The sequence below is a fragment of the Campylobacter concisus genome, assembly GCF_902460715.1.
GTDB lineage: Bacteria > Campylobacterota > Campylobacteria > Campylobacterales > Campylobacteraceae > Campylobacter_A > Campylobacter_A concisus_AK.
This window is the reverse complement of the sequence record NZ_CABPUX010000001.1, coordinates 483,836-539,816: the sequence shown is the minus strand read 5'-3', so window position 1 is coordinate 539,816 and position 55,981 is coordinate 483,836. Positions and strand designations below refer to the sequence as shown.

General features: G+C 40.2%; 63 protein-coding genes and 1 pseudogene (2 of these 64 cut by a window edge). 40 read left to right on the top strand and 24 right to left on the bottom strand.

Annotated features, from left to right (window positions below; genetic code table 11):
• The 5 genes in view from F3G91_RS02680 to F3G91_RS10205 are tightly spaced (at most 49 nt apart) and all read left to right on the top strand, a layout consistent with a single transcriptional unit that may run on beyond the window.
• Positions 1–271, top strand: the end of a protein-coding gene (locus tag F3G91_RS02680; RefSeq protein ID WP_149700604.1) for a tetraacyldisaccharide 4'-kinase. Its footprint begins 650 nt before the window's first position; 271 of the gene's 921 nt are visible here — the last part of the coding sequence; the start codon falls outside the window, past its left edge; it ends in the stop codon at positions 269–271.
• 49 nt (positions 272–320) lie between these two features.
• A complete protein-coding gene (cutA, locus tag F3G91_RS10685) occupies positions 321–635 on the top strand; it encodes a divalent-cation tolerance protein CutA (protein WP_149700603.1) in 315 nt (104 codons plus the stop codon).
• On the top strand, positions 632–2,095 hold the full coding sequence (gene thrC, locus F3G91_RS02670; protein WP_149700602.1) for a threonine synthase: 1,464 nt from the start codon (positions 632–634) through the stop codon (positions 2,093–2,095). Before cutA ends, thrC begins: the two co-directional genes overlap by 4 nt.
• Positions 2,092–2,802, top strand: a complete 711-nt coding sequence (gene kdsB, locus F3G91_RS02665; RefSeq protein ID WP_149700601.1) for a 3-deoxy-manno-octulosonate cytidylyltransferase — start codon at positions 2,092–2,094, stop codon at positions 2,800–2,802. Before thrC ends, kdsB begins: the two co-directional genes overlap by 4 nt.
• Positions 2,799–2,954 carry a hypothetical protein gene (locus F3G91_RS10205; RefSeq protein WP_188116788.1) on the top strand — a complete coding sequence of 52 codons (156 nt, stop codon included), beginning with the start codon at positions 2,799–2,801 and terminating at the stop codon, positions 2,952–2,954. Before kdsB ends, F3G91_RS10205 begins: the two co-directional genes overlap by 4 nt.
• A gap of 652 nt (positions 2,955–3,606) precedes the next feature.
• Here F3G91_RS10205 and dsbD read toward each other — a convergent pair.
• A complete protein-coding gene (gene dsbD, locus F3G91_RS02660) occupies positions 3,607–5,334 on the bottom strand; it encodes a protein-disulfide reductase DsbD (RefSeq protein ID WP_149700600.1) in 1,728 nt (575 codons plus the stop codon).
• Between the two features lie 107 nt (positions 5,335–5,441).
• Between dsbD and ppk2 the strand changes: the two genes are divergently transcribed.
• Positions 5,442–6,251 carry a polyphosphate kinase 2 gene (gene ppk2 / locus F3G91_RS02655; protein ID WP_002942696.1) on the top strand — a complete coding sequence of 270 codons (810 nt, stop codon included), beginning with the start codon at positions 5,442–5,444 and terminating at the stop codon, positions 6,249–6,251.
• 53 nt (positions 6,252–6,304) lie between these two features.
• On the opposite strand, the gene F3G91_RS02650 is transcribed toward ppk2, so the two are convergent.
• From F3G91_RS02650 to F3G91_RS10200, 5 genes are all read right to left on the bottom strand, one after another.
• Positions 6,305–6,736, bottom strand: a complete 432-nt coding sequence (locus F3G91_RS02650) for a hypothetical protein (RefSeq protein ID WP_021090139.1) — start codon at positions 6,734–6,736, stop codon at positions 6,305–6,307.
• Positions 6,737–6,844: 108 nt separating this feature from the next.
• Positions 6,845–8,167 (bottom strand): major outer membrane protein, encoded by a 1,323-nt coding sequence (locus F3G91_RS02645; protein WP_149700599.1) that lies wholly within the window; start codon positions 8,165–8,167, stop codon positions 6,845–6,847.
• A gap of 196 nt (positions 8,168–8,363) precedes the next feature.
• Positions 8,364–8,903 carry a PaaI family thioesterase gene (locus tag F3G91_RS02640; RefSeq protein ID WP_149700598.1) on the bottom strand — a complete coding sequence of 180 codons (540 nt, stop codon included), beginning with the start codon at positions 8,901–8,903 and terminating at the stop codon, positions 8,364–8,366.
• Positions 8,904–8,911: 8 nt separating this feature from the next.
• Complete coding sequence (cmoB, locus tag F3G91_RS02635; RefSeq protein ID WP_262974802.1) at positions 8,912–9,781, bottom strand: tRNA 5-methoxyuridine(34)/uridine 5-oxyacetic acid(34) synthase CmoB; 870 nt, start codon at positions 9,779–9,781, stop codon at positions 8,912–8,914.
• Position 9,782: 1 nt separating this feature from the next.
• Positions 9,783–9,950, bottom strand: coding sequence for a hypothetical protein (locus tag F3G91_RS10200; protein ID WP_002942642.1), 168 nt, complete (start codon positions 9,948–9,950; stop codon positions 9,783–9,785).
• Positions 9,951–10,042: 92 nt separating this feature from the next.
• Between F3G91_RS10200 and F3G91_RS02630 the strand changes: the two genes are divergently transcribed.
• From F3G91_RS02630 to F3G91_RS02615, 4 genes are read left to right on the top strand one after another with little or no spacing between them, the layout of a single operon-like run.
• Positions 10,043–11,122: a transglutaminase-like domain-containing protein gene (locus F3G91_RS02630; RefSeq protein ID WP_021092229.1), complete on the top strand. Its 1,080-nt coding sequence runs from the start codon at positions 10,043–10,045 to the stop codon at positions 11,120–11,122.
• Entirely contained in the window at positions 11,119–11,442 is a 324-nt protein-coding gene (locus tag F3G91_RS02625) for a hypothetical protein (protein ID WP_009294140.1), read from the top strand. Before F3G91_RS02630 ends, F3G91_RS02625 begins: the two co-directional genes overlap by 4 nt.
• The gene (locus F3G91_RS02620; protein ID WP_107832768.1) at positions 11,435–11,692 is read left to right on the top strand and encodes a heavy-metal-associated domain-containing protein; all 258 of its coding nucleotides are present in this window, start codon (positions 11,435–11,437) and stop codon (positions 11,690–11,692) included. Before F3G91_RS02625 ends, F3G91_RS02620 begins: the two co-directional genes overlap by 8 nt.
• Positions 11,693–11,709: 17 nt before the next feature.
• A complete protein-coding gene (locus F3G91_RS02615) occupies positions 11,710–12,999 on the top strand; it encodes a M28 family peptidase (protein WP_103609048.1) in 1,290 nt (429 codons plus the stop codon).
• 38 nt (positions 13,000–13,037) lie between these two features.
• On the opposite strand, the gene nth is transcribed toward F3G91_RS02615, so the two are convergent.
• Entirely contained in the window at positions 13,038–13,670 is a 633-nt protein-coding gene (gene nth, locus F3G91_RS02610; protein ID WP_149700596.1) for an endonuclease III, read from the bottom strand.
• A 94-nt stretch (positions 13,671–13,764) separates the two neighbouring features.
• On the opposite strand from nth, the gene F3G91_RS02605 reads away from it, so the two are divergent.
• The 7 genes from F3G91_RS02605 to F3G91_RS02575 all read left to right on the top strand — a co-directional run bounded on the left by F3G91_RS02605 (position 13,765) and on the right by F3G91_RS02575 (position 21,097).
• Complete coding sequence (locus F3G91_RS02605) at positions 13,765–14,583, top strand: peptidylprolyl isomerase (RefSeq protein WP_009294116.1); 819 nt, start codon at positions 13,765–13,767, stop codon at positions 14,581–14,583.
• 15 nt (positions 14,584–14,598) lie between these two features.
• The gene (fbaA, locus tag F3G91_RS02600) at positions 14,599–15,663 is read left to right on the top strand and encodes a class II fructose-bisphosphate aldolase (protein ID WP_009294115.1); all 1,065 of its coding nucleotides are present in this window, start codon (positions 14,599–14,601) and stop codon (positions 15,661–15,663) included.
• Between the two features lie 4 nt (positions 15,664–15,667).
• On the top strand, positions 15,668–16,981 hold the full coding sequence (locus F3G91_RS02595) for a MotA/TolQ/ExbB proton channel family protein (RefSeq protein ID WP_149700595.1): 1,314 nt from the start codon (positions 15,668–15,670) through the stop codon (positions 16,979–16,981).
• Positions 16,978–18,069 carry an OmpA family protein gene (locus F3G91_RS02590; protein WP_149700594.1) on the top strand — a complete coding sequence of 364 codons (1,092 nt, stop codon included), beginning with the start codon at positions 16,978–16,980 and terminating at the stop codon, positions 18,067–18,069. Before F3G91_RS02595 ends, F3G91_RS02590 begins: the two co-directional genes overlap by 4 nt.
• Positions 18,062–18,913 carry a pyridoxal-phosphate dependent enzyme gene (locus F3G91_RS02585; protein WP_103646840.1) on the top strand — a complete coding sequence of 284 codons (852 nt, stop codon included), beginning with the start codon at positions 18,062–18,064 and terminating at the stop codon, positions 18,911–18,913. The genes F3G91_RS02590 and F3G91_RS02585 overlap by 8 nt, the downstream gene beginning before the upstream one ends.
• Entirely contained in the window at positions 18,910–20,202 is a 1,293-nt protein-coding gene (gene hisD / locus F3G91_RS02580; protein WP_103646841.1) for a histidinol dehydrogenase, read from the top strand. Before F3G91_RS02585 ends, hisD begins: the two co-directional genes overlap by 4 nt.
• Before the next feature lie 139 nt (positions 20,203–20,341).
• Entirely contained in the window at positions 20,342–21,097 is a 756-nt protein-coding gene (locus F3G91_RS02575) for a flagellin (protein WP_188116787.1), read from the top strand.
• A 574-nt stretch (positions 21,098–21,671) separates the two neighbouring features.
• On the opposite strand, the gene rpoD is transcribed toward F3G91_RS02575, so the two are convergent.
• A complete protein-coding gene (gene rpoD / locus F3G91_RS02570) occupies positions 21,672–23,525 on the bottom strand; it encodes an RNA polymerase sigma factor RpoD (RefSeq protein WP_149700592.1) in 1,854 nt (617 codons plus the stop codon).
• 148 nt (positions 23,526–23,673) lie between these two features.
• On the opposite strand from rpoD, the gene F3G91_RS02565 reads away from it, so the two are divergent.
• Positions 23,674–24,483 carry a flagellar hook-basal body protein gene (locus tag F3G91_RS02565; protein WP_087580909.1) on the top strand — a complete coding sequence of 270 codons (810 nt, stop codon included), beginning with the start codon at positions 23,674–23,676 and terminating at the stop codon, positions 24,481–24,483.
• 15 nt (positions 24,484–24,498) lie between these two features.
• Positions 24,499–25,287, top strand: a complete 789-nt coding sequence (gene flgG, locus F3G91_RS02560) for a flagellar basal-body rod protein FlgG (RefSeq protein ID WP_103587128.1) — start codon at positions 24,499–24,501, stop codon at positions 25,285–25,287.
• Between the two features lie 121 nt (positions 25,288–25,408).
• Here flgG and F3G91_RS02550 read toward each other — a convergent pair whose 3' ends face one another.
• From F3G91_RS02550 to F3G91_RS02540, 3 genes are all read right to left on the bottom strand, one after another.
• Complete coding sequence (locus F3G91_RS02550; RefSeq protein ID WP_149700591.1) at positions 25,409–26,152, bottom strand: tetratricopeptide repeat protein; 744 nt, start codon at positions 26,150–26,152, stop codon at positions 25,409–25,411.
• Between the two features lie 67 nt (positions 26,153–26,219).
• On the bottom strand, positions 26,220–26,660 hold the full coding sequence (locus F3G91_RS02545; protein ID WP_149700590.1) for a sel1 repeat family protein: 441 nt from the start codon (positions 26,658–26,660) through the stop codon (positions 26,220–26,222).
• A 9-nt stretch (positions 26,661–26,669) separates the two neighbouring features.
• A complete protein-coding gene (locus F3G91_RS02540; protein WP_149700589.1) occupies positions 26,670–27,629 on the bottom strand; it encodes an SEL1-like repeat protein in 960 nt (319 codons plus the stop codon).
• 149 nt (positions 27,630–27,778) lie between these two features.
• Here F3G91_RS02540 and F3G91_RS02535 point away from each other — a divergent pair, with 149 nt between their 5' ends.
• From F3G91_RS02535 to glyS, 17 genes are all read left to right on the top strand, one after another.
• Positions 27,779–28,441 carry an AzlC family ABC transporter permease gene (locus F3G91_RS02535; protein ID WP_149700588.1) on the top strand — a complete coding sequence of 221 codons (663 nt, stop codon included), beginning with the start codon at positions 27,779–27,781 and terminating at the stop codon, positions 28,439–28,441.
• Positions 28,438–28,773: a branched-chain amino acid transporter permease gene (locus tag F3G91_RS02530; RefSeq protein WP_149700587.1), complete on the top strand. Its 336-nt coding sequence runs from the start codon at positions 28,438–28,440 to the stop codon at positions 28,771–28,773. The genes F3G91_RS02535 and F3G91_RS02530 overlap by 4 nt, the downstream gene beginning before the upstream one ends.
• 85 nt (positions 28,774–28,858) lie before the next feature.
• Positions 28,859–29,905: a type II asparaginase gene (locus F3G91_RS02525; protein WP_149700586.1), complete on the top strand. Its 1,047-nt coding sequence runs from the start codon at positions 28,859–28,861 to the stop codon at positions 29,903–29,905.
• Between the two features lie 178 nt (positions 29,906–30,083).
• Complete coding sequence (locus tag F3G91_RS02520) at positions 30,084–30,575, top strand: DUF1877 family protein (protein ID WP_149700585.1); 492 nt, start codon at positions 30,084–30,086, stop codon at positions 30,573–30,575.
• 311 nt (positions 30,576–30,886) lie between these two features.
• A complete protein-coding gene (locus tag F3G91_RS02515; protein WP_107929444.1) occupies positions 30,887–31,486 on the top strand; it encodes a LysE family translocator in 600 nt (199 codons plus the stop codon).
• A 73-nt stretch (positions 31,487–31,559) separates the two neighbouring features.
• Positions 31,560–31,919 (top strand): DsrE/DsrF/TusD sulfur relay family protein, encoded by a 360-nt coding sequence (locus F3G91_RS02510; RefSeq protein ID WP_103594325.1) that lies wholly within the window; start codon positions 31,560–31,562, stop codon positions 31,917–31,919.
• Positions 31,920–31,936: 17 nt separating this feature from the next.
• Positions 31,937–32,830: a DUF4299 family protein gene (locus F3G91_RS02505; RefSeq protein WP_149700584.1), complete on the top strand. Its 894-nt coding sequence runs from the start codon at positions 31,937–31,939 to the stop codon at positions 32,828–32,830.
• A gap of 131 nt (positions 32,831–32,961) precedes the next feature.
• Positions 32,962–34,509, top strand: coding sequence for a flavocytochrome c (locus F3G91_RS02500; RefSeq protein WP_021087935.1), 1,548 nt, complete (start codon positions 32,962–32,964; stop codon positions 34,507–34,509).
• 125 nt (positions 34,510–34,634) lie between these two features.
• The gene (locus F3G91_RS02495; protein WP_012140000.1) at positions 34,635–35,120 is read left to right on the top strand and encodes a 3-isopropylmalate dehydratase small subunit; all 486 of its coding nucleotides are present in this window, start codon (positions 34,635–34,637) and stop codon (positions 35,118–35,120) included.
• 9 nt (positions 35,121–35,129) lie between these two features.
• Positions 35,130–36,197: a 3-isopropylmalate dehydrogenase gene (gene leuB, locus F3G91_RS02490; protein WP_012139999.1), complete on the top strand. Its 1,068-nt coding sequence runs from the start codon at positions 35,130–35,132 to the stop codon at positions 36,195–36,197.
• On the top strand, positions 36,194–36,439 hold the full coding sequence (locus F3G91_RS02485; protein ID WP_002941772.1) for a hypothetical protein: 246 nt from the start codon (positions 36,194–36,196) through the stop codon (positions 36,437–36,439). Before leuB ends, F3G91_RS02485 begins: the two co-directional genes overlap by 4 nt.
• Positions 36,436–36,843 carry a CiaD-like domain-containing protein gene (locus tag F3G91_RS02480; protein ID WP_149700583.1) on the top strand — a complete coding sequence of 136 codons (408 nt, stop codon included), beginning with the start codon at positions 36,436–36,438 and terminating at the stop codon, positions 36,841–36,843. The genes F3G91_RS02485 and F3G91_RS02480 overlap by 4 nt, the downstream gene beginning before the upstream one ends.
• Positions 36,803–37,975 carry a tRNA nucleotidyltransferase/poly(A) polymerase-related protein gene (locus F3G91_RS02475; RefSeq protein WP_149700582.1) on the top strand — a complete coding sequence of 391 codons (1,173 nt, stop codon included), beginning with the start codon at positions 36,803–36,805 and terminating at the stop codon, positions 37,973–37,975. Before F3G91_RS02480 ends, F3G91_RS02475 begins: the two co-directional genes overlap by 41 nt.
• Positions 37,976–38,049: 74 nt before the next feature.
• Positions 38,050–38,529, top strand: a complete 480-nt coding sequence (locus F3G91_RS02470; RefSeq protein WP_149700581.1) for a tRNA (cytidine(34)-2'-O)-methyltransferase — start codon at positions 38,050–38,052, stop codon at positions 38,527–38,529.
• On the top strand, positions 38,526–39,908 hold the full coding sequence (locus F3G91_RS02465; RefSeq protein ID WP_149700580.1) for an endonuclease/exonuclease/phosphatase family protein: 1,383 nt from the start codon (positions 38,526–38,528) through the stop codon (positions 39,906–39,908). Before F3G91_RS02470 ends, F3G91_RS02465 begins: the two co-directional genes overlap by 4 nt.
• Positions 39,909–39,911: 3 nt before the next feature.
• Positions 39,912–40,064 carry a hypothetical protein gene (locus F3G91_RS10195; protein WP_162141601.1) on the top strand — a complete coding sequence of 51 codons (153 nt, stop codon included), beginning with the start codon at positions 39,912–39,914 and terminating at the stop codon, positions 40,062–40,064.
• Complete coding sequence (gene glyS / locus F3G91_RS02460; protein WP_149700579.1) at positions 40,061–42,079, top strand: glycine--tRNA ligase subunit beta; 2,019 nt, start codon at positions 40,061–40,063, stop codon at positions 42,077–42,079. The genes F3G91_RS10195 and glyS overlap by 4 nt, the downstream gene beginning before the upstream one ends.
• 42 nt (positions 42,080–42,121) lie before the next feature.
• Here glyS and F3G91_RS10385 read toward each other — a convergent pair whose 3' ends face one another.
• Entirely contained in the window at positions 42,122–43,006 is an 885-nt protein-coding gene (locus F3G91_RS10385) for a phosphoethanolamine transferase (RefSeq protein ID WP_223227801.1), read from the bottom strand.
• Positions 43,007–43,102: 96 nt separating this feature from the next.
• Positions 43,103–43,399: pseudogene (locus tag F3G91_RS10380) on the bottom strand (phosphoethanolamine transferase domain-containing protein).
• Between the two features lie 56 nt (positions 43,400–43,455).
• Between F3G91_RS10380 and F3G91_RS10375 the strand changes: the two are divergent.
• Positions 43,456–43,629 carry a hypothetical protein gene (locus F3G91_RS10375; protein WP_223227800.1) on the top strand — a complete coding sequence of 58 codons (174 nt, stop codon included), beginning with the start codon at positions 43,456–43,458 and terminating at the stop codon, positions 43,627–43,629.
• Between the two features lie 153 nt (positions 43,630–43,782).
• On the opposite strand, the gene F3G91_RS02450 is transcribed toward F3G91_RS10375, so the two are convergent.
• From F3G91_RS02450 to alaS, 5 genes are read right to left on the bottom strand one after another with little or no spacing between them, the layout of a single operon-like run.
• Positions 43,783–44,097, bottom strand: a complete 315-nt coding sequence (locus F3G91_RS02450) for a helix-hairpin-helix domain-containing protein (RefSeq protein WP_149700578.1) — start codon at positions 44,095–44,097, stop codon at positions 43,783–43,785.
• A gap of 8 nt (positions 44,098–44,105) precedes the next feature.
• A complete protein-coding gene (locus tag F3G91_RS02445; protein WP_021087919.1) occupies positions 44,106–46,034 on the bottom strand; it encodes a transglycosylase domain-containing protein in 1,929 nt (642 codons plus the stop codon).
• A complete protein-coding gene (gene maf, locus F3G91_RS02440) occupies positions 46,031–46,573 on the bottom strand; it encodes a septum formation inhibitor Maf (protein WP_149700577.1) in 543 nt (180 codons plus the stop codon). Before maf ends, F3G91_RS02445 begins: the two co-directional genes overlap by 4 nt.
• Positions 46,573–47,070, bottom strand: a complete 498-nt coding sequence (locus F3G91_RS02435) for a 3-isopropylmalate dehydratase (protein WP_149700576.1) — start codon at positions 47,068–47,070, stop codon at positions 46,573–46,575. Before F3G91_RS02435 ends, maf begins: the two co-directional genes overlap by 1 nt.
• Entirely contained in the window at positions 47,067–49,625 is a 2,559-nt protein-coding gene (alaS, locus tag F3G91_RS02430) for an alanine--tRNA ligase (protein ID WP_149700575.1), read from the bottom strand. Before alaS ends, F3G91_RS02435 begins: the two co-directional genes overlap by 4 nt.
• 170 nt (positions 49,626–49,795) lie before the next feature.
• On the opposite strand from alaS, the gene F3G91_RS02425 reads away from it, so the two are divergent.
• From F3G91_RS02425 to F3G91_RS02415, 3 genes are read left to right on the top strand one after another with little or no spacing between them, the layout of a single operon-like run.
• Positions 49,796–50,665, top strand: a complete 870-nt coding sequence (locus F3G91_RS02425; protein ID WP_149700574.1) for a Gfo/Idh/MocA family protein — start codon at positions 49,796–49,798, stop codon at positions 50,663–50,665.
• Positions 50,665–51,618 carry a ferrochelatase gene (gene hemH, locus F3G91_RS02420; protein WP_149700986.1) on the top strand — a complete coding sequence of 318 codons (954 nt, stop codon included), beginning with the start codon at positions 50,665–50,667 and terminating at the stop codon, positions 51,616–51,618. The genes F3G91_RS02425 and hemH overlap by 1 nt, the downstream gene beginning before the upstream one ends.
• Before the next feature lie 47 nt (positions 51,619–51,665).
• Positions 51,666–52,127, top strand: coding sequence for a hypothetical protein (locus tag F3G91_RS02415; protein WP_012139983.1), 462 nt, complete (start codon positions 51,666–51,668; stop codon positions 52,125–52,127).
• A gap of 88 nt (positions 52,128–52,215) precedes the next feature.
• On the opposite strand, the gene F3G91_RS02410 is transcribed toward F3G91_RS02415, so the two are convergent.
• The 6 genes from F3G91_RS02410 to smpB form a co-directional block, all read right to left on the bottom strand.
• Positions 52,216–54,048 carry a peptidoglycan D,D-transpeptidase FtsI family protein gene (locus F3G91_RS02410; RefSeq protein WP_021085499.1) on the bottom strand — a complete coding sequence of 611 codons (1,833 nt, stop codon included), beginning with the start codon at positions 54,046–54,048 and terminating at the stop codon, positions 52,216–52,218.
• Between the two features lie 8 nt (positions 54,049–54,056).
• Positions 54,057–54,350 (bottom strand): flagellar hook-basal body complex protein FliE, encoded by a 294-nt coding sequence (gene fliE, locus F3G91_RS02405; RefSeq protein ID WP_009294077.1) that lies wholly within the window; start codon positions 54,348–54,350, stop codon positions 54,057–54,059.
• Complete coding sequence (gene flgC, locus F3G91_RS02400; RefSeq protein ID WP_149700573.1) at positions 54,350–54,850, bottom strand: flagellar basal body rod protein FlgC; 501 nt, start codon at positions 54,848–54,850, stop codon at positions 54,350–54,352. The genes fliE and flgC overlap by 1 nt, the downstream gene beginning before the upstream one ends.
• A gap of 8 nt (positions 54,851–54,858) precedes the next feature.
• Entirely contained in the window at positions 54,859–55,293 is a 435-nt protein-coding gene (flgB, locus tag F3G91_RS02395; protein WP_009294075.1) for a flagellar basal body rod protein FlgB, read from the bottom strand.
• Between the two features lie 62 nt (positions 55,294–55,355).
• Positions 55,356–55,952 (bottom strand): thioredoxin domain-containing protein, encoded by a 597-nt coding sequence (locus F3G91_RS02390; protein WP_149700572.1) that lies wholly within the window; start codon positions 55,950–55,952, stop codon positions 55,356–55,358.
• Between the two features lie 8 nt (positions 55,953–55,960).
• Positions 55,961–55,981, bottom strand: the final stretch of a protein-coding gene (smpB, locus tag F3G91_RS02385; protein WP_035142320.1) for an SsrA-binding protein SmpB. 432 nt of this gene lie beyond the right edge of the window; the window shows 21 of its 453 coding nt (coding positions 433–453); the start codon falls outside the window, past its right edge; it ends in the stop codon at positions 55,961–55,963.

Here is a 55,981-nt window from a genome sequence, read left to right as displayed (position 1 = left end):
CGAAAAAATGGTGCTAGTTACCGCCATAGCAAACCCAGCCCGCCTTGAAGCGTTTTTTAGCGAGTGCGTGGGGCAGGTCTTTTTCCCTGATCATTACGGCTTTTCAAAAGAAGAGCTAAGCGAAATTTTACAAACCTACGGCGCCACCTCGCTTTTGATGACACAAAAGGACTATGTAAAGGTAAAGGATTTTGGGCTGAGAGTATCGCTTATCATGCTTGAAGTTACGCTAAGCGAGGAGTTTAAAAAGGTTTTGGCACAGCAAATTTAAGCCCATTTTGTTATAATGAACCACTTTTTAAAAGGAAATTTTGATCAAAATGAGAATTTTTATCACCTCAGTCGCAAAGAAAAAAGAGGCAAAAAAACTAAGCAAAAAGCTCGTAAAAAAGGGGCTAGCTGCATGTGTGAGTAGCTTTAGCGCAAAGAGCCTATATCTTTGGCAAGAGAAGTTTTGTGATGAAAAAGAGCAAATTTTACTCATAAAAACGGACGTTAAATTTAAAAAAGTAGCTAAATTTATAAGAAAGCACCACAGCTACGAAACCCCAGAAATTTTGGCACTTAAGCCAAAAGAGATATTTAAAAAATATGAAAAGTGGATAAAAAAATCAACCAAAAAAGGCAAAAAATGAGACTAACACCAACTAGAAGCGTGAAAGATGAAAAGGTAAAAAATGTAAATTTAAGCACAGCCATGCTTAGCCCAAGCTCCGCTCACGGCGGACTTTACGCGCCAAAGAAGCTACCAAAGATCACAAAGGCAAAGTGGCAAGAGCTCTCAAGCCTAAGCTACGAAAAGCTCGCACTTCACATCATCTCGCTATTTAAATTTGACGTGCCAGAGGCGTTTTTCAAAGAGGCGGTCAAAAGATATGCAAGCTTTGATGATCCAAAGCACCCAGTCATTTTTAAAAAAATAGATAAAAATTTATACGTAAATGAGCTCTATCACGGCCCCACAAGGGCATTTAAGGATATGGCGCTTCAGCCCTTTGGCTCGCTGCTTAGCCAGCTAGCAAAGGAAAGAGGCGAAAGATACCTTATCATGTGCGCAACTAGCGGCGACACTGGCCCTGCTACACTTCAAACCTTTGCAAATGATGAAAATATCAAGGTCGTTTGCCTCTATCCAGACGGCGGCACGAGCGAAGTGCAAAAGCTTCAGATGCAGACCATGCAGGGTGAAAATTTAAAGGTTTTTGGCATAAAAGGCGACTTTGACGACGCTCAAAGGGCGCTAAAAACGCTACTTGCAAATGATAAATTTAAGGCTGAACTTAAGAAAAAGCGTCTTAAGCTCAGCGCGGCAAACTCGGTAAATTTTGGCAGAATTCTCTTTCAGATCATCTACCATGCCTACGCCTACGCAAATTTGCTAAAACAAAAGGCGCTTAAGGCAAATGAGAGCTTTGACATCATCGTGCCAAGCGGAAATTTCGGCAACGCACTTGGGGCGTATTACGCTAAAAAAATGGGCGCAAAGATCGGCAAGATCAAGATCGCCTCAAACGCAAACAACATCTTGACGCAGTTTTTCACCACTGGCGTTTATGACCTAAGAGATAAAAAGCTGGTTAAGACGATAAGCCCAGCCATGGACATTTTGATCAGCTCAAACGTCGAGCGCTTGCTATTTGATAAATTTGGCAGCGTTAGAACTAATGAACTCATGCAAAGCCTAGCAAAAAATAAATTTTATAAGCTTAGCAAACAAGAGCTTGAAGTGCTACAAGAGGACTTTGAGGCTAGCTGGTGCGACGACAAAGAGTGCGAGGCATATATCGCAAAACTCGCAAAGGACGGCTACGCGATCGATCCGCATACGGCTACTTGCTTTAAGATGGTGGATGCTGGCCGCATAAATGTCATCACATCGACCGCGCACTGGGTGAAATTTACGCCAAGCATGATCAAAGCGTGCCAGATCAAAGATACAAAAGATGAAAAAGATGCGCTCGCAAAGACTGCTAAAATCTTAAATGACAGCGTGCCAAGCTCGATAAACTCGCTATTTAGCGCGAAAATTTTACATAAAAATATCATAAAAGAGGACGAGATCGAGAAGTGCGTCCTAGAATGGATCGAGCGATGATAATCATCCCAGCTCGCCTTGCCTCAACAAGGTTTAGTAATAAAATTTTAAAAGAGATAAATGGCGTGCCGATGTTTGTAGCGACGGCTCTTAGAGTAAGCGGCGTGGACGATGTGGTGGTTGCGGTGGATGAGCCAAGCGTGCTTGATATCGCCAAGGCTCACGGCATAAAAGCTGTGCTAACTAGCAAGGATCATCAAAGTGGCACTGATAGGATAAACGAAGCGGCGCAAATTTTGGGGCTAAATGAGAGTGAGATCATCATAAATGTTCAGGCTGATGAGCCATTTATAGAGCCTGAAAATATTGCTAAATTTAGGGCTTTTTGCGAGCAAAACAGGCAAAATGCCTTTATGTTTTCTTGCTATAAAAAGATGGACGATGAGTTTGCGGATGATAAAAATTTAGTCAAAGTGGTGACTGATTTTGAGGGCTATGCGCTTTACTTTTCAAGATCAAGGATACCATTTAACAGAAGCGAGTGCAAAAGCTACAAGGCTCACCTTGGCATCTACGGATACAGCGTAAAGAGCCTAAAAGAGTTTTGCGGCCTCTTGCCTTCAAGCCTTGAAAACACCGAGAAGCTCGAGCAACTGCGCGCTTTAGAAAACGGCAAAAAGATAGCGATGCTAGAGGTTGAAAGTCAAAGTATCGGCATCGATAGCGAAGAGGACTATCAAAGAGCGCTAGCTAAATTTGGCAAATGAACCTAAATTTGCTCTGTTTGGGCGTTTTTGCTGCGGCAGAGCAAATTCTAAATTTTATAAATTTGGGTAATGGTTTAGCTGATATTTTTGTCTTTGATTTTGTGCTCTTGCTAAATTTAGCCGTGAAATTTACTGCGAACTTCATATTTTAAATTTATTTGAATAATTTTGTCTATTTGCTGAGATGTTCTAAATTGCAAACTTGACTGAAGTTTTTTGATCTCACGGTCTTGTTTGTGCGCGAGATGAGCGAAATTTGATTGCATTTTAGTTGAATCCTAAGACTAAATTAAATTTATTGTAAGCTTCGTTCTTTGGGTCGTTTTAGCAAATTTTATATTTGCCGAGATGTTCTAAAACTAAGATAATCGCAAATTTTGCTGATTTTTTGTATTGCGGTTTTGTTCTCACGCGATTAGCGCAAGAATTTATTAAATTTTAGTTGCGTTGCTACCTTGGCGCTAAGCTAAATTTGGCTTATATTTTTATTCGTTGGTATGTTTTAAAATTTGATAAATTTAAGATGATCGCTTGAGCGAAGTTTTTATCTTTGGCTTTCGGTCTTGTTTAGACGTGATATTGAGCAAAATTTGATTAAATTTCGGTTGTTTTACTATCCTATAACCAAACCAAATTCGCTGATATTTTTAAAATTTGATAAATTTAAGATGATTGCAAGTTTTGGCTTTGCGATTTTACTCGCGTCTCTACACGATATAAATTTGATAGCCTAAATTTACTTCTTTACTACTTTTCTAGTTAGTTATAAGGTCTGAAAAAGCTAGAGAAATTTACCTTTGTAATCTAAATTTTCTCAAGCTTTGCTAGAAAATTTTTAGCATTTATAAAGCCGATCGTTCTAAGTGATTTTTGCTCTTCGCCGTCTTTAAAAAGTAGAAGCGCAGGCGGATCGATGAGCCCAAAATTTCTTAACATCTCATCATTTTGCGCCCCGCCACTTGTCACGTCGATGCGAATAAGCGTAAATTTTGCCAAAGCATTTTTCACGCCGGCATCTTTAAAAGTGATGTGCTCTATCTCTTTGCAGCTCGCGCACCAGTCGGCATAAAAATCCACAAGTACTGGCTTGCTTGAGCTTTTTATCATCTCATTTAGCTCGTTTAAATTTCTAGCTTGTTTGAAATTTAGCTCGCTCTCGTTTTTGGCTAAATTTAGCCCAGAAAGCGGCGAAAACGCGTCTTTTGAGCCCAAAAATGCGCCGATTATTAGCATGAGCGAGTAGATAAAAACTAGCACACAAAGTGCTTTTTTAAATTTAGTCCAGCCGCTATTTGCTGCCTCAAGCGCCCCAAGATAAATGGCTGCAAAGACGCCTATGACGCCGTAACCAAGTAGTTCAAAAAACGCTCCAAGCACGCGTGCAAGGATCCAAACAGCCATGATGAGCATCAAAAAGCCAAAGAGTTTTTTAACTTCATCCATCCAGCCGCCAGGTCTTGGCAGGAGCTTGCCAGAGCTTAGCCCTATCACAAGAAGCGGCGCGCCCATGCCTAGCCCCATGACAAAGAGCATGATGCCCCCATAAATGGCGTCTCCGCTTTGTGCGATGTATAGAAGTGCGCCTGCTAGCGGTGCTGCCACGCAAGGCGAGACGATGAGCGCTGAGGCAAAGCCCATGATGAAAACACCGACGAGGCCTGAGCTGTTTTGTGACTTTTTGCTGATTAAGTTTTCAAATTTTGACGGCAGTTTGATGTCGTAAAAGCCAAACATACTAAAGCTTAAGATGATAAAAATGGCCGCAAACGCGCCGAGTACGTAGATGTTTTGCAGAGCCCCTGCGATGCCAAAGCCAAGCAGGCTTGCCCCAACGCCAGCAAGAGCGTAGGCAAGGCTCATCGCAACGACATAGACTAGCGAGAGCAAGAAACCTTTTTTGGCATTTAGGCTGCCACCCTTTGAGACGATGATGCTTGATAAGATCGGTATCATCGGAAATACGCAAGGTGTGAGCGAGAGTAGTAGGCCGTAGCCAAAAAATGTCGCAAGCGAGATGAAAAAGTTTTTGCTGCTTAGTTCATTTGCGATGCTTTGATCTTCTGAAAGCTCGGTAAATTCAGGATTTGTTTCATCTTTTTGCTCTTTTTCAAAGGCTATGATGCTAAATTTGCCAAATTTCTCAAAGATGTCATAAATTTTAGTTTGCGGGCGGTAACAGATGCCATTTTTAGCACAGCCTTGATAGCTTAAATTTAGCCTAGCACTACTATTTTTAAGATGCTCTTTTACTAAATTTAGCGGGATAAACAGTGAAAAATCTTTTGGGTAAATTTCATATTCGCCGGTGTTTTCGCTCTTTGGCATATTTAAGAGGCTGTTTATCTTCTCTTCGCCAAGTTTAACCTCAAAGCTATCTTTGTAAAGATAGATATTTTCGCCAAATTTAAACTTGATCTCCGCGCCTTGTTCATCGATACTTGGGCTTAAAACAAACGCCTTACTAACGTCTAAAACCTCGGCAAAAAGCGAGCCTGCAAACAAAATGAGAGAAAAAATAAATTTAAAAAACATGCTAATCCTTGCTAAATTAAAAGAGATGATTTTAGTCTAAATTCTTAAATTTATTCTATTTTATAGTAAAATCGTGAAAAAGCGTGAAATTTTTAAAAGGAGCGATGATGTCAAAAGATAAAAAGCACCAAAAGAGCGATAAACTTGGCTATGAAGAAGAGCTAAGGCTGCTTCAGATAGAACTTTTAAAATTCCAAAATCATGTCAAAGACAAGGGGCTTAGGGTGCTCATGCTAATGGAGGGTCGAGACGCGGCTGGCAAAGGCGGCACGATAAAGCGCCTAACAGAACATTTAAATCCACGTGGTTGCCGTATCGTAGCGCTTACAAAACCAAGCGACGTCGAGAAGACGCAGTGGTACTTTCAAAGGTATGTAACACATCTGCCAAGCGCTGGCGAGATAGTGATCTTTGATAGGAGCTGGTACAACAGGGCTGGGGTTGAGCCAGTGATGGGCTTTTGCACGCAGGCTGAGCATAAAGAATTTTTGCGTGAAGTGCCAAAATTTGAAGAGATGATCATAAACTCAGGCATCATTTTTTTTAAAATTTACCTCTCGATCACAAAAGAGGAGCAAAAAAAGCGCTTTAAAGAGCGTCTAAACGACCCGCTAAAGCAGTTTAAAATCTCTCCAGTAGATCAAAAAGCGCAAGAGCTTTGGGATCAGTACTCCATCGCCAAATACTCGATGCTACTTGCCTCTCACAACAGCATCTCGCCATGGGTGATCGTCTCAAGTGACAATAAAAAAGAGGCTAGGCTAAATGTCTTTAAATTTATCCTAACTCATGTCGAGTATCCAAAAAAGATAGATGAGTATCTAAAATACGACAAAAGTGTCGTGAGAGATGGAAGCGAGGAGATCAAGCGCATAGAAGAGGGGCTAAATAAAGATAAACTAAAGAGCATAGACTAAATTTATTTGGGCTTGGCTGTAAATTTGTGCTTTGAATTTACAGCCAAGTTTTGTTAAAGCCACCACATAAGTTTTGCCAGAATGACCATTATCAGACAAAGCACAAGTGCTATGAGGTGCGAAAATTTACCAAATGGATCTGGCTTTTTTAAGATAGTGACATTAAAAACAGAGATGAAAGTGATAAGGCACATTAGAAGCAAAACTGCGATCTTTGCTAGCAAAAGCTTTTGAAAGTTACTCTGCCACCAACCATGCTCGCCTCCAAGATAGTCCTTTGCCATATATGCCCCACTTATCAAAAGTAGTAAAAATGCCGTGCCAAAAACCTTTGCACTGCCTTTTGTGTAGGCTTTTTTGACAGCTTCAAGAGTTTGAGGACTTATCGTTTTTTTGGCAAATGGATATATGCAAACATCAAAAAATACATATCCTATAAAGATAATGGCGCAAACTAAATGCGTAATGAGAGAAAAAAGATACATTTTTTGCCTTTTTATTTGGCATTATATTGGGTTTATTTGAAAGAATTGCTGATTTAAGTTAAGATTTAAAAGAGTGGTCCGAGCGAAAGCTCGCTCGGATAAATGTTTTTAGAAGCTATATTTTGCTTCAAATCTGATACGATCTTGTTTAAAGCTTTCGCCATCTTTTTTGTCTTTAGCAACTGCATACCAAGAAAGGAATGTAAGTTTTTTGCTGTATTTGTAGCTAGCATCAAGATACCACTCGTCTCTTTTTGCTCTATCTTTGCCAAGAGCCCAGCTATAGCCTTTACCTTGAGTATATCCAGCACCAAAGCCAAATTTATCTATATCATATCCAGCATTAACAAACCAGTAGTCGTTGTTGCCTTTAATATTGTTGTAGTATTGTGCTCCACCAGCCATCACACCATTTAGGATTTTTGCTGGATTGATTAGATCGCCGTTTCCATCAAGTGTTACAAATGAAACTTTGTCTTTATTTTTTGCATCACTATTTTTGTTTTTAGCATCAAAGTCCAAATAACCAGCGTTAAATTTAGCACCAAATGCTTTTAGACCAGCTTGAACCGCCCAGAAATTTGCATCAGCTATATATTTGTGATCTGAGTCATTATGAACAAATTGACCTTTTAAGTTTAGGTTTACATCATCAGTAGCATTAAAGCTAACACCAGCTTCAGCACCATAAAGTGTAGCAGCCTCTTGAACATTTGCAATAGCAACTTTAAACGCTACTGGATCATAGCTACCAATTGCACCTAAGTAATAAATATTACCAGCGATATCACTCAAGCCAGTTCCAAGCATTTTTAGTAATGGACCATTAATGTCTGGACTAACGTTTTTATATTTAGTATTGCCAAACGCATCTTTTTTTGCTAGTCCGGTTGCAGTATCAATGTCTATCTCTGCAGCATTGTCTATTGCATCAAATGCTGCTGCTGCTAGAGTAAGACCTGGGACATCGGTATTTATTACTTTTATACCTGTGCCTGCCACATCTTTGGCATCATAAAATGTGCCTAATTTTTGTTTACCAGCTGTAACGGTAGTATTGCCAGCTTTATAACCTAAATACATCTCATAAACGCCAAATGTTCCAGTTGTATTTGTTTTGTCTGTGCCAGCTCCTGCATTATCTCCTGAGCCATCTGTCGCTTCATATCTTAAATTTAAAACGCCAAAGAAGTTGTCGTCTATAGCAGCTTTAAATGCTGTTTGCATTCTAAATACGTGTCCAGCATTGCTACCTTTTTCTGTTCCTGTGTTCGCCGTTGATTTTTTAGTGTAATCGTTTGTATAACGATATCTAGCAAATCCTGAAAGATCTACGTTTTTTATAGCTTCTTCAAGTGGAGTTGCACTTGCAACACTTGAAAATGCACCTAAAGCAACCAAAGCAGCTAAGCTAACTTTTGTAAGTTTCATCTAAATCTCCTTTTGATAAAAATGTTTTGAAAGGATATTATCATAGAAAATTAATTTTATAGCTTAAATTTCACTAAAATTTAAAAAAATTGTTACCGATCATTTACCAAAATAAGATAGTGAGATAAGATTTGTCTTTAAAAATTCGAGTTTGTTTGAAGTTAAAAGATGAGAATTTATATCTCATCAGTTAAATTTAGCCGTTGTTTTTGACCTGCGCCTCTTCGCGCTCTTTCTTTTGTCTTATGGCGGCTTCTTTTTGGATATTTTTTTGCTGAGTGACAAAGATATGCTCTTCAAGTGTGACTAGCTGAAAGACGCCCTCAAATATCTTGATCTCTTTTACGTAGCCTATCACTTTTACCTCTCTTTTTCTGCTCTCTTCAAACCTTGCTTGTGCGTCAAATTCGACCACATCGCCAAGCTTGAGCGGTCCAAAGAAATTTATCCTAGCACCGATGCTAACGCAAAATTCTTCATTTATAGCCAAAAGTGCTGCATAGTTTGCCCCCATAAAGACAAAGCCGCTATGTATGAGCCCTTCTGCGTCGCTTACCATATCAGCCGTGGTAAAAAATCTAGTTTTTGCGTGATTTTTCTCAAGTAAAAATGCCGTTCCGCTAAAATTTAGCTTCGTCAAAGGTGCTGTTTTTATCTCGTTTCTTAGCGGGTTTTCGTCCTCTGGGAGGATTATTTGCGATTCGTCTTTTGCTTCAAAAATATTTTCATCTGCCATATTTATCCTTAAATTTTAACTCTCACGTAGGCTCTTTTTGGTGCTGGGTAGCCCTCGATGGTCTTTGTATTATCGTCTGGGTCTAAGAAATTTCCAAGACTCTCGCCATCTATCCACTGCGTTTTTCGCTGCTCATTTAGATCAGTTGCCTTTGTATCAAGCAAGGTAAAATCTTTAAATTTAGCCCTCTCGCACCAGTTTTGAAGCGCGTTAAGCGTTGGCACAAAGTAGATATTTGGAATTTTTGAGTATCTATCTTTTGGGCTTAGGGCAAAGTCGCCATCCATATCTATATACATCGTATCTAAAAATAGCTCGCCACCCGGATTTAGCGCGGTTTTTAGCTCTTTTAGCATTTTTATAGGATCGCTTCTGTGATATATCACGCCAAGGCAAAAAATGGTGTCAAATTTCGCTGAGTATTTAGGCAAGCTCTCCACCCCAAGAAGCTCGTAGGTGATATTTGAGCGGATAAATTTATTTAAAAAAGCAAACTGCAAATATGTATGCACGCTAGGGTCAAAGCCAGTTATGCTTTTTGGAGCATACTCAAGCATCTTAAACATATAATATCCATTGTTACACCCCACATCAGTTACGCACTTGCCAGCCAAATTTAGGTGTGGGGCAAGGATATTAAATTTAATAAAACTTTGCCACTCGCTATCTATATATATATCATCAAGTAAAAATGGCCCTTTTCGCCAAGGCTTTAGGCTAAGGGCGAGGTTGTAAATTTCATCTTTGCTCGCAGCGTCTAACTCTTTAAATTTGACATTTACGCTCTCACTAAGGCTAAATTCGCAATCAAAATTTGCTAGATTTTCTATCCTATTATAAATTTGCTTTTGCTGCTCGTTAAATTTGCTAAGATCCACGCTATTTCCAGTCGACGATGTTGTGCGGACACTCTTTTTGATAGGTGCCAGTCGCGTCATAATACTCTTTACAATCATTATAATATTGCGTCGAAACTCCACGCTCGTTCATATAAAGACAACCATTGCAAAATAGCGCTATAAAGCCTAAAAATATAATCTTTTTCATGTGGCGGATTTTATCATAAATAAAAATTTTATGCTAGAATAGCAGGCAGTTTTAGAGCCAAGTTTGGCTAAGATTAAGCAAAAAGGCATTTTATGCAAAGAAGAGATTTTTTTAAATTCAGTAGTTTTTTAGGTGCAGCAAGTCTGCTTCCAAGTGTCACTCTAGCTAGCGACGAGCCAGCAAACCCAGTGGTTAGAAATTTCGACGTAAATTTCAAACACCAGCTTCTTGAAAAGGGCAAAAGCTCAAGAATTTGGCTACCGCTCCCACTAAGCACCACTTATCAGCAACTAACTCAAGACTACGTCATAAACACAACCGCTAAAAACGTCTATATCTCAGACACGCTAATACCAACAATGTATGGCGAATTTGAAGAAAACGAGCAAAGACCTATTTTAAATATCCAGTTTAAAATCCAAACAACAGAGCGCAATACCGACTTTAGCAAGGTAAATTTTGATCCAAACGAGAAGGTCGATCCTGCGATTTTGGAGTTTTTAAAACCAACTTCACACATCCCAACTGACGGCGTCGTAAGAGCAAAAGCGTTAGAGATTATCGGCAATACTAAAGGCGATTTGGAGCGCGCAAAAGCGATCTATACGTGGGTTGCAAACACTATGCAGCGCGATAACAGCATCCTTGGATGTGGCACAGGCGACGTTAAAGCGATACTAGAAAGCGGCAAACTAGTTGGCAAATGCACCGACATAAACTCAGTTTTTGTGGGACTTTGCAGATCAGTTGGCATCCCAGCAAGAGAAATTTTTGGTATCAGGGTTGGTCAGTCTAGATTTTCAGACCAGATGGGTAGCGCAAAAGACGGCGTAGCTAAAATTTCAGGCGGACAGCACTGCAGGGCTGAGTTTTACTTAAAAGGCTATGGCTGGATACCAGTCGATCCAGCTGACGTTACGAAGGTAAGACTGGGCGAGAAATTAACAAACGACGACGCTAAGATCAAAGCTGTTAGGGACTATTGCTTTGGCAACTGGGAGATGTGCTGGATAGGCTTTAACTATGGACGTGACTTTATCTTAAAGCCAACTCCAGAGCAAACTCCGCTAAATAACTTTGGCTATCCATACGCTGAGGTTGATGGTAATACACAAAACTACTATTCGCCAAAAGAATTTAGCTACGACTACGTCTCAACAGAGCTAAAATGAGAGCCTTTTGGCTGATACTAACATCCATAGGTAGTGCTATCGGCGCTACCTTGTGCTGCTTGCCGGCACTTCTTTTCTTGCTTTTTGGCACATCTTTTTCATTTCTATCTTGGACACAAAATTTATACGAGTACCGCGTCCCTTTGAGCGTCGTGGCGGTTATTTGCTTTGTGATCTCAGGTGTGGCTTTATTTTACAAGCCAAAAAGCTGCAACCTAAGCTATAAAAAGAAAAAATGGATACTTATATATATACTTTTTGGAGTGATTTTGCTTTTACTCCTTACATACCCAGAGCTTTTAGGAGAAATTTATGCGTAAAATTTTAGTTTTAGCCCTTCTTACACTTAGTTGCTACGCTGAGAAAACTATAGAAATTTCAGTGCCTAGCATGCACTGTCCGCTTTGCACAGCGATAGTGCGAAAGGCCGCACTTAGCGTTGAGGGCGTAAAAAAGGCAGATGTATCGCTAAAAGAGCGAAAAGCTGTCGTTATAGCAGATGACAAGGTCGATGAAAAAGAGCTTTTAAAGGCGGTCGATGCGACTGGCTATAAGGGCGAGATAAAATAAATTTAAAGGAGGCAAATATGTCAAAGAGCGAAGTCTTAGCGAAATTTGAGACACTTGCGGCGATACCGCATTGCAGTTATGAGACTGATAAGATGCGTGATTTTCTGGCTAGCTATGCAAAAGATAAGGGCTGTGAGGTCGTAGTCGATAGTTTTGGCAACGTTCATGCGTTTAAAGGCAAGCCAAAAATTTGCTTGCAAAGCCACTACGATATGGTCTGCATGGGCGATGCGCCAAAGATCGAGATAGTTTATGGCGATGATGGCTATATGAGGGCTAAAAACTCATCTTTAGGTGCCGATAACGGCATAGGCGTGGCTATCATGATGCAGATGATAAGCGAATTTGACGACATAGAGTGCCTCTTTACAAACAACGAAGAGGTCGGCATGGTCGGAGCTGCTGGTTTTAGCGGCGATCTAAAAGCCGATAAGCTTTTAAATTTAGACAGCGAAGAGGACGATAGAGTCACTATCGGCTGCGCTGGCGGTGTAAATTTATTTGCTACTATTGCGCTTAATAGCAAAAAAACAAAAGAGAGCACGCTTTATGAAGTAAAAGTGAGCGGCCTACCTGGCGGACACTCTGGTAACGAGATACATAAAAATATCCCAAATGCGATCAAGGTTTTGGCGGCATTTGTGACTAAAAATGGCTGCAAGCTTGTTAAATTTGAAGGTGGCGAGCGAAGCAACTCTATCCCAAGCGGTGCAACTGCGCTAGTTTTAAGCGATAAGGAGCTAAAGAGCGAGTGTGAGAATTTAAGCGTGAAAAAGCTTGGCACGGGGGATGAAATTTTAGAAAACGGCGAGAAAATTTTAGCTTTAATCAACTCATTTTCACAAGGCGTAAGAGCCTATAACTGCGAGCTAGGCATACCACAAGATAGCGTCAATCTCTCACTTGCAAAGATCAAGGATGATGGCACGCTTGAAGTAGAATTTTTCGCAAGATCAATGAGTAAAGACGGCCTAAATAGAATGGAATTTGAAATTTCAGAGCTTGCAAAAGCGGTTGGTTTTAATGTCATTTCAAAAGATAGAAACCCAGCTTGGAAACCAATAAACGATAAATTTGCAAACGATATTTTAGAAGAGCTTAAAATTTATAAGCCAAATGCAAGGATAACAGCTGTGCATGCTGGACTAGAATGTGGAGTGCTTTTAGAGAAAAAAGCAGGTCTTAGTGCATGTTCTATTGGACCAAACATCTACTCACCTCACTCTACAAGAGAGCACTGCGAAGTAGCTTCTGCGCTTTTTATCGAAAAAGTAGTTCGCGGTATCGTTAAAAAATATAACTCATAAAAAAGTAAAATTTGCTAGAAATTTCTAGCAAATTTTATCTATATCACCTTATCTTTGCTCTTGCAAAGATCGCTTAATATACACTCAAAACAAAGTGGCTTTTTAGCCTTACAGGTGTAGCGTCCAAAAAGCACCATCGCTTGATGAAGCTTGCCAAGCTCAGTTTTAAAGGCAAGAGTTAGATCCTCTTCAGTCGCTTCTGGCGTCTTTGCGCTGCTTAAGCCAAGTCTATGTGATACTCTAAAAACATGTGTATCAACGGCCATTACGTTTGCATTTGTCGCCTCTAAAAGCACGACGTGAGCGGTCTTTTGCCCAACTCCAGCAAGGGCTTTTAGCTTCTCTTCATCAAGTGGAATTTCTCCGTTATAAAGCTCGACCACGCTGTTTGCCATCTTGATCAAATTCAGGGCCTTGTTGTTAAAAAAGCTGCATGAGTTTATCATGAGTTTTAGGCTGGCTAAATTTGCGCTAGCTAGCTCAAAAACATCTTTATACGCCTCAAATAGGGTAGGTGTGATCAAATTTACCCTTTTGTCTGTGCATTGAGCTGAGAGCATGACGCAGACAAGAAGTTCATATAAATTTCTAAATTTAAGCTCGCTTTTGGCGTCTTTAAACTCTTCTAAAAGCCTTTTTTTTATCTCTAAAATATCTTTTTTTGTTCTCATTTGGCTATTTTACCTAAAATTGCAAGTTAAACGAAAAGTTACCGCATTATTTGATATAATTTTGCCCATAAAATCAATTTTTTAAAGGATTTATATGAAAAAATTTTTGTTTCCAGCAGTTTTAAGTTTAGCTGCAGCTGTCACTCTAAACGCAGCAGTAGTTGCAACAGTTGATGGCGATGCTATAAACGATAGCGATATCTCAGCACTTTTATCAGCAGCTATGCCAGGTTTTGACGCTAGCAAGCTTCAACCAAATGAGAAAAAACGTATAATCGACGATCTAATCAACAGAAAACTTCTTTTAAAAGACGCAAAAGCAACAGGTATTGAAAAAGATGTTGATTACATCAAGGCTGTAAAAGCTGCACAAGAAGGCATCGCAGTTGAGCTTTATATGAGAAAACTATTTGACGGTATAAAAGTAAGCGATAGCGATTTAAGAGATTTTTACAACAAAAACAAAGCGAGCATGAACCAACCAGCTCAAGCAAGAGCAAGACATATCTTAGTTGAAGATGAAAAAACAGCAAACGACATCATCGCTCAACTTAAAAATTTAAAAGGCGAGGCTTTAACTAAGAAATTTGCAGAGCTAGCAAGCCAAAAATCAATCGACAAAGGCTCAGCAGCACACGGCGGCGAGCTTGGCTGGTTTGGTCAAAGCCAAATGGTAAAACCTTTTGCAGACGCAGCATTTTCAATGGCTAATGGCACAGTTTCAACTAAGCCAGTTAAAACTCAGTTTGGCTACCACGTTATCTTAAAAGAAGATGGCAAAGCTGCTGGTACTGTAAGCTTTGAACAAGCAAAACCAGAGATCGAGCAAGCTGTAAAAATGGAGAAATTCCAAGCTGCTGTTAGACAAAAAAGTGAAGCTCTACGCCAAAAAGCAAAGATAGAATACAAATAAAATTTGGAGGATAAAATGGGCGTTTTAGATATCGTAAAACCTGGTGTTTTAAGCGGAGATGATGTAACAAAACTTTATGCTTATGCCAAAGAGCAAGGTTTTGCAATACCTGCTGTAAATGTCGTGGGAAGTGACTCTGTTAATGCCGTTTTAGAAGCGGCAAAGGTTGCTAACTCGCCTGTTATCGTTCAGTTTAGTAATGGCGGTGCAGGTTTTTACGCTGGTAAAGCCTGCGAAAACGCAGCCGTTCTTGGTGCGATCGCTGGAGCAAAGCATGTTCATCTGCTTGCCAAGGCTTACGGCGTGCCAGTCATTTTACACACTGACCACGCTGCTAGAAAGCTTTTGCCTTGGATAGATGAGCTAGTAAAAGCAAGCCATGAGTATAAAAAAACTCACGGCGTGCCACTTTTTAGCTCTCACATGCTTGATCTTAGCGAAGAGAATATCAACGAAAATTTAAGCACGTGTGAGAAGTATCTAAAAGAGCTTAGCGAGCTTGGCATCAGCCTAGAGATCGAGCTTGGCGTCACTGGTGGCGAAGAAGATGGCGTGGATAACACAAGCGTTGATAACGCACTTCTTTACACCCAGCCAGAGGATGTCGCGCTTGCTTATGAAAGACTAAGCAAGATAAGCGATAAATTTAGCATTGCAGCTAGTTTTGGTAACGTCCATGGTGTCTATAAACCAGGCAATGTCGTGCTAAGACCAGAAATTCTTAAAAACTCACAAGCCTATGTCGCTAAGAAATTTAACACAAAAAGCGACAAGCCAGTAAATTTTGTATTTCACGGCGGAAGTGGTAGTGAGCTAAAAGATATCAAAAATGCTGTAAGTTATGGCGTTATCAAGATGAACATTGACACCGATACCCAGTGGGCTTTCTGGGACGGCGTGCGCGAGTATGAGGCCAAAAATAGAGCATACTTGCAAGGTCAGATCGGCAACCCAGAGGGCGATGATAAGCCAAATAAAAAATACTACGATCCAAGGAAATGGCTAAGAAGTGGCGAGGAGAGCATGGTTAAGCGTCTTCAGACTGCTTTTAGCGACTTAAACTGCCTAAATAGGAACTAATCCTATGCAAAATCAAAATGATTTTAGTGAGCTAAGCGTGCCAAAAGAGCGCCAAGCTCACTCTTTCTTTGTCTTTTTTAAAGTTATCTTTATCCCTTTAGCTATCTACATCTTGGCGATACTGGCGTATCTTGGCGTTATAAATTTTCAGATGAAGCTTCACACTATCGTGATGATGGGCGTTATACTCTTTGTCGCTTTTGTATTTTCACGCCACAGTGCCTTGGTCGCTTACTCAAATTTCTTAGCAAATGCCAAAGACTACAAGATAAGGCTAAAAGAATTTATAATCGCTCATCTCTTTGAAATTTCAGGCGTCAAAAAGGCAAACGCTAAATTTGAAGATTTTTTCGAGAGCTATACAAGAAATTTTAGAAATGACAACCTAGCAAACATCGGTCAAGCAGTCTTTCCTATGCTTGGAATTTTAGGCACATTTATCAGTATCGCTATCTCTATGCCAAGCTTTAGCTCAAGCACTGCAAACGGACTTGAAAAAGAGATCGCTATACTGCTAAATGGCGTGGCTACGGCGTTTTATGTATCGATTTACGGCATATTTTTAGCGCTTTGGTGGATGTTTTTTGAAAAGATCGGCATTAGTAAATTTGAGAAATTTTACAGCGAGCAAAAAGAGCTAAGCCGTGAGTTTTTCTGGCAGGACAATGAGCTAAATGCAAATTTCATGAAAGCAAGTGTGGGCTACTTTAAAGATAGTCACGATGCCTTTAAAATGGTGCTTGATGATAAATTTGTAAAAGAGCTAAGCGAACAGACAAATGAGAAATTTAATAGCCTAAAAGAGCTTTGCGAGGTTGAAAAAAATATCATCAATCAAAGCAAGGCAGAGCTTAGCGCAAGTTTAAAAATGCTAAATGAATCTGGGCTAAAACAAGATGAATTTGTAAAAATCCACTCCGATATATTAAAGGCGGTTGGTGCGTTTTCTAACGCCTTTAAAGATATGGAGGTTAAAATTTTAACCGAGCATGCAAAGCTTGGCGAAATTTTTAGTAGAAATTTAAACGCTACAAAAGAGAGCCAGCTTAAATTTGAGCAGACTATCAAGAGCTTTGATGCCATTTTAAAAGAATTTTCTCTCTCTTTGATGAAAGAGCAAAACGAGGCATTAAAGGCATTTAGAACCTCGCTCGTGGAGAGTGCTACGATATTTAAGGCAGCGTATGAGCAAGAGGGCAGGAGCTTGGAGCGCGAAAAAGAGCGCGAGAGCCTCATTGCTGAGCTTAAGAAGAACATAGACGAGATCGATAAAGAAGCAAATTCTGTAATAGAAAAAATCGAAAATCTAGTGCAATGAAAATAGACAAAAATAACGAGGATCAATCGAGCTTTTGGGTTTCGTACGCGGACTTGATGGCGGGTCTGCTCTTTGTTTTTATGCTGCTAATAGGCGCTGTCGTCGTAAAATACGTCCTAACTCAAAACACCCTTGAAAATAAAGAGCAAGCTATCATCGCTGCACTAGCAAATTTAAAAGACGCTCAGGGCAAGAATTTCACCCTCGAAGAGCTAAATGACGCCCTAAAAAGCGAGCTTTCAAAGATAAGCGATGAAAATATAAATTTAAAAAAATCAAATGAAATTTTTGTCATTCAAATAGACGCCCTAAAAGAAAAACTAGCCCAGCTCATAGAGGAAAACAAGGACGCAAATGCGAGCATAAAAGAGCTAAATGCTAGCATTTTTGATCTAAACCAAAAGATGATCGTGCTAAATGATGAAATTTCATCAAAAGATAGGGCGCTTAGCGATGCAAATGCAAGTAGTGAGAAAAATTTAGCCAAGATCGCATTTTTGCTCGAGCAAGTAAGCAAAAAAGAGGCTAGATATGACGAGCTTTTAAGGGATCTAAACGTCACTCGTGACAGGGTCAAAAACCTAACTGGCATAAGGGTTAAAGTGATCTCCGCCCTAAAAGATAGGCTAGGAAATAGCATCGAGATCGATCCAAACTCAGGCGCGCTAAAGCTTAGCTCATCAGTGCTTTTTGATAAGGGCAGTGCAGTCTTAAAAGAAGAGGTCAAAGAGGAGCTAAAGGCCACGCTTGGTAAGTATTTTGACGTGCTTTTAAATGATAAAGAGATCGCCTCAAACATCGATCAGATCGTCATAGAGGGCTTTACAGATAGCGATGGAAGCTACATTTATAACCTAGAGCTTTCGCAAAAAAGAGCCTATGCGGTAATGGAGTTTATAAACTCATTTAGCGACGATGCACGCCTTAGAAAGCTACTTGTCGCAAGTGGCAGAAGCTACAACGAGCTAGTTTTTAAAGACGGAGCCGAGGACAAGGACGCTTCAAGGCGCATCGAGATCAAATTTTCACTCTCAAACAAAGAGGCTATCAACGAGATAGAGAAATTTTTGGAGTTTAAGGGTGATTGATAAAATTCGCTTAAGAGAGCGAGAATTTTGGCTTTTAAGAGATGATCTGCTAGGCGAGTTTAACGGCAACAAAGCAAGAAAGCTAGAGTATTTTCTAAAGGCCGATCTTAGCGGCATCAAAGCCATCGTATCTCACGGCTCAAGCCAGTCAAATGCGATGTATAGTCTAAGCCTTTTTGCCAAGCTAAAAGGGCTTAAATTTTACTACGTCGTCTCTCATCTAAGCTCAAATTTGGAGCAAGATCCAGTTGGAAATTTCAAATTTGCACTTGAAAATGGCATGGAAATTTTTGTAAAAGAGGAGCGTGAGAAATTTGCTAAAGAGCTAGCAAAGAGCCAAAATGCGCTATTTATAAACGAGGGTGTAGCGCAAAGTGAGGCTGAGCTTGGCTTTATCACGCAAGCAAATGAGATAAATGAGTGGAGCAAAAAAAGTGGCATAAGGCCTGACATTTTCTTGCCCTCAGGCACAGGCACAAGCGCATGCTACCTAGCAAAACACACCGATCTTAGGGTTTTTACAGCGCCTTGCGTAGGAGACAGCGACTATCTAAAAAAGCAAATTTACGAGCTAGATAAAGATAGCAAAGTGCAAATTTTAAATCCCCCAAAGAAGTATCATTTTGGAAATTTATACAAAGAGCTTTATGAAATTTGGCTTGAGGTTTGCAAAAGTGGTGTTGAATTTGAGCTTATTTACGACCCAGTGGGCTTTATGACGCTTTTTGCAAATTTGGATAAGCTTGGGAGCGAAATTTTATATATCCACCAGGGCGGAATTTTAGGTAACATTACACAAAAGCAAAGATATGAGAGAAAACTAAAAATAAAGGATCATAAATGAAGTTTTTACACAGCAGCGACGCTGACTTTGAGAGTAAATTTTCACAGCTTGTTAGGCGAAGTGACAACGACATGAGTGCCGTGATGCCAGTGGTTACAGGTATCATAGACGAGATAAGAAAAGATGGTGATAGCGCACTTTTTGCCCAGATAAGTAAATTTGATAAATTTAATGTCACAAGCAAAAACGACATAATAATCGACGTAAAAGAGATGGAAGCAGCATACAATTCGCTAGATAATGCTCTAAGAGTGGCTCTAAATTTAGCTCACGACAGGATAAAAAGCTATCACGAGCGCACAAAACCAAGCGACTGGACCTATAAGGACGAGCACGACATCTTACTTGGCGCAAAATACACCCCAGTTGATCGCGCTGGCCTTTATATCCCAGGCGGCAAGGCCGCATACCCTAGCTCGCTTCTCATGAATGCTATCCCAGCAATCGTTGCTGGCGTAAAAGAGATCGTAGTTTGCACCCCAGCGCCAGGCGGCAAGGTAAATCCTCTACTTCTTGCTGCGATGCATCTATGTGGCATCAAAACAGCCTTTAAAATAGGCGGTGCAAGTGCGATCGCAGCGATGGCGTACGGCACAGCGACCGTGTCAAAGGTCGATGTCATCACTGGACCTGGCAACATCTACGTAGCGACTGCTAAAAAGCTAGTTTATGGCGACGTAAATATCGATATGATCGCAGGTCCAAGCGAGATAGGCGTGATCGCTGATGATAGTGCTGACCCTCGCCACATAGCGATCGATCTACTCTCACAAGCCGAGCACGACGAGATCGCAAGTGCCTTTTTGATAACACCAGTGGAGGCCTTCGCAAGGGCGGTGCAAAGACACGTGGAGGACGAGCTAAAAACTCTAAAACGCGAACCAATCGCTAGTGCTAGCATAAGAAACAAAGCTGCTATCATCGTAGCAAAAGACTTGCAGGAGTGCTTTAAGCTGATGAACGAGCTTGCAGTGGAGCACCTAGAGATCGCTACAAACGACGCTTTGAGCTATATGGACGAGGTAAAACATGCTGGAGCGATATTTTTTGGACACTTCACGCCTGAAGCGATGGGTGACTACATCGCTGGACCAAACCACACCCTGCCAACTGGCGGAAGTGCGAGATTTTACTCGCCGCTTGGAGTTGAAAATTTCATGAAGCGAAGCTCTATCATCTCGGTTAGCAGAAAAGGTATCATGCATCTTGGCAAACCTTGCATGCAGCTAGCCGAAGCCGAAGGGTTAACAGCCCATAAAAGATCAATCGCCGTGAGGTTAGAGGATTAAAAAATGAAATTTGATTTTAGAAAATTTAAAATTTTCTAAAATCTTTTTAAAAATATTTTTTGCTTTAAGAAATATTTTTGCAACTTTTTATGAAATTTATAGTAAAATCCATCACAAAACTACTAAAAAAGGAGTTGATATGAAGTTAGGAACTTATACTGCAAACCAGGCTTCAGGAAACTATTATTTAGATCAAGCTAAAAATAGCGAGAAAAAGGCGCTAAACGCCATCTCTGCAAATAGTGAGATCAAAGCATCAGGTGCAAATTTGCAAATCGCAGAGAGCTTACTTTCGCAAACAAATGTCCTAAATGAGGGCATGGCAAATGCAAACGATATGATCGGTATGCTTCAGATCGCCGACTCAACGCTTTTAAATTTAAGCGAGAGTGCGGATAAGATCGGCGAGCTATCAAGCAAGCTTTCAAACCCAGCTCTTTCAGCGAACGAGCAAAAGGGTATAAAAGGTGAGATAAATGCGCTTAAAAATGCGATGAGCGACAGTGTAAAAGAGGCTAAATTTAATGGCAAAAACGTTTTTGACGCCGAGCTTGGCTTTTTTACAGGTGAGGGCACAAAAAATATAAATTTAAGCACAAATGCTCTTTTAAATGTTAAAGAGGATGGCTCAAATTCTGGCGATATCTTGAAAAACATAAATTCACTTCGCTCAGAGATCGGCTCGACACAAAATGCTGTATTTAAGGGCATGAATGCTCTAGCTGCTAGAAGCGTAGCAAATGCTAATAGCGTAGAGAACCTTGATAGCAGTGACATCGCAAAGAGCTTGGAAGAAAATTTACAAGCAAATTTAAAGCTACATGCTGCCTCTTTGGTTAAAGTTCACGATACTACGAGCTTGGCTGCAAAACTAGATAAACTTCTAGGAGAATAAATTTTTACCGGTCTTGTGCCGGTAAAACTCTCTTTTTTTATTTCTACTTTTTTAACTTATACAACATATTTGTAAATTAAATTTTTATGCTTCTTGAGATATTGTTTTTGAATTTAGTTGAAATTTTATAGCTAATGCCCTCAAAGCGAAGGTTAAATTAAGTATGCTTTAAGATGAAAACTTGCATGTAATATTTAAAACAATTTTGGGGTGTGTTAAATTTCAAAGTTTTAAAAAGGGCAGAAAAGTGCAATTAATTCGTGGCTAGAGTAAGTTTTGTTCAAAATCAAAGTAGCGAAAATTTCTTTACATTATTTTATGGTATTTGCACTATAAATTTCAACAAAAAGAGCCCATTAAATATATAGATGCTATAAATTTTTCAAAGAAAAGCTATCTAAGTAAAAAGAATATTTGCCAAAATAGGGTATAGACACATACAAAAACATTAAATTTATTACTAATCTTTTTTAGCACTTTGAGTGTAAAAATAACACAATTATGGGTTAGGATATAAATTTGATTTTAGAAATTTAAAAAAATTAGATGCATACGCCCAAAAGGGCAGGGCTTGTTAGCCCTCGATGTAGTTTTTGAGTTTTCTACCAACTTTTGGGTGTTTTAGTTTTTTGATGGCTGAGCTTTCTATCTGGCGAACACGTTCACGAGTGACATTTAGCGCCTTGCCGATCTCTTCAAGCGTGCGGTCGCTCTCATCTTCAAGCAGACCAAATCTCATCGAAATAACCGCTTTTTCACGCTCATTTAGCTGTGAAAGCACATCGTCGATCTGCTCTCTAAGGTCACTTTTTAAAATTTGATCTATCGGTGATAGAGAAGTTTTGTCCTCGACAAAATCTCCAAATTTACCGTCCTCTTCGTTTGCGATCGGAGCTTCAAGGCTGATAGGCTCTTTTGTGATCTTGATCACCTGTTTTACCTTATCGACGCTTAGTCCGACCTCTTTTGCGATGACGCTTACGTCAGGCTCTTTTCCCTCTTCTTGGAGGTATTTGCGGTTGATTTTGTTGATGCGGTTTATCGTTTCTATCATATGGATAGGTATCCTGATCGTCCTTGCCTGATCAGCGATCGCGCGCGAGATAGCCTGACGGATCCACCATGTGGCGTAGGTTGAAAATTTATAGCCTTTTCTATATTCAAATTTATCAACCGCTTTCATAAGACCGATGTTGCCCTCTTGGATGAGATCAAGAAATGGCAAGCCCCTGTTTGTATAGCGTTTTGCGATACTTACGACTAGACGGAGGTTTGACTTGGCCATTCTAGCTTTTGCTTCATCTGAAATTTTCTTTCCGCGTTTGATCTGCTCTAAAATCTCTTTTAGTCTTGCTGGCTCAAGGTCAAAGCCTTGTTTGCTCGCCTCTTTTGTTGTAAAAAGCTTTTTGATCTCGACGTAGGTTGAGACCATCGTAGCCTCTGGCACGCGAGCTGCGATCTCTTCTTTGCTAAGTTTGATGATATCTTTTAAGATGCTTTTGTGATTTTTCTTTAGCTCGTCACTAAACATCGGCAAGCGATACTCCAAGCGTTTTAGCTCTCTATCAAATTCATCGTCGCTTTTAAGAGCCGTCTCCATTGATTTTACGATCTCTCTGATTAGCTTACTTGTTGGGCCAAGATCCATCAGCTTCTCTTTTAAAATTTTCTTTTTAAACGCAAGCGTCATCTTTGAAGCTGTGTCGTCGCTTTCTACCTTATCTTGCTTGTTTGCGGTCTTTAGCCACTCTTTTTTAGCCTTTTCAAGGGCCTTAAAACTCTCTATAACTTTTTCTGCGCGCTTGTCGTTTTTGGCTGATTTTTTAGGAGTTTCGTTCTCTTCGTTCTCCTCATCATCTTCGTCTATATCTTCTTCGCCATCTTCATTTTCATTTTCGCTCTCGTCTTCAAAGCTTTTAAAAAGCTCTTTTACGCGGCGCTCTCTGTTGATAAGTGGCTCTTTATAATCAAGTATAAAATCGATCAAAAACGGCACCGAACAAAATGCATCGATGATGATATCTTCGCCAAGCTCGATCCTCTTGCTGATCTCAACCTCTTCTTCTTTTGTAAGAAGCGCGATCTGACCCATCTCTCTTAGATACATCCTTACTGGACTATCTGATCTTGACCACTCTAAAAGGTCGCTTTCGCTTGAAAGATCGAGGTCCTCGTCGATATCTTGGTCGCTTTTTTGAGCATTTTCTTGACGTTTTTTAGCATCGGCTAAATTTCTAAGCTTTGCAGCCTCAGCAGATGTGATGAGCTGGACTTTGTTTGTTTTTGCTAGTTGTTCTATCTTTTTTACTACCGTAGCCGTCGGAGCTTTGTCTAATAATTTTACTAATTTTTCGTATGTCAAAAAGCCTTTTGCATTTTCAACAAAAAGCTCTTCTACCTGAGAAAAAGAGTCTTTTGCGGCGCTCATAAATTTCCTTTCAAATCGTATCATTGTGATTTAAGTGTTGGTTAAAAGAAAGTGGATTATACCCAAAATTTTTTAAATGTCTATAAAAAGAAAGTTGGAACGATGATTGCTTAGTAGCTATAAAATCAAATTTTGATTAGGAAAATTTATGCAAAATGGTTATTATCAAGCCACTGCTGGCATGGTAACGCAGTTTAACAGACTAAATGTCATCTCAAACAACCTTGCAAATGTAAATACGATCGGCTACAAGCGAAACGACGTAGTCATCGGCGACTTTGCGAGAATTTTTAAAGAGACGCAAGATGAGCTTCCACTTAAAAATCACACAAAAGACGGAGCTAAATTTCTAAATAGAACGCTTGATCGTGTGCCACAAGTGAGCGAAGAATACACCGACTTTAGCGCTGGCGGCTTTAAATACAGCTCAAACACGCTTGACTTTGCGATAAAAAGAGACGATGCTTTTTTCTTAGTCGATACTCCAAATGGCGTAAAACTAAGCAAAAATGGCTCTTTTAGCCTTGACGCGGACGGATATATCGTCACAAAAGAGGGTTACAGGGTGCTACCAAGTGGCTATGAAGCGCAAAATCCTGGTCAAAGAGGCATCCAAGTGCCACAAGGCGAGGTGCTAACCGTTGATAAAAATGGAAATTTATACTCAAATAACAATCAATTTTCTAAATTTTACATCGCTCAGCCAAGAGAGATAAGGGATCTAAAAAAGGTCGGCGACAATCTCTTTGAAACGAGAAATTTTAACGACATTAGCGAGCTTGACGAGGCTGATAGCGTGATGCAAGGCTACGCTCAAATGTCAAACGTAAATCCAGTCTTAGAAATGGTGGGTCTAATAGAAACCCAGCGCTTAGTTGATATGTATCAAAAGGTTATGACAAGCCACATGACTGACCTTAACCAAGATGCTGTTCAAAAACTAGCCCTAAAAGCTTAATAAAAGGATAAAACTATGATGAGATCACTTTACACTGCGGCCACTGGCATGATCGCCGAACAGACGCAGATAGACGTAACCTCACACAACATCGCAAACGTAAATACCTATGGATATAAGAAAAATAGAGCTGAATTTGCCGATCTTATGTATCAAGTCATGGAGTACGCAGGCACGGCTACTAGCCAAACTACTACAAGCCCGACAGGCATCGAAGTAGGTCTTGGCGTGCGCCCAACAGCGATAAATAAAATTTTCTCTCAGGGCTATTTTAAAGAGACTAGCAACAACCTAGATATGGTCATAGCTGGCAACGGCTTTTTTCAAATTCAACTCCCTGATGGCACGACGGCTTACACTAGAAATGGTGCATTTAAGCTTGATGCAAACGGTACGATCGTAAATAGCGATGGCTACCAGCTCATCCCCCAGATCACTGTCCCTGCAAACGCGACGCAAATTTCAATAGGCACAGATGGCACCGTCTCAGTGCTTCAAGCTGGCGAAACCAACATGGCTCAGATAGGTCAGATCGAGCTAGCAAATTTCATAAACCCAGCTGGTCTTCACTCGATGGGTGATAACAACTACCTTCAAACAAGCGCTAGTGGCGACGTGGTGGTAGGTGTAGCAGGCCTTGACGGACTTGGCACCATTAGACAGGGCTTTGTCGAGATGAGTAACGTGCAACTTGTTGAAGAGATGACTGATCTCATCACAGGTCAGCGCGCATACGAGGCAAATTCAAAGGCGATAACTACGAGTGATTCGATGCTAGAGATAGTAAATGGACTTAAAAGGTAGGTGATATGGACGCGACTTTGGCTATTGTTGGACTTATACTCGTTGCTTTTACGCTTGATGTTTTTTACTTTTCAGATAGGACCCCAAAGGGCAAGGGTCCAAAAGGGCAGGTGCATTAAATTTATAGGCCATTGTAAATTTGGCAGTCTTCGTCGTTGCCTAGCTCGCAGGACTTGCCAAAGTACTTTTTGGCTAAATTTTTATCGCCTTTTGCTTCAAAATAGATAACCCCAAGGTTGTGGCAACCATCGCCAAAGTCCATTTCGCAAGCTTTTGTGAAGAGCTTGCTAGCTCTTTTTTGATCTTTTTCTACGTATTTTCCGCTATGAAGCATCATGCCAAGGCTATTGCAGCCAGCAGCATGACCCAGATCGCAGCTCTTTTCAAAGAGCTCTTTTGCCTTTTTGGTGTCTTGCTCTACGCCATTTCCGTCATAGTATAAAAGCCCAAGTCCGTAGTATCCGTCGCCATCTTTTAGCTCGCAAGCTCTTAAAAATAGCTCTTTTGACTTTTGATAGTTTTTATCTAATGTATAGACAAAGCCAAGTCTTGCGCAGCCAAAGCCGTCGTTTAGCTCGCAGCCCTTTTGGTAAAATTTGGCTGCATTTTTGTTATTTACATCTTTTATGTAGTCCATGTCATAAAGCACGCCCACGCTACTACAAGCGCCTGCGTGTTTTAGCTCGCAAGCTTTTTTGTAAAACTCGCCCGCTTTTTGGTAGTTTTTGTCTTCTTGAAATTTATTACCAAGCTCAAAGCAGCTTTTAGCCTCTTTGTTTTCGCACCTAGACGTAAGCGTTTTTGTCTCTAAATTTGCGCTCCACAAAAGCACCGCAGAGGTTAAAAATAAAACGATCTTTTTCATTGCCTGCCTTTTTAAAAATTTAAATAAGTTTAGGTAAAAAGCTTTAAATTTATAGTAAATATCAAATTTAATACCCAAGCTTATCTAATAAATTTCTCATATCACAGCCCTTTTTAAAGCCTAGCTCACATGATCTTTGAAAGTAGCTTTTGGCTGTCATTTTGTCCTCTTTTTTGCCGTTATCTAAAAGCGTGTAGTTTAAAAATCTTGCGTATCTATTTAATATGATAGTTTGATTAAGCTCGCTACTCACGTCGTTGTAACCATTTAGATAGATGAGCGCAGCACTGTAGCAACCCTCTTTTATATCATTTTCGCAAGCTAATAAAAATATCTTTTGTAGCTTTTTAAAATCTTTATCATCACTTGATGAGTTATAAATTTTTGTGGCAACCTTGTAACAGCTAGTTAAATTTGCTCTTATATCGCCCTCGCTTTGGCATATCTCATCTAAATTTTCTGCATTTAAAAGCACAATGAGAGATAAAAACAAAATCAAATTTTTCATAAACGCTCTTTAGTGAAAATCTCTAACTATCTCGCAAGCCTCTTTAAGGCCTAGCTTGCAAGCTTTTTTAAGCTCTTTTTCTGCCAGCTTTTTATCCTTTTTTGTGCCTATGCCATGATAGTAAAAGTATGCAAGATGTTTGCACCCACTTGCGCTATCTAGCCTGCACGCTTTGTTGTAGTATCTAAACGCCACTTCATCATCTTTTTCTACGCCAAGTGCGTCGTCGTAAAGGCTGGCTAGGTTATTGCAAGCATCGGCAAAGTCAAGCTTGCAAGCTTTAAAATAGAGCTTACTGGCCTTTTCATACTCTTTTTGCTCTTGATATAAGGTCGCTAGGTTGTAGCAAGAGATACTAAAGTCGCTATCACAAGCCTTTTTGTAAAGCTTTACCGCTTCTTTGTAGTCGCGCTTTACGCCAGGGGTGTTGTGGTATAAAACAGCTAGGTTGTAGCATCCTTCATAGAAATTTTGCTCGCAAACTTCTTTGTAAATTTTAGCAGCCTTTTTGTAGTCTCTTTTTACGCCGCCGCCGTTATTATATAAAACTGCGACGTTAAAACAGCTTTGTATAAAAGCTAGATCGCAACCCTTTTTAAAAGCATCTAAAGCCATTTTGTGATCTTTCATCTCTTGATACTCGACACCAAGGTTGTGGCAGGCAAATTTATTGCTCTCATCACAAGCTTTGTTAAGAATTTCTAGCGATTTTGTCGCGTCTTTTTTTACGCCAAGTCCGCTTTTGTAAAACTCAGCCAGATAGATGCATGCGTCTAAATTTTTAACCTCGCACTCACTTTTGTAAATTCCAAATAGCCTTTTATACTCATCATCGCTGTATCTGCGGCTAAAATCAATGCAGTTATCCTCGATATTGCAGCTATTTGCTTGAGGGATTTTGATCTTTGGATTTGTTGTTAAGGCTATTAAATTTAGTGTTAAAAATATTAGTAAAATTATCTTTTTCATAGAAATTTTCTTTATAAATTTTGTTGTTATTTTATAAAATTTAGTTTTAAAATGCGAGCAAGCAGTTAAATTTATAAAAGCAAAAACGCCTCTTTAAATTTAAATTTTTAAATTTTTGTTAATATTTTGGCTTTTTATGAAGGTAAAATTTGACATTTAACTACGTTTTTAAACTATCCATTCCTATCTTTATGGGCTATTTTCCGCTTGGTGTCGCCTTTGGCGTGCTGGCAAAGAGCATGGGAGTGAGCGCATTTATCGCCATGGCGCTTAGCATGCTTGGATACGGCGGAGCAGCGCAGTTTATGATGCTCTCGCTCTTTAGCGTTGGCACGAGCTACGTTGAGGTCTTTATCGTGAGCTATCTTGTAAATTTGCGTCACACTTTTTATGGGATTTCACTTTTAAAAGAGTATAGCGGGATCAAATTTAAGCTCTTAAACATCGCTTTGCTAACGGATGAGACCTTTGCGATATTTAAAAATTTAGGGCTAAAAGATGCAAGTGATCGAAGTTTTGTCTTTACCTGGCTAAATCTTTTATCTTGGTTATACTGGGCGGCTGGGACGCTACTTGGAGCGATACTTGGCGATCTTATAAAGGCCGATACAAAGGGGCTTGAGTTTAGTTTGACCTCGCTTTTTATAGTGGTCGTCATCGAGATGTTTAAAAATGATAAAAACTACCGCGTGCTTTTTGTGGCGGTGCTTTTTGGCGTGCTTGGAGTGAGCCTATTTCCAGCTAAATTTGTGCTTGTTGGCTCGATGGCGCTTTGTTTTATATTTTTGCTTTTGTTTAAGGATAAAATTTGATAAGTGTAAGCTCAAGCGAGATGGTGCTCTTTGTGGCGGTGCTTTTAAGCGCCTTGGCTACTTTTATAACGAGAGCGACGCCATTTTATGCGTTAAAAAACTATAAGCCAAACCCTTATTTAGACGCCATAGAAAAGCATATGGGTATGATGATAATGGTCGTTTTGGTCTGCTACGGGCTAAAAGATACGAAATTTAGCGAGTTTCCATATGGCTTAAGCGAGATAGTGGCAGTTTTTACGGCTATTTTGGTGCATTTAAAGTTTAAAAACGCTCTTCTTAGCATAGTCGTTTCAACTGGAATTTATATGCTTTTGATAAGAATTTTTTAAATAAATATAAATTTTAAAAATTAATAAATTTTTTAAATATATGACGTTATAATGCTCTAGCAAATTTTAATGCAAAGGAGTTAAAATGCGTTTAATCTTTAAGGCGGTGTTACTCATGATTTTAGGTGCTACTTTAGCGGTTGCTAAGCCAACCATCTACATCCTAGCTACTGGTGGAACGATAGCAGGAAGCGGCTCAGGCTCGCTTGACTCTAGCTATACTTCTGGAACTGTTACGGTCGATAAATTAATCGCAGCCGTGCCAGATATCAACAAGATCGCTACCATAAAAGGCGAGCAAATTTCAAATATCGGCTCACAAGATATGAACAATGAAGTTTGGCTTAAGCTTGCAAATAGAATAAACGAACTTCTAAACAGTGGCAAAGCTGATGGTATCGTCGTTACTCACGGCACAGACACTATGGAGGAGACAGCTTACTTTCTAAATTTAGTCGTCAAAAGCGACAAGCCAGTCGTGCTTGTAGGTGCGATGAGAAATAGCGGCTCACTAAGCGCTGATGGCCCGCTAAATTTATTTAACGCTGTAAATGTAGCTATCAGCAAAGATAGCGTAGGCAAGGGCGTTGTAGTCACTATGAATGATGAAATTCACGCTGGTAGAGAGGTAACAAAAACTAACACAACAGGCGTTGATACATTTAAATCACCAAACAGCGGCAAGATCGGCACAGTCTTTTATGGCAACGTAAAATACTATATGAATCCGCTCAGAAAACACACAGCAAGCTCAGCATTTGACCTAACTGGCGTAAAAGAGCTTCCAAGGGTTGATATCATCTACTCTCATGCAAATGACAACCCTGACTTTGTAAATGTAGCTGTTAAAAATGGCGCAAAAGGTATCGTTAGTGCTGGTCTTGGCAATGGTAACCCTTACTTTAGCGTGCTAGAGGCTCTTGGTGAGGCTTCAAAAGCTGGCGTAGTGGTAGTTCGCGACTCACGTGTGGGAAGCGGCGAGACAACTATGAACGGCGAAGTCGATGATGCAAAATACGGCTTTTTAACATGCGACAACCTAAACGCTCAAAAAGCTAGAGTGCTTTTGATGCTTGCTCTTACAAAAACAAGCGACAAAGCTAAAATTCAAGAGTATTTCTTAACTCACTAAGCTTAATTTTAGCGGAGATATCGCGAGTGCTTTTAAGTGACTTTGATTTTTCTCATTTGGTAGAAAAATTATGCGTAACATTTAAAATCATCTCACGATATCCGCTCATGGCGGAACTATTAAATTTATAGCTCCGCCCTCTCTTTTTTCAAATTTACATTAAATTTTAGGCTCTAAAATGGGTATCAGTGCGCACTACTATGCTTATTTGCAAGATGATATAGAGATGATAAAAAATGGCGGCGGCGGCGAGCTTTTGGACGAATACGACATGGATAATTTGTGGGACGCGATGTGTAAGATGCTAACTGGCAAAAATTTCAAGCAGAGGCTTAAGGCTGGTGATATTTTTAGCTCAAAAGAGCCTTTTAGCTGGGCTATTTTTGGGCGTAGTGCGCTAAATGAAGAGCTAAGCGAGATGATCTCTTATACTAACGCTTCAGATGTAAAAGAGGTGGCTGAGACATTGAAAAATGTTGAGATTAGCGCTCTTTTAGCAAAGATAAATTTAAAAGAATTTGCTAGCTCAAAGACATATCCTGACATTTTTGGGAGCGAGAGCGAATTTGAAGATATAAGGGCGAGTTTAAACGAGCACTTTGCTGGGCTTTTAAATTTTTACCAAAATGCCGCCAGTAAAGGGCTTGGCGTGATAACAGTAATAGCCTAAATTTATAAATTTTTAGTGGGCTATTTTATGGTTTAAATTTAGTCAGCTTTTGTGGCAAATAAATTTATAGAGTGCCTTTATATCAAAAGCAAAATTTATGTAAAAGCATACTTGATAAATTTGCCATCTAGGTTGCGAAACACATATAAAATCGCCTTTGTTTTTGCACTAAATTTATTAAATTTATATACCTAGCGCCAAAAGCCAAATTTTTCACGTCCAAAAGCAGGCTAAATTTGCTAATAAAGCGCTCTTTTATCATAAATTTATAGATTTTGATTTAGCATTTCATTAAAATTTCAAGGCCTCTTATGAATTTCTTGCTATTTTTTATCACCCTTGCGCCCATCTCGATGATGCCAGGCATCAACATGACCTACGCTATGAGCGTTGGTATGAGCTTTGGCTACAAGCACTCGTTTTTCGTGATGGCTGGGCAGCTTTTAGCGATCGCTTTTGTATCGTTTAGCTGTATGCTTGGCGTGGGAGCGGTGCTACATCATTTTGAGTACGCATTTAAGGCGCTAAATATCATCGCAGGCCTTTATATGCTCTATCTTGGCGTGATGCTCTTTTTTGGCAAGGGCGAGCTTAGCATCACAAAGGTCTCAAATTTGCCAAGCAAAAAGCAGATGTTTATAAATGGCCTCATCGTTAGCGTCTCAAACCCAAAGGCGTGGATATTTTTCTCAGCCTTGCTGCCTACATTTTTGGATAAAGATGACCCTTTTAGCCTCACTCGTATGTGCGTGATAACGGCAACGCTTGTTTTCATCGAGTTTTGCGCGCTAAATATCTACGCACTTGGCGGAGCTATGCTAAAGAAATTTTTACAAACGCACCTAAGACTACTTGAAATTTGCACCGCCATTATCGTCTGCACGATCGGCGTACTCTTGCTTTTTAGATAAATTTATCCACTTTTTACCTAGCTTGGCTAAAATTTGCCCAGTTTGCACTACATTTTTAGCAAAAGGATAAGAGATGAAAAAATTTCTATTTATACTTACAAATCAGCCATATAACGGCACAGATAACGCTTACAACGCACTAAGGTTGGCTAGAGCGCTAAAAGAAAAGGGCGAAGAGGTTAGGATCTTTCTTATGAACGACGCAGTCGATCTTGCGCGAAATAGCACCAAAAAGCCAGAAAACTACGACGTTGATCTAGTAGCGATGCTAAAGGAGCTTTACGCTGGTGGCGCGATGCTTAAGGTTTGTGGTAGCTGCCAAACAAGGTGTGGTTTGCATGTGGGAGAGCCTTATTTCGAGGCTGAGGTGAAAGGCAGCATGGATATCTTGTCCGAGTGGGTTAGAGAGTGCGATCAGGTGATGACATTTTAGAGCAAAAAGGAGAATTTATGAGTTTGACATTTGGTGTAAAAAATAAAAAGAAGCTACTTGGCGGATATGCAAAGGCGCTAAGCGAGCGTGAAATTTCAGCTCTTGTAGAGGGGCTTTTCTTTTTTAATAGCGAGCAAGAAGAGCCAAGCGCAAATGAGCTGGGTGCTGACGTGATGATAGCAGGCGTGTGGCAAAAGAGTGTTCGTGGCTTTGAGCTAAACTACGAAGATGGCGAGTATATCGTGCGTGTTTATACTCCAAGTGGCGTTGGTGACTGGCAGATCGCACTTGAGCTACTCTCAAAACTTTCAGCTCAAACTGGCTCAAAAATAGAGTGCGACAACGAAAAAATTTATGATAGTGAGCAAATTTTAAAATTTGACTACGAGACTGACATCATGTGGGGACTTGAAGCGTTAAAAGATATAAAAGAGAAAAATCAAACGCTTTATATCTCTGGCGTGGAGCGAGACGTGGCGTTTGACGCGGTTATGGTAGATGAAATTTTTGCTAGTGCCAGCCCTGCGGCTAAATTTGATGAGATGATGAGGCAGGTGCAGTATCTTGACGCATACAGCGCAAGAGAGCACCTCTATCAAGACAAAGACGGCAACGAAATTCTTGGCACATATACACTTAGTGAAAATTTACCGACCATCTTGCCTTATGCTCCATCTCCGTCGTGGCAGGCGCAAGAGGCGCTTGGAGATCGCAAGGTCTCGCGCTGGGTGCTTACGCTAGTTGTGGGTGTGGATGAAAAAGACGCGCATGTGCTTGATGAGTGTGAGTATGGTGCTTTCATGGCAAATTTACCAAAAGAAAAGTACCGCTTCATTGACGCTGCAAACGTGCTTGTTGAGCCACTTAGCGAGGATGAGATGAAAGAAATTTTGCAAAAGGCTAAGGCTTAAATTTGGAGTTTTAAAGGCTAGTATTAAAATTTTCTTTATAAATATTTTTAGTCAAATTTTCATAATTAAGTTTTATTTTATGTGTAATTGACGTATAATTTACGCCAAGAAATTTAAAAAAGGAGCAAACAATGAGAGAAATTTCTAGGCGAAATTTTATGAAAATGGGTGCTACTGGCGCATTGGCACTTGCTGCTAGCAGTGCAAATGCTGGAGTTTTAGAGGCGAAAGATATTAAATTTGACGAAGAGTATGACGTCATCGTCATAGGCACAGGCTTTGCAGGCTCGATGGCCACTTTGCAAGCGCTAAAACGCGGCAAAAAAGTGCTAATGATCGAGAAAATGGGACGAAGCGGCGGCAACTCGGTCATAAATGCTGGCAATATGGCTGTCCCAAATAATGAATTTCAAAAAGCAGCAGGCATAAAAGATAGCAAGGAGGCATTTATCGCTGACTGCCTAAAAGATGGTCAAAATTTAAACCATGTCGATCTACTTGAAGTCATCTATGACCGCGCAAATGACGCTTTTGAATACCTAAAAACGCTTGGCGTTGAATTTACTGGCAAGGTGATCTCAGCGAGCGGTCACTCTATAAAACGTGCTGTTCAGTCTAAAAACACAAGTGGCGCAGGATACGTTTTGCCTATGCACGATGCGATCGATAAAAATCCAAATGCCGTGACAAAAAGAAGGACTAAATTTGATGATTTTATCATCGATGAAAATGGCAGGGTTGTTGGCATAAAATGCAGGGAGGATTATAGATTTGATCATCAGCTTGCAAATGATGATAAAGAGAATAAAACCGGCACGCCAAAATGCTTTAAAGCAAAAGATGGCGTCATCCTAGCAGCAGGAGGTTTTAGCTCTGATAAGTGGTTTAGGATGCAGCAAGTGCCATATCTAAAAGACAATATCGAGACAGTTAGCCAGCCAGGTGCAACCTCTGGAGCGCTAGTAGCTGCGATGAAGCTTGGAGCAAACCCTATCCAACTTAGCTGGATCCAGCTAAATCCATACACAAACCCAACTGAAAGAGGCTTTGGCACATCTGCACTTTTTACAAATCACTGTGCAAATGACTACGGCCTAAGCGTCAATCCAAAAACAGGCAAACGCTTTATGAACGAGCATGCAGGCCGTAAGGTAAAGAGCGATGCGATCTTTGCTTGTATGGCGCAAAGCGATAAAAACGATAACTATCCAGTAAATATCTGTGATCAAGCAGCCGTTGATGCAAACAATATCGCTTATACAAAAAAGGGCGTTGAAGAGGGCTCTATCAAGAAATTTAACACACTTGAAGAGCTTGCAAAAGCTTACAATATCCCACTCGAGCCATTTTTAGAGACTATTAAAAATTTCAACGAATATGTCAAAAATGAAAAAGACCCTGAATTTGGAAAACCTTTGACAAAAGCTGATGTAAATGGCATTGGCATTACAAAAGCGCCATTTTACGCGAGTGAGACTACGCCAAAGATCCTTTACTGTATGGGCGGTGTCGAGATAAATACAAAAGCGCAAGTCATAAGCGCAACTACTCACGAGCCTATCGCAGGTCTTTACGCAGCTGGCGAGATCACTGGTGGCGTGCATGGAGCAAGCCGTCTTGGCACGATGAGCATGGCTGATTGTATGGTATTTGGCATGGTTGCTGGAGAGAATATCTAATTTATTTTTACTTAAAATTTAGCGGTTTAAATGCCGTTAAATTTAGCTTGCAAGAGCGCTTTTGATTATTTATTTAGCTTCTTTTAGTTAAAATCAGCCCAAATTTACAAAACTAAAGGTTAAAAATGAAACAAGGCAAAGTTTGGAAATTTGGCGATAATATCGACACTGACATCATCATCGCCGCAAGATATTTAAACACTTCAGACGAAAAAGAGCTAGCAAAACACATCATGGAAGACGCTGATCCTAAATTTAGCTCAAAAATAGCAAAAGGCGACATAATCGTAGCTGGCGAAAATTTTGGTTGTGGCAGCTCAAGAGAGCACGCCCCATTAGCACTAAAAGAGGCTGGCATAGCAGCTGTTGTGGCTAAGAGCTTTGCGAGGATTTTTTATAGAAATAGCTTTAACACAGGGCTTTTGATACTTGAGATAAAAGAAACTGATGAGATAAACGAGGGCGACACGCTAAAGATCGACGTAGATAACGGCGTCATCATAAACGAAAGCACAAAAAAAGAGTATAAATTTAACGCTATCCCGCCATTTATGCAAGAGCTTTTAAACGCTGGCGGCCTTATCGAATACGCAAAAGCGAAGATGAACTAAGGAGCGGCGATGAAAAACTATAAAATTTGCGTTATAAAAGGCGATGGCATCGGCCCTGAGATCATTGACGAGGCGATAAAGGTTTTAGACGTAGTGAGCGCTGAGTTTGGTATCAAATTTGAGTATGACTACAAGCTTATGGGTGGTGCAGCCTACGACGTTTTTGGCGAGCCACTGCCAGATGAGACGCTAAGCTCAGCACTTAGTAGCGACGCAGTGCTTTTTGGTGCGATCGGCGGCGAAAAATGGGACAGCCTGCCAAGGCACCTAAGGCCAGAGAGCGGACTTTTAAAGATCAGAAAAGAGCTAGAAGCTTATGCAAATTTACGCCCAGCCATCATCTTTGATGAGCTAGTGGATGCTAGCACGCTAAAGCCAGAGGTGCTAAAAGGCGTTGATTTTGTCGTGGTTCGCGAGCTAACTGGAGGACTTTATTTTGGACAACCACGTGAAAAAGGCGAAGATAGAGCGTTTAATACGATGGTTTATTCTAAATTTGAGATCGAGCGCATCGCAAAGATCGCCTTTGAGACGGCTATGCTTCGCAAGAAAAAGGTCTGCATGGTCGATAAGGCAAATGTGCTTGAGACAAGCCAGCTTTGGCGCGAGGTGACCAGCGAGGTAGCAAAGGGCTATCCTGAAGTAGAGCTTAGCTTTATGTATGTCGATAACGCAGCGATGCAGCTAGTAAGGGCGCCAGCAAATTTTGACGTCATACTTACTGAAAATTTATTTGGCGACATTTTAAGTGACGAAGCGAGCATGGTTTGTGGCTCGATAGGACTTTTACCAAGTGCTAGCATGGGCGGCAAAGTGGGTATTTATGAGCCTATCCACGGTTCAGCGCCAGACATCGCAGGGCAGGGCATAGCAAATCCGATCGCGACCATTTTAAGTGCAGCGATGATGCTAAGATACGCATTTGGCGAGAGCGAGGCTGCAAATGCGATAGAAAATGCCGTAAAAACAGCCCTTGCAAAGGGATATAGAACAAAAGATATCGCCGCATTTAACGCAGTTGAAATTTGCTCAACAAGCGAGATAGGCGACGTGATAGCAGGATTTATCAAAAAATGAAAAACACGATCACTGAAGCACTGATCTACGAGGCGCAAGGGCTAAAAGACGATGCGCTTGAAATTTACAAGAACATCTTAAAACAAGACCCGTCAAACAAGGATGCCCTTAGCGCGATAAATCGCCTGAGCGGACTTCGCAAGGAGCGCGTGATAAAAAATGAGCAGATGAAAGAGTTTTTTATCAGGATGAAAAGTGACGAAGAGATAAATGAATTTAAAAGGTGGTTGATAAGATTATGAAGCTTGATGATATCGCTAGGATGGCCATTAGTGAGGTTAGTGCCGAGCTTGAGAAGATAGAGGCGTTACAAAGTAAAAAGCAAGAAGAGCTTGAAAGGGAGAATTTAAAAAAAGAGCTTTTGGCTATGGAGACTAGAGAGCAAGAGGCGGCTGAAGAACCAGAGCTTGAAATAAGCGCGCAAAGCGAGCCAGAGTCAAAGGTAGCGCAAATTTCGCCAAAGAGCAGGGAGATAAGTGATGAAGAAATTTTCTTAGCAAACCTTGCTGAGCGCATCGAAGTGCTTTTTGAGGGGCTTAAGCAAACTAGCGAGCAAGACCTTGGCCAAAGGCTCGAGCTAACGACTAAATTTTTAGAATTTACCCTTGCAAACATCGAAAATAGACTACAAAATCTCTCAAAATAATAAGTTTGAGGCAAAAACTGGTACAAGCATTTACAAAAATAGCGAGCTAGACTTCTTTAGATCGCTATTTGCCCCATTTAGCAAGCGCGTCTATCTAGTCGGTGGCTGCGTGAGAGATGCACTTTTGGGGCGAGAAATTTATGACTATGACATCGAAGTCTATGACATAAAGCCAGCTAAATTTGACGAGCTGATGGCTAGCATAAGAGCTAGCGGCGTTGGCAAAAGCTATTTTATCTACAAATATAAAAACTACGATCTTGGGCTGCCACGAAGCGAGAGTAAGACTGGAAATTCGCACAAAGACTTTGCCGTAAGCTACATAAATGATCCAAGCCTTGCAAGTCTTAGGCGTGATTTTACAGTAAATGCCATGATGATGAATATCTTTAACGGTGAAATTTTAGACTTTCATGGCGGCAAAAAGGACCTTGAGAGCAAAACGCTAAGGCACATCGATAGTGAGAAATTTAAAGAAGATCCGCTAAGGGTGCTACGTGGCGTGCAGTTTAGCGCTAGACTTGATTTTAGCATAGATGATGATACGCTAGAGCTTATGAAAACGCTTGATCTAGCGAATCTAAGCAAGGATAGGATAAATACTGAGCTCATTAAATTTTTTCGCTCAGAGCATCTTGAAAAAGGGGCGTTTTATCTTTTTAAGCTTTCACTTTTTAATGAAATTTTTGGCGTGCAAATTTGTGAAAATGATGAGTTTTTGAGCGAACTTAAAAGTGCTAGAAATTTCGTGGATGACGAACGGCTATTTTTGTATATGCTTTTTGGTAAATTTGAGCTTGACGCAAAAAAAATTTTAGAGAAAATGCGCCTGCCAAAGAGCTACTTTTCCATCTTAAAAGAGCCATTTTTTAAAGCTATGCCAAGTGACAATGAGCTACTAAAAATTGCTCTAAATATGCCCTTAAAATCGTGGCTTGGAGCTTACAATAAAGAGCGCATAGAGCGTGCAAAAGAACTTGGAGTCTATGAGCGTAAATTTGAGCCAAAGATAGACGTGAGAGAGATCTTGGCGGCTGGCTTTAAAAACGAGATGATAGCAGCTGAGATAAAACGCGCTCAGGAGCTTGAAATTTCAAGCTATCTTAGCGAGCGCAAATTTAGAAAATCTTAATCTTTAAAACTCTTAAAAGCCCATTTTGGCTAAAATGAGCCAGTTTATAACACTTTTTAAGGCAAGAAAAACTTATGTTTAACATAGTCCTAGTCCATCCTCAGATACCGCAAAACACCGGAGCTATCGGCAGAATGTGTGTCAATGCAAATTTAAATCTGCACATCGTTAAGCCAACTGTCTTTGATCTGAGCGAAAAGGCTGTTAGACGCGCTGGGCTTGATTATTGGAAAATTTTAGATCCAAAAATTTGGGAGAGCCTAGATGAGTTTTTGGAGGCAAATTTAAGCCACAAAGAGCGATTTTTCTTTGCTACGACTAAGACAAATAGGCTTTACTACGACGCTAAATTTGAGCCAGGAGATTTTATATTTTTTGGCGGAGAGAGCACGGGACTGCCAAGAGAATTTATGGATATAAATTTTAAAAATGCCATAACGATCCCGATGGGAAAAGAGGGCAGGAGCTTAAATTTAGCCATGAGTGCTGGCATCATCGCGTATGAGGCGATCAGGCAAAACATCTCTAAATTTGACTTTAGGAGCGAGGTTTGAGAGCGCTCTTTGCATTAGTTTTTGCCGTTTTTATGGCATTTGCTAGCGAGATAAGCATCGCAACTTATAACGTGCAAAATTTATTTGACTGCAAGGACGATGGCAGCGAATATCCTGACTTTAAATCTAGCACTTCAAAGTGGAACTGCGAGGCGGCTAGCTCAAAACTAAAAAGAACAAGGCAGGTCATAGACGCTATAAATACCGACATCATCGCACTTGAAGAGGTTGAAAACGAGCAGGTTTTAAAGGCTTTGGTTGATGGCAGCGAGTATAAATTTATAGCCTTTAGCAAGGCAAAAAACTCTCCAGTCGGGCTAGCTCTCGTATCAAAGATAAAACCAAGTGGCAGTGAAATTTTTGAAGTGCCAAATGTAAAAACTAGAAACATTTTAAAGGTCGTTTTTGAGGTGGAGGGTAAGAAATTTAGCGTTTTTGTTAATCATTTCCCAGCTTACAAAAACGGCATAAATATGCAAAAAAAGGCCGAAAGAACGCTAAGAGCTGCTCTAGGTAACGAGCAAAATGTCATAGTTTTGGGCGATTTTAACTCACCTTATGGGCAAAAATCTATTTTAAACGATATCATCGCAACTCGTGGATTTTATGATCTTTATAGCTTTTTAGCCCCAAAAGATAGATACTCTCATGCAGTCCATGGCAAAAAGCGAGCCATTGACCACGTTTTGCTCTCGCCTAGCTTTATGGCAAATGGCGATCTAAGCTACATTGATGGCAGTTTTGAAGTCTTTAAGCCAAGCTTTGTGCTTGATGAGCATGGCTTTGCAAAGAGTGATCTTTACTCAGACCACTTTGCGCTTAAATTTAAAATCTCAACCAAATCAAGTCCTGCTAAATCAAATGAAAATTTAAAAAAAGAAGCTAAAAAAGCAGATGATCAAAACTATAAAAAAGCTGACATAGAGACGCTTTTTGAACATCCTGAGGATGTGCCAGCGCTAGTTGAAAAAGCTGTTGTCATCTTAAAAGATAAGCATGGCTTTATCATCTCAAAAAATCGCCGTGGAATTTACGTTTTTGATCCTAAAAATAGCGTCGGCGTGGGCGATGAGCTTGACATCTTGGTCAGGCGAGTGAAATTTTACAAAGAGGCGCTTGAAGTAAGCTCTTATGAGATCATAAATGAGCATGGCACAAAAGATGTAAGCGAAAATTTACTTGATAGCTCAAAGTTAAGCATTGCAAGAAGTGGCGATGTGATCGCTAAAATTTCAGGCAAGCTAGAGGGTGGCTACTTACATACACCGCATGGCAAGATCAGAGTTTATAGCAAAAAAAGGCTAAAAGATGGCGAGTATAGCTTTGAGCTAGCGAGGGTGAAAATTTATAAAAACGAAAAAGAGATCGTTGTGGAGTAGATGGTGCAAATTTTAGATATTTTTATGATCGCAGCGTTTGTTTTGTTTGTGATATTTATGATAAGAGGCGTCATTTTGCAGGCGCAAGAGAAGGAGAGAGCAAGAGAGATGATAAGAGAAAAAAGAGAAAATTTTAATAAAAAGAGTGAGATATGAAAGAGCTATTACTAGAGATCGGAGTCGAGGAGCTCCCAGCGATACCATTTTTAAGGGAGCTGCCAAACATCAACGCTAAATGGCAGGCTGTGCTTGAAAAATATAACATCAAAAGCGAGTTTAAATTTTACTACACACCGCGCCGTTTGGTCTTTTTCCATGAGAAATTCCCATTAGCTCAGCCAGATAGCGTGGCTAGTTTCGTTGGCGCGCCAAAGCAAGTAGCGCTAAAAGACGGAGCTTTTACGAAGGCGGCGCTTAGCTTTGCAAATAAATGTGGCATAAGCGAGAGTGAGCTTAAATTTAAAGAGATAGACGGCAAAGAGGTGCTTTACTACGAAAAAGAGGTAAAGGGCGAGTCGGTTGCTAAGATAATGGGCGACATGGTCGAGGAGTTTTTAAAGAGTCTTAGCTTTGGCAAGTCTATGCGCTGGGGCAACGGCGAATTTGAGTTTATCCGCCCGATAAGATCGTTTTTATGCTTGCTTGGAGATGAGGTCATTAAATTTAACAAATTTGGCGTAGAGAGCAGTAACTCTACCTATCCTCACAGAAGCATCAGCTATGACAAGATAAAAATTTCAAATATAAAAGAGTATTTTGAAGGCTCAAAGAGCCGTGGCGTCGTGCTAGAGGCAGACGAGAGAGAGAATATAATCCTTGATGAGTTTGAAAAGATCAGCCAAAAAAGCGGACTAAAGATCGAGATAGATAAAGACTTGCTAGCTGAAGTCGTGGCGATCACTGAGTATCCAACAGCGCTTCTTGGCTCGTTTGAAGAGGAGTTTTTGGAGGTGCCAAGCGAGGTCATCATCACTTCTATGAAAGAAAATCAGCGCTACTTCCCAGTTTTTAAAGATGGCAAGCTAGCAAATGGCTTTGTTGTCGTTAGCAACGCCATCACAAAGGACTACTCACTCATCATCAAGGGCAACGAAAAGGTGCTAAGAGCAAGACTAAGTGACGCTATGTTCTTTTGGCAAAGCGACCTTAAGGCCGAATTTAGCCCAGAAAAACTAAAAAATATAACCTACCTAAAAGAGCTTGGAAGTATCTACGAAAAAGAGCTTAGAGAGCTAAAGGTGGCTAAAAAACTTGCTAGCAACTATGGTGAGCTACTTAAAAAAGAAGCTGGCGAGTACGCAGCTAAGCTGGAGCGAGCTGTGATGCTAAGTAAGGCTGATCTTACAACGCAGATGGTTTATGAATTTACCGAGCTTCAAGGCGTCATGGGTGCTTACTACGCAAAGGCTAAAAATGAGGATGAAAACGTCGTTCTAGCCATAAAAGAGCAGTATCTGCCAGACGGCGAGGAGGCGCAGTGCCCAAGCAAGGTCTTCAGCTCGGTTGTGGCGCTTTCAAATAAGCTTGATACGCTAATGGGGCTCTTTAGCATCGGCAAAATCCCAAGCGGCACGAAAGATCCATACGCTCTAAGGCGCGCGGCAAATGGCGTGATAAAGATCGTTTTGGCACATAATTTGAAATTTAATGTAAAAGAAATTTTAGAAGATATCGCAAAAGAGTATAAGAAATTTGATGTTGAGGTGCTTATAAATTTCATCCTTGATAGGCTCTATACCTTCTTTGACGCAAACACTTCTATCGTAAAAGCGTGCATAAAAAGCGGCGAAAAGGACATCCTGGAGCTAACTAAGATGATAGAGGCGCTTGCTAAAATTTCAAGCGAACCAAATTTTAGAGAGAATTTTTCGACATTTAAACGCCTTGCAAACATCATAAAAGATGATAAATTTAGCATGGTCGATGAGAGCCTCTTTGAGATAGATGCTGAAAAGGCCTTAAATGAGGCGTTTAAAGCGGTCGATAAGAGCCTAGCGTATGAGCCAAGGTTAAAAGCACTATTTGCACTAAAGCCGCAGATCGATGAGTTTTTTGATAAAGTTATGATAAACGTTGAAAACGAGAAAGTGCGAAATAACCGCGTCGCGATCATCGGTCAAATTTATAGCGAGATATTAAAAGTAGCTGATATAAAAGAGATCAGCTTTTAAATTTGCGCCAGCTTCGGGCTTTGCCTAGGCTGGCTTTTAAATTTACTCCCTAAAAATATCAAATTCTGGCTCGTAAGCCTTAGTTTTTACCCCAAAATATCCAAGAACTGAGCTAAAGATAAAATCATGCGAAAGACTTTCGTCTTTTCTAGCTTTTAGCCTTTTTAAAAGCTCACTATCGCTTGAAAAGATGATGGCTGGGATGTGCTTTTGCTCATCTGGAGCGATGGAGTAAGGCAGGCCATGTAAATATATGCCATTTTCGCCTAGGCTCTCTCCGTGATCTGAGAAAAAGAACATGGCAACTTCAAATTTATCTTTTCTTACTTCAAGGGCGTTTATCAGCTCGCTTTGTAGATAGTCCTCATATAAAATGGTGTTGTCATAGGTGTTTGCTATCTCATCTGGCGTGCATTTGTTTAGCTCGGCGGTGTCGCATGTTGGGGTGAATTCTTTAAATTTGCTTGGGTAGCCTTTGTAGTAGATGGGGCCATGTGAGCCTTGCAAATGTAGCACGATAAATGTAGTGGAATTTGCATCTTTTATGACCTTTTTTGCCTCATCAAATATCACTTCATCAAAACCTTCTGCTTTGTGCTCTGAAGTGTGGTTTTGATCAAGGTTGTCGCAAACCACCGCTCCTCTTTTTTCGCAGCCGCCACTATTGTTGCCAAAAAAGTATGTTTTTATGCCAAGTTTATTGATGATATCAACTAAATTTTCACGAGCTTTAGCCTCGCGGTTGCTAAAATTTTCTCGCTTTAAGTCTGAAAATAGGCAAGGCACGCTAGTCTCTGTCGCAGTTCCACATGAGTAGAAATTTGTAAAACTTACCACATCTTTTTGTTTGGTAAATTTGTTTGTATCGTTTTTAGCGTAGCCATTTAGCGAGTAGTTTTTGCTCCTTTGTGTCTCGCCAACTATCAAACTAAAATTTTCTTTTTATCGCTAGTAAGTGTTGCGTCATCTGCTACGTAGGTAAAAGGCAGCGGTTTTTGTGCCAAAGACTTTGCTAATCTTATGCTAGAGTAGATAGGGTAGTATGGTAGTAAAACGCTTATGGTTGAGGCGTTGTGGCTCTTTAAAAAATGGTATAAAAATTTTAGACATGAGTGCAAAGATTATAGCTGCACTTGCTAAAGTGCTAAGGGTTATTTTTACCCTTGATCTAAGCGCACTTTTAAAACCGCCATAGCTAATCTTTACAAGCGCTACATATACGCAAGGCAGGATGGTTGCAAAAATAAACTAAAGAGCTAAGCTGGCATTAAAATAGCTAAATGCCTCTCTTGTGTCAGTGTGCAAGACGTTTAATAGCATGCCTTTGTCTATAATGACGCCATAAGTTTGCATAAAGTAAGCAGGTGCTGCTAATCATGATGAGAAAGATAGCAAGAGGTTTTAGTAAAAATGGCACAAGCAAAATGCAAAAAACTCCAGCAAAGAGCAAAAGAAAAAATATGCTAAGTAGAGCAAAAAGCAGTATAGAAAAAGACAAAGTGTCGCCCGATAAAAACCCTAAAAATACGCCCTTGAATAAAAATATGTAGTTTATGAAAAACATATAAGCTACAAATAAAATTAAAAATTTAACAAAGCTTATATGTCTTATTTTGTCGATGTTTAGCATTTCTAGCCACCTTCTTTCAGGGGCGTAATGATAGAGCTAAAATGTAAATGGCTAGAAATTTAGAAGAGAAAAACTATTTTTTCTTTTTCTTACTTTTTAGCTTCTTGTTTTTTGACTTCTTTTCAGGCTCAGCCTTTTTTGCCTTTTGGCTATCTTTTACACTAAGTTTTTCTTTGACCTTTTGCATGTCGTTAAAGCCGATGCCTTGAACCTTTTCAAGCTCCTCGACACTTGTAAATTTATGAGCTTTTCTATATTTTATTACATTTAGTGCCTGGCTTTTGTTTAGTCCAAGGCTCATTAGCTCGCTCTTGCTAGCTGTGTTTAGATCAGCGCCGTATGCAAGGCTTGCAAGCGCTAGACAAAGTAAAATTTTTAATCTTTTCATCTTATCTCCTAAAATAATAATCCATCGTTTTCTTGATCTTGAATGATGTCATTTGTTGGCGTATTTTGCGGCAACGGCGAGTCATTTGTGTAGTACTCATCAGCGCCGTTGTAGTATCCTTTATAGACGCCATCAGGCTGCTCAAATGCACGTCTTAGGGTAGGGTAGAGCTTGATGTAGCCCTCCATAAATTTCTTAAAGACAGGTGCAGCTGTCCTGCCGCCGCCCTCGACCTTTTTCATAGGGCTGTTATCGTCGTTTCCGTACCAGATGATGGCCTCGATATCAGGCGAATAGCCGCAAAACCAAGCATCGATGTTGTTATTTGTCGTGCCAGTTTTGCCAGCGATCTGGATGCCATTTACCTTTGCGTTGCGTCCGGTGCCGTTATTTACTACGTTTTGAAGCAAGGTTGTCATCAAAAATGCCTGCTCAGGCTTTAGCACCTGCTTCTTTTGTGGCTCATAGTCCATCGACGCGCCAAAGCTATTTTCTATGTGCTTAATGAGCGTAGGCTCGACCACTTCGCCATCGTTTGGAAACATCGAGTAAAATTTTGCAAAGTCAAGTGGCGAAATTCCAAAGCTACCAAGTGCGATTGATAAATTTTCAGGGATATCGTTAAAGCCCATATCCGTAAGCTGTTTGCGAACTGAGCTAAGACCAAGATCGTTTAGTAAATTTATGGTTGCTAGGTTGCGAGACTGGGTTAAGGCTGATTTTATCGTGATGTAGCCTTGAAAGCCGCCGCTATAGTTTTTTGGCGTCCATTCTTTGCCATTGCCCATATCAAACGTCCTAGCGATATCAGCTACCTGAGAGACGACAGAGTAGCCGCTATCAAGGGCTATTTGATAGATAAATGGCTTAAAGCTTGATCCTGGCTGGCGCTTGCTCTGAGTGGCGCGGTTGTAGCTACTTTTTGCGTAGTCGATGCCGCCAATTAGAGCTAAAATTTGTCCGCTTTGTGGATGAGTGACGACGATAGCACCATTTAGCATCTCTGGATTTGCCTTCTTATCTCTTTTTAAAATTTCATTGTAGCCATAGACTAAAGCATCCTGAGCGATCTTTTGCACGTTTAGATCGACGGTGCTTTGTATCTTGTAACCGCCAGTTTTTATATCGTCAAATTTCTTTGAAGCTTCTTTTATGATCTCATCGACCACGTAAGGGGCTTTATTGCGTGTGAGCGTATCGTCAAAGACTGCTGGCTCTTCAAGCACGCCCTTGCGGTACTCATCTTCGTTTATCCAGCCGATGCTATACATCCTCTCAAGTACCCTGTTTGCGCGGCTAAGAGAGAGATCAAGGTGCTTTGTAGGATCATAGGTGCTTGGCGCTTTTGGCATGCCAACTAGCATCGCTATCTCTTTTATGCTTAGCTCATTTAGCTCTTTTCTAAAGTACCCCTCCGCGGCCGTTTTGATGCCGTAGTAGCCGTGCCCAAAATATACGTGATTTAGGTATCTTTCGATGATGTCCTCTTTGCTAAGCTCGCTTTCAAGCTTCATAGCGAGCACGACTTCTTTTATCTTCCTTGTAAATTTCTTCTCGCGACTTAGGGCTAGGTTTTTTATGAGCTGTTGAGTTAGCGTAGATGCGCCTTCTACCAGCTTTCTAGCTTTGATGTCCTTTATCGCTGCTCTTGCCATGGCTTCGACGTTGATACCGCCATGCTCAAAGTAGCTCGTATCCTCGATAGCCACGAGCGCTTCGATGACACGTGGCGGGATGTCGTTATATTTGACGTAAATTCTATTTTCTTCAAAGATATTTGCGATGAGTTCGTTGTTTCTATCAAAAATTTGTGTCGCAAGCTTTGGCTTGTAGTCGATGATGGTATAAGCGTCAAATCTCACCTGCGAATAAAAGTATAAAAACGCTCCACCAAGTGCGATGGCAACTACAAAGATAAATGCCAAGATATATTTCATAAAAATGCCTTTAATATTTTTAAATTTAGTCCCATTGCCGTGCTTGTCTCGCCGTGCTGGGAGATGATGTATTTTTTATTAAAATTTTCTATCGTCATGGCTCCAGCTTTGCCTCGCCACTCGCCACTTTCTAGGTAGCTTTTTAGATCTTGCTCGCTAAATTTAGCAAATTTATATGTGGTCTTGCTCACATTTATAAGCTCAAATTCGCCTAAAAATATCATCGCCGTATAGACGCTACACTCATTGCCACTTTGTAAATTTAGCATAGCAAGTGCTTCGTTTTCGTCCTTTGCTTTGCCTAAAATTTTATCCCTGCAAGCCACGCAGCTATCTGCAAAGAGTAAATTTGTAAGCTTGCCATTTGCCTTTAAAAACTGCTCTTTTTTAGCTTTGACGACGTTTTGGACGTAAATTTCTGGTTTTAGGCTCTTTGCTATCATGCTCTCATCAAAGCTGCAAGAAATTTGTTTAAATTCTATCCCAGCATCTTTTAGTAAATTTGCCCTTGTTGGCGAGCTAGAAGCAAGAGTGATCATCAAAAGCTCCTATAGCTCACACCAAGATAGACAGCCGCGAGTGAAGCTAGTAAATTTAGAGGCGTGAAGTAGTAGATGATGACGATTAGGCTCTCGTTTAGCTCGATCATCTCGTGTGATCTTAGAGTTTTTAAAGCCTTTTTGTATCTATAAAAGATGTAGCTTAAATTCAAGAGTAAAAATAGCTCTATCGCCCATTTGGTCGCTATTATCGCACTTGCCATCGGATTTTGCATTTTGCCATCATCAAAGTAAAAGATCATTATTAAACTAGTTAGCGCGATGACAAGAACTAGCGCAAAGATAGCTAGTCCAAAGCGTCTTATGATGTGAAGCAAGATGTGATAGCGCTCTTTATCTTCAAATTTGTTTTTTATAAAATAGCTTCCAGCAAGCACCAAACCAGCTTGTAGCCCTATAAAAAGAGCTACGAAGCTAATGTGCAAGAAGATGATTAGTTGATCAAATTTAAAAAAAGCGATCTCTTGATGAATCATTTTTCTAAAGCTTGCCTTGCATACTCAAGTGAGCTTTTTATGGCGTCTTCGATGGCTAGAGCATTTTTGCCGCCAGCTGTTGCAAAGTCATCTTTGCCGCCGCCATTGCCGCCTAGAATTTGCGCCGCAAATTTAACCCAAGCGCCAGCCTTTAATGGAGCATTTTTCACACCAGCTGCAAGAGAAATTTTACCCTCTTCATCTGTTTGGATCAGTAAAATAGCAGCCTTTTCGTGCCCATTTTTAAACTCATCTATCAAAGTTTTTATGTCGCCACCATCGATGTGCGCCACACAAAGTTTAGTTTCATTTACATTTGTAAAGGCTAGCTCCTCAGAGCTTTTAGCGTTTTTTAGCTTATCTTTTAGCGTTTTTATCTCGCCTTTTAGCTTTTTAACGGCATTTAGTGGCTCGGTGCTTTTTAGCTCATCTTTTAGCTCTTCAAGCTCAGCTCTAAATGACCTTGCTAAATTTAGCGCAGCCCTTGAGCAAACAGCCTCTATACGCCTAACGCCAGCACTTACGCCACTCTCTTTTGTGATGAAAAACGATCCGATCTCATCTATATTTTTTACGTGTGTGCCGCCGCAAAGCTCTTTACTGACGTCACCAAAGCTCACAACTCTTACTTTGTCGGCATATTTTTCGTTAAATAGTGCGATCGCCCCGCTTTTTTTGGCCTCTTCAAGCTCCATAACCTGCGTTTTTGCATTTGCACCAGTTAATATCCACTCATTTACAAGGTTTTCGACCTTTGAAATTTCTTCGCCAGTAAGCGCCTTTGGATGAGAGAAGTCAAACCTTAGCCTATCTGCCTCGACGTTTGAACCAGCTTGAGCGATGTGTGTGCCAAGCACGCTTCTAAGGGCTGAGTGAAGCAAATGTGTAGCACTGTGATGACGCGCAGTCTCCGCTCTGTCGCTGCCCACTTCAAGCTCAACTTCGTCGCCAACTTTTAGTGCCGCGCTAGTTTTTACTAAAGATAAATTTAGCCCATGAAATTTTTGCGTATCAAGCACATTTGCTTTACCTGCTATCTTACCGCTGTCGCCGCACTGGCCGCCACTTTGAGCGTAAAATGGAGTGACATCAAACATCACCCAGCCCTCTTTGCCAGCATCTAGGCTATCTACATTTTTAAATTCTTCATCAAGCAAGGCTAGAATTTTACTTTTACTCTTAAGCTCTTCGTAGCCTATAAATTTATTCTCGCCAAATTTCTCAAGTAGCTCTTTAAAATCGCCCTTTGCGCTCTTATCTCCACTGCCTTTCCAAGCAGCTTTTGCGCGTGCTTTTTGCTCACTCATAAGCTCATCAAACCTTGCCTCATCGACTTTTAAGCCCTTTTCTCTAAGCATATCAGCTGTTAGATCAAGCGGGAAGCCAAACGTGTCATAGAGCTTAAACGCAGCCTCTCCGCTAAAAATTTCTTTTGTATTTTTAAGCTCACTCTCAAATAGCTCCAAACCACTAGCGATAGTCGCTAAAAATCTCTCTTCTTCAAGCTTGATCTGCTCTTTTACAGCCGCTTTTTTATCGTTTAAATAGGTGTAGTGTCCGCCCATAAGCTCGCAAACTTTATCGACAAGCTTATACATAAATGGCTCTTTTATGCCTAGCAAGTATCCATGTCGGATCGCACGGCGTAAGATGCGGCGAAGCACGTAACCACGGCCTTCTTTGTCAAATGTCGTGCCTTGAGCTAGCAAAAATGTGACTGAGCGGATGTGATCGCTTATGACGCGGTAGCTAGCGCCACTTTCATAGACATATGGCTTGCCGCAAAGCTTTGCCACTTCATTTATGAGCGGCATAAAAAGTGTGCTGTCGTAGTTGCTAAATTTGCCTTGCAAGATAGCAGTAACGCGCTCAAGTCCCATACCTGTATCGATGCTTGGCTTTGGTAGTGGGCTTAACTTGCCGTCCGCACTTCTTTCATACTGCATGAAAACAAGGTTCCAGATCTCTAAAAATCTATCTCCATCTCCGCCCATGTAGTCTTCAGGTGTGTTAAAGTGCTCAGCCCCTTGATCGTAAAAAATTTCACTGCAAGGGCCGCATGGTCCAGTATCGCCCATCTGCCAGAAGTTATCATGGTCGCCAAAGCGATAAATCCTCTCTTTTGCGATGTGAGTACTCCAAATTTCAAACGCCTCATCATCAGTCTCATGAACTGTGACGTAGAGCTTATCTTTTGGTAGTTTTAGCACCTCTGTGACAAATTCCCAAGCGTAAGAGATCGCCTCTTTTTTGAAGTATTCGCCAAAGCTAAAGTTGCCAAGCATCTCAAAAAATGTGTGGTGGCGCGCTGTGTAACCGACGTTATCAAGGTCGTTGTGCTTACCGCCAGCTCTTATGCAGGTCTGACAGCTAGTGCGGATAGGTGGTGTTGGGCGTGGCACTTCGCCTGTGAAAATGCTCTTAAATGGCACCATGCCAGCATTTGTGAAAAGCAGTGTTGCATCGTTTGGCACAAGTGGTGCAGAAGCTACGACTTCGTGACCTTTTGATTTAAAAAAATCAAGATATGCCTTTCTTATATCTAAATTTTGCATTTTTATCCTCGTTAGTTTTAAAATTTTGCTTGATTTTAGCCAAAATTCGTTTGCGAAATTCTAAAAAGAGAAAAAATAGTGATATTTTGAAAACTATCTCTTGTTTTATCTATTTAAAAGCGATTTGTAAATAAAATAATTAAAAATTTCTAAAGTTTTAAAGGGTGAATGTGAAGCTAAAAATCGGCATTATCGGCTATTGCAGCACAGGTAAAAAACATTATTTAGAGCTTAGACGCTCAAACGAGTTTGAAATTTGTGGCATTTTTGACAAAGACAATGTTGATGAGTTTTGCAGAGCTGATTTTTATACTGATTTTAAAGAATTTATAGAGGTTGCCCAGCCTCAAGCAGTCGTGCTTTGCTCGCCAAGAGAGGAGATGGTGGAGGCATTTTGCCAGTGTGCAAAATATTGCCAAAATATCCTCATCTCACGCCCAGTTTTTAAAAGTATCGCCGATCTTAAAGAGATAAAATATGCCGCCAAAACAAACAAAACTAGGGTTTGCACGGGAATTTCTGAGCGTTTTAATCCAACTATCTTGTCACTTAAAAAAGCACTTTTAAAAGAAGAGGAAATTTATAGCATTTTTATCGCTCATTTTAAGCCACTTTGCGACGGAAATATCATAAATGAGCTCTCAGTTTCTGACATCGATCTAGCAAAAAATATCATAAATTCTGAGGTCAGCGACTTTTACTACACTCAAACAAACAAGACAAATGCCAAAAGTGCCGATAACGTGGCGATAAGCTTTAAAAGTAAAAATCAAATTCTAGTGCATATCACTGACTCATTTTGTGGCTCACTAGAGCGCTTTAAGATAGAGGTAAATGCGAAAAATGGCGTCTATTTTGGCGATCTCATCGATCACAAGCTTCATCAAGTGAGCGAAAATGGACAGATGAATTTAAAGATAGATACAAATAATAGCGAGCTAAAAGCGCAATACGAGGCCTTTTATGATCTTTGCCAAAGTGGCGAGAGCAGCGAACTTTCAAACATCGATGATGCTATAAAAATAAGAGAACTATTTTGATGAAAAAAGCTCTTTTGCTTTTAAATATGGGCGGTGCAAACAGCCTTGACGATGTCGAAATTTTCTTAACAAATATGTTTAATGACCCGTATATTTTGGGTATAAAAAATAAATTTTTAAGAAAATTTGTAGCTTTCATGATCACAAAAGGCAGGCTAAAAACTGCGAAGCACAACTACGAGCAAATAGGCGGAAAGTCGCCACTTTGCGAGCTTACAGCTAAGCTTTGTGAGAAAATTTCAAGCCTTAAAAGCGAATTTGACGTGGTTGATTTTGCGATGAACTACACTTCGCCATTTGTAAAAGATGTGCTTAGAAAGTATGAAGATTTTGATGAGATAGTGCTTTTGCCACTCTATCCTCATCACTCACAAACTACGATAACTTCAAGCTTAGCTGATTTTAAAAAGGCAAAAGAGGAGCTTAATTTAAAAGCTAAAATTTTACTTTGTGAGCCATTTTATGATGATGACGCTTACAATAAGATCATTATCTCTCATATCCGTGAAGCGATAAAAGATACCGATATAAGCGATGTTAGCCTCATCTTTTCAGCTCACTCTTTGCCTCGCAAGATCATAGAAAAGGGTGATATCTACGAAAAACACATAAACGAACATGTGCAAATTTTAGGCAAAATGCTAAAAGAGCAGGGGCTAAATTTTAAAGATGTGAGCCTTGCTTATCAGTCGCGTCTTGGCCCAGTTAAATGGCTAGAGCCATCGCTAAATGAGGCTTTGGCAAAGTGCGAAAATAAAAAAGCGCTTATCTATCCGCTATCTTTTTGTATAGATAATTCTGAGACCATTTTTGAGCTAGTTATCGAGTACGCTAAGCTTGCAAAAGAGCTAAGCTTTAGTTTTTATAAAGTGGTAGAGTGTCCAAATTTTAGCGATGAATTTGCTAGTTTTATCATGCAAAAGTCAAAAAACACTAGAGAATTTAGCCTTTAGGAATAAATCTTGCTTATAAAAAGCATCTCAAATTTAAAAGGAGATGTATGAAGGTTCAAAATAACGATATTATCGATTATTTGTTGCAGTCAGGCTCAAGCAAAGCTAAAGATAAAAAAAATAGTTTTGATGAAATTTTAAGTCTAACGCTTGATAAGATCACAAGCGAGGCAAAGGTTTCAGACAAGCTTGAGCAGTTTAAAAAAAGGCTTACAGAGATCGGTGCTGCTGGCTTTGTGAATGAGCTAAATTCAAACAAGATAGAAGAGAAAATAGCTCAGAAAAAAGAGGAGCTAACTGAGCTTTTAAGCATAAATGATCCGACCAAAACGCAGGATCAAAAAAATGAGCTACTTAAAATCATGGATAAAATTTTAAGTGACTACCGCAAAGAGCTAAACATGGCGCTTACGAGCCAAACACTGCTTGAGAAGCAAAATAGCCTTGGCAAAAATACAAATAATTCTGTAAATTTAAGCTCTGTCTTAAATGAACTTGGACTTGCATAAATTCTGGATTTAGGCCGCTTGCCTAGATCCAAATTTCTACTTTAAACTCTAAATTTGAAATTTAATATTTATATCTTAGAACTTAAATTTAATCTAATGCTGGTTTTTGCTTTGCTTTGTCGTTTTTGAGCTTGTCTTTTTTAGCTTCAAACTCAGCTATGACATTAGGATCTGGGAATAAATAGCCATCTTCAACCATTAGATCAACGGCCTTTTTAAATGTCGGCAACGCACTTTGCGCACCAAAGTAGTAGTAAGGTTTTTTAGGATCTCTTGCTAAAACGCCTATGGTGTAGCTGTTGCCTCTTGTGTCGTTTACGAAGCCAAAAAAGGAGCCATTATAGGTGTTGCTATATCCGCCTTTGCCAGAAGCGATGTGCGCGGTGCCAGTCTTGCCGCCTATCTCAAGACCTGGCGTAAATGCCTTTAAGCCAGTACCTTTTTCAACTGTTTTTATCAAAATTCTCTTCATTATCTTTGCGGTCTCTTGCGAGATGACCTGTGCTGGCTCTGCTTTTGGCAGATCGTAGCGCTTGCCGTTTCGCTCAAGATATGCCACCATATGCGGCGTCACCTCGATGCCTTTGTTGTTAAAGGTATTATAAGCTTTCAAAAGCTGCATAAATGTCGCTTGAAGGCCGTATCCGTAACTAACTGTCGCCTTATAGGTTGATGAGTTTAGTTTAGTAACCGTTGGCATCATACCCACTTGCTCGTATGGCAGGTCGATGCCAGTCTTTCTTGAAAAGCCAAAATTTAAAAGCCCTTGATAAATTTGCGGACCATTTAGGCGTTCTACTAGTTGGATCATGCCGATGTTTGAGCTGTGTACGATGATGTCTTCAGCGCTCATAAAAGGCTCTGGGTGGGTATCTTTGATGATCCTTTTGCCTAGCTGATAGCGGCCGTTATAGGTATTTACTAGCTCAAAAGGATTTACCTTTTTTTCTTGAAGCAGTATGGAGAAGATAAATGGCTTAAAAACCGATCCAACCTCGTATGCATACTCGCTTGCGCTCGAATTTAGTGCGCTGTAATCTTGCTTTCTTATATTTGATGGATCGTATCTTGAGCTAGAAGCCAGGGCTAGAATTTCGCCATTTTTGCTATTCATTATGCAGATGATTAGCTCTTTTGCGTCTAGAAATTCACGTTTTTCATCTAAAATTTGCTCTAGCTTGGTTTGAAATTTAAGCGGTACAGAAAGCACTGCGTTGTAGCCATCAACCCTTGTTGCTAAATTTGAATCGCTAGTTAAAATTATATTATTTCCGATATCACGCGGGCCAAGGATTTTGGCGTTTTGTATCGGAGCTAGGTAGTCCTCGTAGTATCTCTCAAGCCCTTTTACACCTTTGCTTTTGGTAAGTGCGTCGCTCTCTGTTTTGCTCACGTAGCCAATAGCTGGCGTTAAGGCGTCTTTTGACATAAATTTACGGTTTTGACCGCTCTCCATTACGCGCATACCTTGAAATGAGGCAAGTCCTGTTTTTGGGTCAAGATATGAGATCAAAATGCCCTTGCGGTTTAGCTTTCTTGAAAGCTCTTGAAGGTAGGTAGCGCCCTTTGCATCGATGCTATAAGAGAGCGTGACAAGGCCTTTTGTGCCATTTATGATCTTTCTTACTTTGTTTGGATCGTCGCCGCTGTAAAGTGAGTAGAGCTTGATAAACATCTCTTTTTTGTTTGGATCGATGTTTCTGGTGTCAAGCATCACTTTGTAAAGTTTTTGGCTTGATGAGATGCTAAAGCCGTCTTTTGTGACGATATTACCGCGGATTGCGGTATTTACGTCGCTGGTTTGAAGCTTAGGAAGCTTTCGCTCGATGCTTGCTCTATAAAATATAACAAGCACAAAGATTGAAATTCCAAAAGTAATTAATAAAAAAAGTATGGTTATTTTTGATTTTCTGGAATTCATTCAATGGCTTAAATTTGCGTTCTTGAAATTTCTTTGTATGCGCTTAGCGCTTTGTTGCGAATTTCTAGCATAAGCTTCATGCTGGTCTCTGCCTTACCTATCGCGATAGCTGCTTGGTGCAAGTCTTTTACCTCGCCAGTTGCAAGGTCTGCGATGGCTTTATCGGCGTTTATTTGAACCTTGTTTAGCTCTTTTAAAGAGTCATTTAATGCGTTTTCAAAGCCGCCTTCTTCGCCTGCTTTTGCTATTTTGTTTGAATTTTCGCTTTTGTTTAACTTATCTAAATTTATGCTATTTATCATTATGCTTGTCCTGAAATGAGTGATATCGCACTTTGTGCTATTGTTTTTGCGTTTTGAAATGACGCTACATTTGCTTGATAAGCTCTTGTCGCCTCAAGCAAGTCAGCCATCTCGATGACTGGGTTTATATTTGGAAATGCGACGTAGCCATTTGCATTTGCGTCTGGGTGGCTTGGGTCGTATTTTAGCTGAAAGTCCTTGTCGTCACGCACCACTTTATCTACGATCACGCTAGTTAGGGCAGGGTGAGCGTTTCTTGGTGAGCTAGGATCATCGAGTGGATTTTCATAGTCAAGCAGACTTTGAGAGTTTTTAAGCTGATCGTTTAAAATTTTATCAAAGTTCATCTCTTTAAAGATGACCTCTTGTCTTCTGTAAGGACCACCCTCAGCCGTTCTTGTGGTTTGAGCGTTTGCTATGTTTGAGCTGATGACGTTCATCCTGAAGCGTTGTGCGCTTAGTCCATATCCGCTAATATCAAAATCATTTAAGTATGACATCATCTCTCCTAGTTCTTAGCACTTGCGTCTATTACGCTTTTAAAGATATTGCCCTGAGCCTTGTAAGCGCTATCAAGGGCGTTTATCATAACTGTGTTTTTACCCATTTCTGTTGTCTCAACATCAAGATCGACTGTGTTTGCATCGTTTCTAGCCATGTGACCATCGCGCAAGAAAATTTGAGCTGTGTCGCTTTTTGGGAAATCAACCGCAGCCATGTGCGCTTCGTTTGTTTTAGCTAAATTTAGTTTTTTGCTCTCTGAAACGTTGTAAATTTCATTTGCTTTTTCTCTTAAAACATCTTCAAATCTTACGTCTCTAGCCTTGTAAAATGGCGTATCAACATTTGCAAGGTTTCCAGAGATAAGTTTTTGGCGTAGCTCTCTGCCTGCAAGGGCTGATTCGACTAGTGGGCTAGATTTTGATCTATCTAAAACAAACATTTAAAGTCCTTCTAAAATTTCACACATTTATAAGCAAATGATGTTCCAAATGTAAGGCAAATTTATTTTGTTTCATAGATTTTTGCCAAATCTTCTTTCATTTTTGTGACTTTTATGCCGCCAAGATAGTATTTAACTCCGTATTGTCCACTATCTACGTCTGTTAAAATTTGATATTCGCCGTTTTTTATCACTACTTTAAAAGGTAGTGCGATCTCATGTTTGTATTCGATATCTCTTACGATCTGCTCGGCAAGCCTGTCATTTATCTTTTGATCGTTTGTTATGAAGTAGTAGGCATTAAATTTTTGCATAAATTCATGCAAAACATACTCATTTGTGACATTTTCAAAGTGAGTTAGCCCGATTAGCGTAAATTTATCTTTGTTTTCAAGCTGATATTTTGTAAGCTCGGCTGCCTCTTTTTGGCAAGGTGGGCAAAATGTGCCAAAAATGTCGATCATTAAAACCTTATTTCCATCATTTTTGATAGCAAAGCCGTGATTTTTTCTAACTAAAGTAAGCTCCTTGCCGCTTACATCTAAGAGCTTAACCTCTTCGTTTGGGCTAAATTCTTTAAAATTTACGCTGCTGCTTTCATCTTCGCCGCAACCAAAAAAAGCAAATAAAGCGATTGTTAAAACGAGTAAATTTTTCATCTTATCCCTTAAACATATCTTTTTATGGC

Coding starts and splice junctions, on each gene's coding strand:
- F3G91_RS02615 (WP_103609048.1), top strand. CDS start 11,710: ATGTCAAAGAGCGAAGTCTTAGCGAAATTTGAGACACTTGCGGCGATA.
- dsbD (WP_149700600.1), bottom strand. CDS start 5,334: ATGTTTTTTAAATTTATTTTTTCTCTCATTTTGTTTGCAGGCTCGCTT.
- F3G91_RS02595 (WP_149700595.1), top strand. CDS start 15,668: ATGCAAAATCAAAATGATTTTAGTGAGCTAAGCGTGCCAAAAGAGCGC.
- F3G91_RS02515 (WP_107929444.1), top strand. CDS start 30,887: ATGAATTTCTTGCTATTTTTTATCACCCTTGCGCCCATCTCGATGATG.
- F3G91_RS02540 (WP_149700589.1), bottom strand. CDS start 27,629: ATGAAAAAGATAATTTTACTAATATTTTTAACACTAAATTTAATAGCC.
- flgB (WP_009294075.1), bottom strand. CDS start 55,293: ATGTTTGTTTTAGATAGATCAAAATCTAGCCCACTAGTCGAATCAGCC.
- F3G91_RS02485 (WP_002941772.1), top strand. CDS start 36,194: ATGAAAAACACGATCACTGAAGCACTGATCTACGAGGCGCAAGGGCTA.
- F3G91_RS02590 (WP_149700594.1), top strand. CDS start 16,978: ATGAAAATAGACAAAAATAACGAGGATCAATCGAGCTTTTGGGTTTCG.
- hisD (WP_103646841.1), top strand. CDS start 18,910: ATGAAGTTTTTACACAGCAGCGACGCTGACTTTGAGAGTAAATTTTCA.
- fbaA (WP_009294115.1), top strand. CDS start 14,599: ATGGGCGTTTTAGATATCGTAAAACCTGGTGTTTTAAGCGGAGATGAT.
- F3G91_RS02630 (WP_021092229.1), top strand. CDS start 10,043: ATGCAAAGAAGAGATTTTTTTAAATTCAGTAGTTTTTTAGGTGCAGCA.
- flgC (WP_149700573.1), bottom strand. CDS start 54,850: ATGTCATACTTAAATGATTTTGATATTAGCGGATATGGACTAAGCGCA.
- F3G91_RS02620 (WP_107832768.1), top strand. CDS start 11,435: ATGCGTAAAATTTTAGTTTTAGCCCTTCTTACACTTAGTTGCTACGCT.
- rpoD (WP_149700592.1), bottom strand. CDS start 23,525: ATGAGCGCCGCAAAAGACTCTTTTTCTCAGGTAGAAGAGCTTTTTGTT.
- F3G91_RS02525 (WP_149700586.1), top strand. CDS start 28,859: ATGCGTTTAATCTTTAAGGCGGTGTTACTCATGATTTTAGGTGCTACT.
- thrC (WP_149700602.1), top strand. CDS start 632: ATGAGACTAACACCAACTAGAAGCGTGAAAGATGAAAAGGTAAAAAAT.
- F3G91_RS02500 (WP_021087935.1), top strand. CDS start 32,962: ATGAGAGAAATTTCTAGGCGAAATTTTATGAAAATGGGTGCTACTGGC.
- F3G91_RS02450 (WP_149700578.1), bottom strand. CDS start 44,097: ATGAAAAGATTAAAAATTTTACTTTGTCTAGCGCTTGCAAGCCTTGCA.
- maf (WP_149700577.1), bottom strand. CDS start 46,573: ATGATCACTCTTGCTTCTAGCTCGCCAACAAGGGCAAATTTACTAAAA.
- hemH (WP_149700986.1), top strand. CDS start 50,665: ATGAAAAAAGCTCTTTTGCTTTTAAATATGGGCGGTGCAAACAGCCTT.
- F3G91_RS02435 (WP_149700576.1), bottom strand. CDS start 47,070: ATGATTCATCAAGAGATCGCTTTTTTTAAATTTGATCAACTAATCATC.
- F3G91_RS02415 (WP_012139983.1), top strand. CDS start 51,666: ATGAAGGTTCAAAATAACGATATTATCGATTATTTGTTGCAGTCAGGC.
- F3G91_RS02625 (WP_009294140.1), top strand. CDS start 11,119: ATGAGAGCCTTTTGGCTGATACTAACATCCATAGGTAGTGCTATCGGC.
- F3G91_RS02390 (WP_149700572.1), bottom strand. CDS start 55,952: ATGAAAAATTTACTCGTTTTAACAATCGCTTTATTTGCTTTTTTTGGT.
- F3G91_RS02445 (WP_021087919.1), bottom strand. CDS start 46,034: ATGAAATATATCTTGGCATTTATCTTTGTAGTTGCCATCGCACTTGGT.
- cutA (WP_149700603.1), top strand. CDS start 321: ATGAGAATTTTTATCACCTCAGTCGCAAAGAAAAAAGAGGCAAAAAAA.
- F3G91_RS02605 (WP_009294116.1), top strand. CDS start 13,765: ATGAAAAAATTTTTGTTTCCAGCAGTTTTAAGTTTAGCTGCAGCTGTC.
- leuB (WP_012139999.1), top strand. CDS start 35,130: ATGAAAAACTATAAAATTTGCGTTATAAAAGGCGATGGCATCGGCCCT.
- F3G91_RS02520 (WP_149700585.1), top strand. CDS start 30,084: ATGGGTATCAGTGCGCACTACTATGCTTATTTGCAAGATGATATAGAG.
- F3G91_RS10200 (WP_002942642.1), bottom strand. CDS start 9,950: ATGAAAAAGATTATATTTTTAGGCTTTATAGCGCTATTTTGCAATGGT.
- F3G91_RS02575 (WP_188116787.1), top strand. CDS start 20,342: ATGAAGTTAGGAACTTATACTGCAAACCAGGCTTCAGGAAACTATTAT.
- fliE (WP_009294077.1), bottom strand. CDS start 54,350: ATGATAAATAGCATAAATTTAGATAAGTTAAACAAAAGCGAAAATTCA.
- F3G91_RS02565 (WP_087580909.1), top strand. CDS start 23,674: ATGCAAAATGGTTATTATCAAGCCACTGCTGGCATGGTAACGCAGTTT.
- F3G91_RS02470 (WP_149700581.1), top strand. CDS start 38,050: ATGTTTAACATAGTCCTAGTCCATCCTCAGATACCGCAAAACACCGGA.
- F3G91_RS02505 (WP_149700584.1), top strand. CDS start 31,937: ATGAGTTTGACATTTGGTGTAAAAAATAAAAAGAAGCTACTTGGCGGA.
- F3G91_RS02640 (WP_149700598.1), bottom strand. CDS start 8,903: ATGGCAGATGAAAATATTTTTGAAGCAAAAGACGAATCGCAAATAATC.
- F3G91_RS10375 (WP_223227800.1), top strand. CDS start 43,456: ATGATGAGAAAGATAGCAAGAGGTTTTAGTAAAAATGGCACAAGCAAA.
- F3G91_RS02410 (WP_021085499.1), bottom strand. CDS start 54,048: ATGAATTCCAGAAAATCAAAAATAACCATACTTTTTTTATTAATTACT.
- F3G91_RS02645 (WP_149700599.1), bottom strand. CDS start 8,167: ATGAAACTTACAAAAGTTAGCTTAGCTGCTTTGGTTGCTTTAGGTGCA.
- F3G91_RS10205 (WP_188116788.1), top strand. CDS start 2,799: ATGAACCTAAATTTGCTCTGTTTGGGCGTTTTTGCTGCGGCAGAGCAA.
- alaS (WP_149700575.1), bottom strand. CDS start 49,625: ATGCAAAATTTAGATATAAGAAAGGCATATCTTGATTTTTTTAAATCA.
- F3G91_RS02550 (WP_149700591.1), bottom strand. CDS start 26,152: ATGAAAAAGATCGTTTTATTTTTAACCTCTGCGGTGCTTTTGTGGAGC.
- flgG (WP_103587128.1), top strand. CDS start 24,499: ATGATGAGATCACTTTACACTGCGGCCACTGGCATGATCGCCGAACAG.
- F3G91_RS02480 (WP_149700583.1), top strand. CDS start 36,436: ATGAAGCTTGATGATATCGCTAGGATGGCCATTAGTGAGGTTAGTGCC.
- F3G91_RS02495 (WP_012140000.1), top strand. CDS start 34,635: ATGAAACAAGGCAAAGTTTGGAAATTTGGCGATAATATCGACACTGAC.
- kdsB (WP_149700601.1), top strand. CDS start 2,092: ATGATAATCATCCCAGCTCGCCTTGCCTCAACAAGGTTTAGTAATAAA.
- F3G91_RS02650 (WP_021090139.1), bottom strand. CDS start 6,736: ATGTATCTTTTTTCTCTCATTACGCATTTAGTTTGCGCCATTATCTTT.
- glyS (WP_149700579.1), top strand. CDS start 40,061: ATGAAAGAGCTATTACTAGAGATCGGAGTCGAGGAGCTCCCAGCGATA.
- ppk2 (WP_002942696.1), top strand. CDS start 5,442: ATGTCAAAAGATAAAAAGCACCAAAAGAGCGATAAACTTGGCTATGAA.
- F3G91_RS02545 (WP_149700590.1), bottom strand. CDS start 26,660: ATGAAAAATTTGATTTTGTTTTTATCTCTCATTGTGCTTTTAAATGCA.
- nth (WP_149700596.1), bottom strand. CDS start 13,670: ATGAGAACAAAAAAAGATATTTTAGAGATAAAAAAAAGGCTTTTAGAA.
- F3G91_RS02510 (WP_103594325.1), top strand. CDS start 31,560: ATGAAAAAATTTCTATTTATACTTACAAATCAGCCATATAACGGCACA.